Below are 56,878 nucleotides of genomic sequence, written 5' to 3' on the forward strand. Positions count from 1 at the left end.
CCGCTACGCCGCATGGGGCGACCTGCAGGCCGAGATCGCCAAGACGAATCCCGACGGCGCGACCACGCTCGACCCGTTCTCGGGCCGGGGCATGATCCCCCTGGAATCCGCGCGCCTGGGCGTGCGGGCATCGGCCGTCGACTACAGCCCGGTCGCGGTACTCGCCAGCCACCTGCTCACCTCCGCGCCGTTCGAAGACTGGAGCGAGGAGCCCGAGCTTCCCTTCGGGGAAGAGCGGGACCACCTCCTGATGTCCCGTACCGACCGGCTGCTCGGCGATCTCGAATCGCTGTTCGCGGAGATCCAGACCCGGCATGCGGCCGCCATGAGCGACGTCTACCCCCGCCACAACGGTGCCCTGCCGTGGGGCTATCTGTGGTCCGTCACGATCCCCTGCCAGGAATGCCACCACCGGTTCCCGCTCATCGGCTCCTACGAGCTGATGCCGGCCCGTGGTGAGCGAGGGGCCGTGTCGTTCTACATCGACGCGGACCGGGCCTCCGGCACGTGGGAAGCGGTCGTGACCCCCGGAAAGCCCACCCGCACGCCCACGCTGACCAATGCCGTGGTGAACGGCAAGAAGGTAGCGGGCAAGAGCGCGATCTGCGTGTTCTGCAACCACGTCCACCCGCTCGCCGTTCACCGCCGCCTGCTGGACGAGGGGCAGGGCCAGGACGCTCTGGTCCTCGCTGCGGACACCGACGCCAAGAGCCAGAAGACCTTCCGCCAGCCCACGGACGCAGAACGCGAGGCCGTCGCAGCGGCCGACCGGGCACTGGCCGCGGAGCCGGCGTTCAGCCCGTTTCTGCCGGCCGTTCCGGACGAAGGCATCGCACCGGGCAACAACAACATCATCGGCCCGAGCATCTACGGGGCGAAGACCTACGGCGACTTCATGGTCACCCGCCAGACCCTGTCGTACGTACGGCTCGCACGCATCATCAACGAGCTCGGCGACGAACTGACCACCGCCGGATTGTCACGGGATTACGTGCGGGCCCTGACCGGGTATGCGACCGCGGTCGTGGTGAAGAAGCTGCGCCGCTCCACGCGCGGCGCCCGGTTCCAGAGCAAGGGCGGTGCGCAGGTCGGGGATCTGTTCGTCAACGAAGGGTCGATCACCTTCTCCCACGACTTCTTCGAGGCCGGCATCGGAGACGGCCCCGGAACATGGAAGTCGATCGCGAGCAACGTGCTGGCCGCGTGCCGCAACCTGTTCGCCGACCTGCGCGGCGCACCGGCCTCCGTGCAGCGGGGAACCGCGACCGCGCTGCCCTTCCCGCCCCGTACCTTCACCGCGGTCGTCACCGACCCGCCGTACGACCAGATGATCGCGTACGCGGACGCCTCCGACCTCTTCTACACGTGGGCGAAGCGGTGCCTGCACAACACCTGGCCGGAGCTCGCGATCACGGCCGATCCGCACGGCTGCCAGGACAAGAGCCAGGAGATCATCGTCAAGCGGGTACGAGGCGAAGCCCCCGACGAGCACCGCACCCGCGAGCACTACGACACCCTCATCGCCGACGCCTTCGCCCAGATGCGGCAGGTCGTCCGGGACGACGGTGTGGTCACGATCGTCTTCGGCCACGGGGAACCCGAGGTGTGGCAGCGGCTGCTGCACTCGATCGAGCGAGCCGGACTGGTGATGACCGGCTCCTGGCCGGCCAACACCGAGTCCGGCGGCCAGCAGGGCAAGGCCAACATCGAGACGACCCTGACCATGGCCTGCCGCCCGGCTCCGGCGGGCCGCCCGGCCGGCCGTAAGGGCGCCGTCGAGGCGGAGATCAAGACGGAGATCAAGCAGCGCTACCCCGACTGGGAGCGGTGGGGCCTGGCACCCGCAGACATGCTGATGGCCGCCGCCGGCCCGGCCATGGAAGTCGTGGGCCGCTACAGCGAAGTCCTCGACGCCAAGGGCGCGCCCGTCGACATCCACACGTTCCTGCCGCTGGCGCGCGCCGCGGTCCAAGAGGCCATGGCGGTCGAGGTCAACCGGCAGCCTCTGGCAGCCTTCGACGCCCGCACCCGGTTCGCCCTGTGGTGGATCAGGCTCTACGGCCGTCAGGTCCAGGCGAAGTCCGAGCTGCGGTGGCAGGCGCTCGCGTCCTCCCTCGACCTGGCCTCGGTGCGCAACCTCGTCGCAGACGCCGACAAGGGCGTCCGTTTCATCACCTCCCGCGAGTACAGCGGCAAGGTCGACGGGGACTCCGCTTCCATCGACGTCGCCTTGGCGCTCGCCGCAGCATCCGGCGAGGGACTGCAGGCCATGGGTCAGGTGCTGGCGGCTTCGGAGCGAGGAGTCGACGACACCTACCTGTGGTCGACCGTGCAGTTCCTCGCCGACCGGCTCCCCGACAACGACCCGGACTCCATCGCCTTCACCCGCGTCCTGCGCACCCGAGCCGGAATCGGCAGCGCCGCCGAAGCCGCCGCTGCCAGCGCGTTCGCGAGCGCACGCCGCCAGCAGGAGCAGGACGCCCAACTGAGGCTGCACTGATGACGAACACCGTACGAGCCCCTATGACCACCAGCCCAGGAGACCAGCAGTGACGACGAGCGTGACACCGTGGTGGAAGGCACTGAAGATCCGTGACGAGATCCTTAATGCCTCCGGCCAGATCGATGACGTGCAGATGTCACTGTTCCGGGCCGTCCACGCAACCGGCACGGACCGGCCGCCGTACGCGGACGCCGGCTACTACGGCGACATCACCCACCCCACCGAGCGCCTGATCGACCTGCTCACCGAGATCGCCGTCCGCATCGGTGGCGGCGAGGACCACCTCAAGGCCCGGGCCGTCACCCGCCTCGACCAGGGCATGGGCGGCGGCAAGTCACACGCCTGCATCGGCGCCTTCCACCTGGCCTCCTCCCCCGAGGCCCTGCTGGCCACAGAGCTCGGCGAGAAGGTCGCCGAGCGGGCACGGGCCAAGATGGGCCGCCCGCTCGCCCACGACCTCGGCCAGCCGCACGTCGTCGTCCTGCCCTGCGACAACATGACCGCAGGGGCCGGAGTGAAGGAACTCGACGGGCCGGCCGTCAGCCTCCACGAAAGGTTCCTGTGGCGGCTGTTCTCCAAGGACTACGCCCTCTATGAGCGCTATCAGCCGTTCTGGAGCGACAAGCACAAGATCGCCGAGGCGATCCGCGCAGTGAACCGGCCCGTGCTGATCATCGTCGACGAGATCCTCGACTACATCGGCAACGGCCTCGACGGCAGCAACAAGCCCGACCTCGCGGCCCAGGACATGGCCTTCCTCCGAGCCCTGCTCGACACGGTCAACGACGTGCCCCACGTCGCCATGCTCGTGGTGATGATCGCCTCCGACACCGACAAGACCGCTCTGTCGGCGGCCGCCAAGGAGCGCCGCGACGACCTCAACACCCTGCTCGAACGCAACGGCTTGCCAGCCACGGTCACCGAGGTGGGAGACTTCGCCGACATCCTCCGCCGGCGGCTGTTCGACACCGAGCCCGCCCGCGAGGTCCTCACCGCGACAGCCGCACTCTACGAACCGGTGCTCACCGACCGAGCATGGGCCAAGCACGTCTGGGAGCAGATCGGTGCTGACTGGCGGCGGAACTGGTCCGACGAGGTCGCCGCCTGCTACCCCTTCCATCCCATGCTGATGGCCCTGGCGAAGGACGAGTGGAGCCGGGTCACCGGGTTCCAGCGTGTCCGCTCCACGATCCGCATCTTCGCCGCCACCGTGTACGCCCTGCAGCAGCGGGGCAAGGCCGGCGCGTGGGCACCGGCACTCATCGGGCCGGGTGACCTTCCCCTGTCCGACAGCACCGTTCGTGAGGCGCTCCTGGGCAGCGGCCTCGTCGAGGACGACCGCACCATCGCGAACTACCGCAGCCTCGCCGAGATCGAGATCGTCAACCACGACGGCTCCACCGGAACAGCACGCCGCCAGGACCTCGAGCGTCCTGAAACCCCCTGGACCGAAGCCAATCCGCACGCGGCCGAGCGCGCGGCCACCTTCATCTTCCTGGCGAGCATCGTCGGCACCCTTCGCCCCGGACGGGGCCGCGGCGCCAGCGCACCCGAGGTCAAAGCCGTCACCAGCGTGCCGGACATGCGCTACACGATCACGGACGCCGACAGCGTGGTCGACGAACTCGTCGACCAGGGCAGGGGCATAAGCGCCCTCGACATCGTCCGCGGGCAGGGCAACAACAAGCCGGCCCGGTACTTCCTGTCGACCCGGCTCACCCACCGGATGCTCGTCACCAATATCCGGCGCACCATCACCGATGACGAGCGTGACCAGGTCATCTCCGAGTTCGCCCAGAAACTGGCCAGCACCGGCCCGTTCCGCGAACTCAAGTTCCTTCCCGCCGACCCCCAGCGCACCGCGGCCGAGGTCATGGCCACGAGCGGGCTGGACACCGCCTACACCACCCGCCTCATCGTGCTCGACCCCGCGCAGTTCAGCCTGCGCAACGGCATGGAGAAGGCGACCCTCGAGGCGCTCACAATCGCGATGGGACTCGGCCAGGGCGCCCAGCAGCTCCCCGTCCAGTGGGCCAGCAGCGCCGTCTACGCGGTAGCGAACACCCAGCGCCGCAGCCTCGTACGCTCCCTGGCCGTCGAGTACCTGGCCCGGCAGCGAGCCCTGGCCGCCCCCGAAGTACAGAACGACAGCGAACTCAAGACGACCGGGACCAAGGAGCTCGCCGCAGCGAAGGACCAGTTGGAGAAGGCCCTCAGGCGGGCCTACCAGCACATCGTCTTCCTCGCCCAGCCCGACCCGGACGGAGACCGCTACCTCGACGAGCTCACGCACGACGACGACAACTTCACCGCCCTGAACGGCACCGCCGTCTGGAAGGCGCTCGCCGCCCGGGACAAGGTCTTCGACGTAGGGGAATTCACCCCCAGGGCCCTGCAGCACAACCTCCGCGACCAGGACTACGGAAAGACCCTCTCGGACATCCGAGCAGCGTTCTACAGCGCCCCGCGGCTGCCCCTGCTCTACGGCGGCGACCGCGACCTTCAGCAAGCGATCCACGACGCCGTCAACGAGGACCTCGTCAGCATCGTCGACGGCACGGGCACAGAAGTCGCCGTCACCGCACCTGGGCAAGTCAACCTTTCGAGCACCAGCCTGCGGCTGGCGAAGCCACAGCCCCGGGCCTGCCCGACATGCAGCACGGCTCACGACGGACCGTGCGCGACGAACAGTGCTCCCGAAGCCCCGGGTGGAACCGCCCCGAGCGGGGCGACCAGCCCCGGCCCGTCCAGCGGCCCGAGCGACAACGACAGCCGTGGAACCAGCGCCCACAGTTCAGACGTCGACACTCCTCCATCCGCTAAGGACAAGCAAGCGGCGTTCTCGTTCACCAGCAACCTGCTGGCCAGCGCCGACGGCGCCGACGGGTTCGCCGCACTGTTCCGGGCGTTCTACATGGCACTGGACGAGCGGCAGATCAGCTACCTGCAGGGAACGCTCCAGGTCGTCCTCAGCGCCGATGCCGCCGAACAGATCCAGCAGCGCCTTGAGGAGCTGGGCATCACGGCCAACTTCAAGGAGATCTAGGCACTGGATCGAGCACGCGCCCGGGCCGCACCACCGTGCGCCAAGGGGTGGGAGCTCACGTTCCCGTCGGCGACCGAGCTTGCACGGTCGCCGACGATGAGCCGGATCGTCGATGCCCGTGTCTGGCTCCACACCGAGGTCTACGCCGTGGGCCCAGCGATGTGGCCGACCAGCTCGTGCCACTGCTCGATCCTCACGACGAGCGTCTGGTCGCGCCGAGAGGACAGGCGCAATAAGACTTCTTCGCCGCCGGGCAGCAGGGCGAACTCGACATGCTCTTCGTCCCGCGTCCCTACGGGGTAGTACCAGTCGAGGCCGTCGCCGTCCTTCACGGTGGCGACGGTGCGGACTTCCACGGCCGCCGCCAGCGCCTCCAGGGCGGTCTTGGGGATCCGCAGCTCCGCCTTCTCGGGCTCGGGTATCTCCGTCACGAGCAGCTTCTCCATCTCGTCTCAGCGCGCCGCGGGCGTACCGGTCAGGAGCCAGAGCGTCGTTTCCGAGAGCATGTTCGGTTCTGGTGGCCACGGCGCCGGGAGCTTGCGTCCGGTCAGCGCCCCGGCGTCCTGGAGTTCGGCCCCGGGCGTGCAGATGCCGGCGAGCATCCCGGTGAACAGGCTCAGCGCGTAGGCGTGTTCGGCATACAGGGTTTCATCCGTGGGATGGGGCTGGTTGCCGTTCTGGACTGCGGCGTGGTCGTAGTACGCCTGCGTGGCCTTCACGGCGTCGAGGAGGGTGTCGCCGGTGAGGAACACGGTGAGCTTGGTGATGTCCTCGAGCATGCGGGTCGGCTGGCCGTAGTTGGAGATGAGGACGAGTTCGGCGTCCGCGGTGCCGCGATCGTCGACTTCGTCAAGGTAGGCGAGCATCAGGTGGACGGTGCCGTTGTCGTCGATGACCAGGCCCAGTCCGGGAGCGGGCATGGTCTCGGTCAGCTCTGCGGGGACGCGGCCGCTGGCGGTGGCCTGCAGCGGGAGCGTGGTGAGGACGCTGTGGCGCCCTCCGCTGCGCCAGGCCCCCAGCGCGGCGATCCTGGGCCCATCCCATGAGGCTTGTTCGATCGGCGCGTCGTACATCTTGATCAGCCATGCCGAGACGCGGATGCTCGGCATCCAGCACCACGGCTGCCACTGCGAGCGGTTCTGTGCGCGCAGTTCTTCCAGGCCCTCGAAGATTCCGGGGTATCGCTGGGTGACCTGCATCTCCAGGCGGTGCCAGTGGTCGGCCGCCTCCCGGTAGATGTGGGCGAGGCGCCGGTGGCCGGCGTCGAGCTGGTGGTCGAGGGTCGCGTCGAAGACGCCGTGCTCGGCCTTCTTCGTGGTGGCGGCGAGCTCCGGCGCAGGGTCGAAGTAGTCGGCCCCGTCCAGGTCGCGCATCGTCTGCGCGGCGCGGTCGGTGATGCCCCGGTGTGCGGTGCCGCCTCCGCTGGTCGTGGCGACCTGGACACCACGCTTCTTCGCCTTCTGCTCCTTGAGCGCCTGCGTGACGGTGGCCTGTGGCCGCTCCTCGCGGAGCGTGGTGCCGTCCGCGGTAAGGGCGTACCAGGCGGCGACCACGCTGCGCAGCGGGATGGCCGAGTAGATCAGCCCGGAGGGCAGCTGCTTGCGGTGCAGGCGGGTGTCGAAGTGCGGGAGGAAGGACAGGTGGAGGTCGAAGTCCGGAACGATCGGGATCAGCCGGCCCCAGGCGACGGCGTCCTTTTCCTGATCTTCCTCTCGCATCGGCGCCCACCAGGTCAGATGCACGCCGGCGGAGAAGCCGTCCATGGGCGGCCCCCAGGTGACCGCGACCACCGGGAGGCCCGAGGGGAGATGTGCCAGCGGCTCGTCGGCGGAGAAGACGAGCATGCCCGAGGGTGCGGGCAGCACGTCCGGGGTGAACGGCAGGGGGATCGACTGGTCCTGGCCGATCTCGCGCGCCGTTCGCACGAGCTCGTCGGGCATCGCGAACGTCGTGCCGTCCGACACCCGTTTCCCCTCCGCGGCGAGCAGACCCTCGATCTGACGAGAGCGGGGCAGGGCCGACCACGCGGCTGGCATCACGAACGTGTGCCCCTGGTCGACGAGCATGTTCCAGAACTCGCGGCTGACCGGGGAGCGCAGGAACGCGAGAGTGCGGGAGCGCAGGCCGGCTGCCAGGTCAGCAAGGGGGTGGGCAGGCATACGGCCAACCCTAGACGGGGTCTTCGCGCCTGCGGTAGTCGTGACCGCGCCCCGAGGATCCCTCGTGGGGCGCGCGGCTGCCTGCACGCCGCGCGTCTCGCACGCCACCGGCCCTGGCCTGCGGTGTTCAGCTGACGCTCAGCCAGGATGACGTCGTGAACCGGCCATCCGCCTTGTACGCGCGGGTGCTGGCCGACGAAGATGACATCCAGTCGATCGACGTCGGTGGAGCCTGTTTCGGCTCCGGCGCCTTCCCGACCCGGCGGCACGCCTGCCGGACCGGCCGATCGCACCGGGAGTACGGAACAAGGGGGAGCACGACGTGGGCAAGGGGAAGCGGCTGCGGGCGCAGCGCGCGAAGGACCAGGCGGCCCGGCGGGCACGGGAGCTGGCCCCGGAGCCGACTCGGCCGGTGTCGACGGATGACATGGGAGGCGGGCGGCTGTCCTCGTACACGCGCCGGGAGATCGGCAAGCAGGTGTACGCGTGGATGATTCTCCTGTCGTATCTGGAGGGTGCCCTCGACGGCGGTGACGGCCTTCCCAAGGACCTGTTCGCCCCGCAGAAGCCGGGCGAGAGCGACGAGGACTACGCGGCGCGGATCGAGGCCGATCGCCTCGTGGCGGAGACCCAGGCCATGGCCGGCAGCCCGGCGGAGCAGGTCGCCGAAGTCCTCTCCAGCTGGGTGCCGCGCTCCCTGGTCCCCGGCGTGGTCGAACAACTTTCCGCGGAGGGCCTGCGACACCTCGACACCGCAACTCCGGATCCCGGCCAGTGGCAGTCCGGAGCCCGTCCCCTCCTCGGTATCCTGTGCCCGCCGGCGCACTGGGAGGCCGCGCTCGACCAGCTCGAAGCCCTCGCCGCCAGCCGCCTCAAGGTCACCGGCACCATCGCCGAGCACCTGGACGACCACCCGGTTGCCACGGTGCACGCGGCGGCCGCCCTGGTCACCTGGCTGTACGGGCGCCCGGACATCGTCGCCGATCCGGCCGCTGCCCGCCTCGAACTCGCCGAGCGGGCCGGTAAGTTCGGGGAGTTCGTCTTCTAGGCCCGCGCACCGACCACCCGGCAGGAGCCAGCCCATGCCCTCTCGTTCACCGGCCCCCGACCCGTGGAGCGAGGCCGTACGGCGCGCCACCGACGCCACCGCGGCCGACCAGCCCGGCGGCATGGACGAGCAGTGCTGGGACGACGTGGCGATGCGCGGCATCGTCGCCACGGTCCTCTACGCCCTGCACCTGCGCGAGCGCCGGCCGGTCGACGCGATCGGCTGGCCGGCGGTTCTGTGGCAGTTGCGCGACGACGAGCGCGTGACCGAGCTGGTCACCACAGTCCTCCCCCGCGCGGGCCACGACCTGTCCCGTACGGCGGCGCCCGGCGACCCGGTGACCGAGTGCTGGCGGTGGTTGACGCGGACCTGGGACCCCCACGCCCCGGTGAAGTCGGCCGTCCTTCAGCCCGCCCTCTCGCACGGCGCCCACAGCGGTTGGGTGCCTGACGCGCCGGAGCCCCGGTGGGGCGGCATGAGCCGGGGCATCGCAAGGGGCCTGCCCGACCCTGCGCTGGAGGTGTGCACGCAGTGGGCGGCGGGCGTCGTCCAGCGGCAGATGATCACCGAGCAGGGTCACCGCGCCCTCGACCGGGTGAAGGTCACCTCCGGGGCGTTCACCGGACACCGCGGGTACGTACGGGATGTCGGCTGGTTCTTCGACGATGCGACCGAGACGGTTCACGGGCCGGCCGGGTACGCGGTCGACCTCGACGACGTCGAGGGAACCCGGGACATCGACGCCGACCAGGTGGAGGCGTGCGCCGATCTGCGCTGGCCTGACCGTCCCGAAGGAACCCTCAAGGACGGTCCTCCTCCGGGCCTGAACGATCCGCTCCCGCCGGCCAAGACCTGCGCCGAGGACCTGCGGGAGCTCCTCGACCGGGCCAGCAACCCCGAGGTCGTTCCGGAGGAGCTGCGCCGTGCCGTCGCCGCGGCCCACCATCATCACCATCTCGAACTGGACTGGCAGGCCAGCCCCACCCCGCAGCGCTGCACCTGGGGCGTCCTGCACCACTGGTACCAGCTGACCGAGCACTACGCCGACGACCAGCGCGCCGACTTGTACGAGGTCGTCGTCGCCCGGCATCTCCGCGATGCCGAACCCGCCCATCACCTGGCCTTGAGCAAGGACGAGCTCCCCGGTCTGATCGCGCGGTGCACCACCGGAGCGTGATCTCGACCGCTCCCCCGTCGCACGCCCGTGCGCTACGTTGGGTGCGGCGCAGGGCATGCACGCGTCGAGACCGCCGGGCGCCGCGCCCACGCCGCACGGCCCGGCACAGGGTCGAAGGCTCGCCGGATACGGTCCGGCACCCGGACCGGTGTCCGGCGCGGGCCCATGTTGCTTCGCTCTGACCAGACGCGGACTTCAGGGCGGGACGGCGTGGGCACCCCGCCCGCCGGGAGCCGGTCATGACCAAGCGCGGAAGCAACGACCGCAAGGCCAAGGCACGCCGCATCGCCAAGGAACGCGGCATCCGGGTCACCGAGGCACACAGCCTCCTGATCCGGGAGAAGAACCGCAACGGCCCCTCGTCGTCCGGTGCGCCGGCCGGGGAAGCCGCCGAGTTCGAGGCGCACGAGCTGAGGATCCACCGCACCGCCGCCGACGGCACGGTCGAGGTCCTCGACGGCGATGCCGCCGCCCACGCGGTGTGGTGGGACAGCACCGGTGCCCTGACGGCCGGGTGCCGGTGCGGCTGGGTCAACCCCCACGCCGGGCCGCGCTTCCCGGACCTGCCCGCGCCCTACGGCGCGGAACCCAACGAGCAGAAGCACTGGCGGTGGTACCAGGTGGTGGCCTGGGCCGAGCACGCCGGCGACGCGGAAGGGGAACCGACGTCGGCCGAGTTCGTCCAGGACCCGAGCGTCACGGTCAACGACGTAACCGTCCAGGTGATCTTCGATCTGCGGCTGCTCCTGCACCACGCCCAGGACGACCGCGAGGCCGTGGCCGCCACCTACGAGGCGGTGGAGACCCTTCTGCGGACCGCGCGGCTGGGCGTCGCTCACGAGCGAGCGCGGGGCTCGGGCCGGCAGACGGACGGACAGCCGGATCAGGGCGAAGCCCCGGCATCGCAGGAGATCCCGGTCAGCCTCGATGTCCTCCTCCGGCGTACCGATTCCGGAAGGAGCGGCGGGTACTGGGAGCTGCTCGCCGTCGAGTTCGCCGCCGCGGAACTGCGCCGCCTGGTGCTGCACGAACGCTCGGCGCTCGGCGCCGACCGTGCCGACGTGGCTGTGTGATGAGCGGTCAGGCCGCAGCGGGCAGACGGCGAGCGGACAGGTCGTGTCCGGTGAGCGCCGCCAGCTGCGGTTCCAGGGTGGCCAGCTGCTCGGCCAGCACGCCGACGCGCTGCCGTGCCGTCTCGTAGCGGGGCCAGGCCCGTACCCGGGCCGGGTCGGGGAACTCGCGGTCCAGGGCGACGACGATGTCGTCGGCGCCCGGCCGCGCCCGCTCGGCGCAATGGGCGGCCCAGCTCTCGTGGAGGAGGGACACGTCTGCGCAGGCGCGGCTCGCCTCGAAGACCGGGAGGGTCAGCGCATGGTTCGGGCCCAGGACGTTCAGCAGCCTGGTGAGCGCCGCATCGATGTGGACGCTGTGCTCGACGGTCGCACCGACGATGCTGTCCGGCTCGGCGGCGGTGGACCTGGCCGGGGTGCGCGTGGCGAGCATCAGCTGGGCGTTCCACACCGCGGCGCGGACCTTCTCCTCGCGTGCCCTCGTCCTGCGCCGCTTCACGATCCACCGCATGTGCGGGCCCCTCTCCTGAGCTGATCCGTTGATCGCCACCGTCACTGTGCCAGCCCACCACACCTCGTACCAGGGGCCGCCGGTGTTTCAGTCAGTCCCCCGAGACAGACCCGGCAGACCTCCCGCGCCAGGCGCAAGAAGATGACGCACGCCGGGAGTCCGCAGGCCCCATGGACTTCCCGATCCGGCCTCCGAGCCCGCGGCCAAGGCGATACGTTGCCCGGATGAAGCCGTTCGTCTTCCAGCAGGGGCAAGATTCCTGGGTGAAGGGGTCCCTGCTCCACGTGTACGTCACCGTGGACCTCGGCCGGAACCCGGAACTCGCCGACCTCGTACGCGGCGTACGCGCCGCGACCGCCGACGACCCGCTCACCCACGTCGGCGACGAGTGGCTGCACATCACGCTCTACCAGCTGTCCCAGAAGCCGGCCGCCGACATCCCCGACGACGTGCGCCAGGCCCTGGCCGCCGAACTGTCCCGGCAGCTACGCCCCGTCGAGCCCTTCACCGTCACGGTCGGCAGCCCTCTGGCGTACGGCACCGGCATCATCCTCGACCTCGGACCCGACGAGCCGCTGAACGCGCTGCGCACCGCCACCACCCGCGCGTTCGAGACGGTCCTCGGTAAGGACGCCACCGCCTACGACACCGGCGTCCCGCACCTGACCGAGTCGTACGCGACCGACGAGGTCACTCTGGAGCACTTCCACCAGATCCACCGCCGGCTGCGCCGCGTGCGCCCCAGCCACGCACCCCTGCGCGTCGAGGCCGTCGAACTCGTCGACGTCACCGCCGACCCGGCGCAGAAGACCATCACCTGGGAGCCCGCCGCCCCGCCGATCCCGCTCACCGGCCGCCCTTGAGCACCGGAAGGCGCCGAGAGGCCGTGACCGCCCCCAGCGACGTACAGCCCGTCCACGCCGGGGAGGAGCCGCCCGAGATCTACACCGCGAGCCTCTACCTGGCCGGCACGCCCCTCGATCCGGAGACCTCCCGGGAAGTCCTGCGCGAGGCGACCCTCCAATGGTGCCAGCCCGGCACCCTGGTGGTGCTGCTCCCCCACCCCCGCGGCAACGCCCAAGGACCGGGCGCCGCACACCGGCTCGCCTGGGAACGGATTCAGCGCGCCCGCGCCGACGAGGTCATCCACTGGTACCCCCAACCCGGCCCGGGCGCCGAGACCGGGCCGGGCGATGGCCTGGACGACGGCCGGTCCGTCCTCGGCTGCCCCGACGGCACGGCCGATGCCGGCCGGCGTCTGCGCCTGCTCGCCGAGGACCTCCAGGTCCCCGTCGCCGATACCCTGCCGCAGGCCATCGCCCTGGCCCTGGACCGCATCGGCCCCGGCGCCCCGCGCGCCGGCGGACAGCGCGATGTCCCGCTCCTGCTGTGGCGGACCCCGTCCTTCCGGGCCTGGCTCGCCGCCCAGAAGGACGCCGGCAACACGCTGCTCGGCGGCCGGGTCTCCTGGACCTTCCGCGTCGGCCCCCACCGCTCCCACGTCCTGCTGTGGGCGTACGCCGCCCGCATCCACGTCGCGGCCGAGGACCGCGTGAAGGACACCGAAGTCGTCCTGGGACGGCCCGACCTGACCAGCGTCGTCGCCTACCGGCCCGCGCCCCAGTGGCAGGACACCGAGATCGTGCTCGTACGCGAGTTCCGCTCCCCCGCCCGCACCCCGGACGCCTACATCCGCGAAGTCCCCGGAGGATCCAGCGCCAAGCCGGGCGACCCCCGGCTCACGGCCGCGGCCGAGTTCACCGAGGAGACCGGCCTGCCCCTCTCCCCGGCGCGGCTCCACTTCGTCGGCACCCGCCAGGCGGCTGGCACCCTGTCCGTCCACACCCAGACCGCGTACGCCGTCGAGCTCAGCGCGCACGAGCTCGAGCAGCTACGGGCCGATATGACCAGCCACGGCAACGCTGCCGAGACCGAGCACACCCACGTGGAAGTCGCCCGCCTCGCCGACATCCTGCGCTCGGACGGCCCCCACGCCGTGGACTGGGCGACGCTCGCCGTCATCCTCCAAGCACTGCAACCGCTGATGCGGTAGCGGGCCGGCCGGGGAACAGCCGATGCGTCGGATGAGGTGGCGCGCCTCACGGCTTCGCGGGGCCGCCACCGAAGCCTGACCGGACAGCATCCGACGCCGGCCAGGTCACAGGGTCCCGTGCCGAGGCTCGGGGGCCGGAAACCGGCCGCTGCGCGGGGCTGGGCGTCACCGATGATGTCAGCCGGGGAAGGGCCGTGCACCACGCGGGGCCTGTTCGCTCCGTGCGCAGGTGATGCGGAGCACGAGGTCGGCGGACCTCGCGTAGGAGCGCTTCCTCGCGGGTGGCGTCGCTCTCCTCAACGCCACCGCCGACGAGGACCCAGTAGGGGTCGATGCCGGGGCGGACGCGCTTGATCACGAGCGTGGTGTCGTTCGGCGTGACGAGGACAGCGCGAACGCGCTCCTTCATGGGTTCGTCTCCTTGGTGAGTGGTGGGGCGGGACAGGTACCGGCGGCGGGTTCGACGTGGGGCGGGAAGACCATCAGCTCCTCCAGTCCAGGTCGCGCAGGACGGTGACGGCCCACTGGTAGTGGCCGGTGGCCTGGATCGGCCTGTGGTTCTCGGGATACAGGTCGCAGGTGAGGAGCGCGATGATCTCGACGTAGGCGCGCAGGAGGTGGCGGCGGCCGGCGGGCGTGCGGTCGGCGGCCTGGTCGAGCAGGCGCCGCCAGACGGTGAGGCGGTCGGCCTCGTACTGGCGGTAGTAGACGCAGGCGCCGGCGACGTCGTAGAGCGGGTCGCCGGTCATGGTCAAGGTCCCGAAGTCGACGACCGCGGACACGCTCCCGCCGGCGAGCAGGAGGTTGTCGGGGTAGAGGTCGCCGTGGACGACGGCCTCGGGCCCGGTGTAGGGGCTGTCGAGCAGGGTGTGCAGGTCCTTGACGATGGTGTCGATGCGGGGGACGTCGGCGCTCAGGATGTCGTGGACGGCCTCGAGCCTGCTGTCGAGCAGGCGGCGCAGGAAGGGGCGCCAGCCGAGGCCGGGCTCCGCGCCGGGCGTGCCGGGGCCGGCCAGGAGCATGCGCGGGTCCGCGCCGCTGGGCGGGGGCAGGGCGCCGAGGGCGGTGACGGCGTCGAGGTAGAGGGCCTCGGCCTCGGGGGTGGTCAGGTCGCAGACCTCGCCCATCGGACGGCCGGGCAGGAGCGCCTCGCGGGTGGCCAGGAGCGGGCCGTGCTGCTCGACCGCGTGGATCACCGGCAGGACGTAGGGCACCCGGCCGCGATCGAGTTGGTCGTAGAAGGTGCGCAGGGTCTGCAGCCGGGCGGCCTGGGTGCCGTCGGGGTCGGCGTACACCTTGAGGACCTGCTCGGCGTCGAGGAGGTAGACCTTGGCCTCGGTGCCGGTGGCGATGAGGTCGGCGGAGGTGAGCTGGTGGGCGGCGAGGAGGTCGCGTTCGGCCTGGGCGGTGATGCCGCTGACGTCGCGTCGGTGGATCACGGGGCGACTCCCGGAGGCGATGGTGCGGTTGGCGGGTCGGCTGGATTTGAAGGAGAAAGCCACCGGGCAGAATTCGGAGGCACCGCGTCGGCCTTCACTGCTCGTAGGCCCACGCCCGGCCGGTCTGGCGGTATTCCTCGACGGGAATAGGCGCGACGCCGGCCCGCATCCGCGCGGTGTAGAGCACGCCGTCAAGGTGGTCGACCTCGTGGTGGACCAGCCGGGCGATCCCGCGCTCGTAGATGGCGGTCACCGCCTGGCCCTCCAAGGTGGTGGTCTCCACTGTGATCCGCAAGGGCCGAGAAACGAGGCCGCGGACGTCGAAGAACGACAGACAGCCTTCGAACTTCTCGTCCGTCTCCTCCGAGGCGACGATGATGCGGGGGTTGAGCAGCACGATCGGGTCGGCCCCAGGGGGCTGGATGACCGCTGCGGACCGCGGGATGCCGATCTGCGGGGCGGCTACGCCCAGGCCCTTGCCGGAGAAGTCGTGCGCGCGGCGGATGCGCTCCATGGCGTCAAGGAGCCGACCCACGACGGTGTCGGCGGTGTGCAACTCGTCAGGGAGGGCAAAGGGGCGGGCAGGCTCGTCCAGGCCGGGCGCGCCGACCTGAACGACGCCGAGATCGCGCATCTGCTGGCTGGGTCGCACCGGACCAACTCCCCCTTCGCGGACGGTCAAAGGAAGTCTGCCCCACGGCTTGCCACGAGGCGGCTCGTTTCGCCCTCAACGGGCAGGTCCGAACGGGCGCACGATTCAGTGCGGATCCGCTGACCGGCCTCCGGGCAACGTACGGTTGCGAACGGGTGCGAGAGCGAAATCGGCGATGTCGTGGAGGCCCGGCTGGTAGCCGTCCGAGGTGTCCACCGTCAGGGTGGGGACGTCCAGGGAGATCGGCGCCCAGGAATCAAGGGAGTGTTCTCCGGCGGCGAGGGCTTCGAGCAGGTCCTGGTCGCCGTGGGCGGCCCGGTGCGTGTCGGCCTTGGCGCGCTGGACGATGCGGTCGTGGGCGATGTCGGCCTGGGTGGTGCAGCGGATGACGCGGAGGTGTGCGAGGCCGATGAGCGGCTCGAGGTTCGGGCGCCACAGCCGGTCTTGGAAGGCGGCTTCGGCGACGAGCGTGACGCCAGCCTTCAGGAGCACGTTGAGCGTACCGAAGAAGGCATGCAGGGTCGGGTGGTTGAGGGGGTCGTCGCCGCCGCCCTGGTAGCCGGGGTGGGACAGGACCATGCCCTGCTTGATCTCGTCACGGATGATCGCGGGGCATCCGAGGACGCGGGCGAGCTCATGCGCGAGGGTGGTCTTCCCTGTTCCGGGTCCGCCGCTCACGACGACCGCGATCGGTGTGCTCATCGCGTGTTCACACAGGTCAGCATGGGGATTTCCCGTTCGTGGCGTTGTCCCGTCAGGGCAGGGGTGGACGTGGTGTTCCCTGTGAGCCGTAGAGCGATGATTCCGGGCTCGCGGGCTAGTTTGGCGTATAGGCACGGATGAGGTTGGGCCATCGTGGTCGACGACGGCTTCTCGTCCCTCTGCCGTGCCCAGTGCCGCAAGGCCTCTGGCAACGCCGAGCCGTCGACCACCGCCGCCGGGACGGCGGGTGGCTTCGGACGCCGGCGGCCGGTGCCGCCTCTCCGCCGCCCCGGCATCCACCGCGAGAAGGACCAGGGCGACGGTCCGCAGCGAAGCGGGTCCCATAGCTGCACGTCACACCGTGGGTGGTTCATTCTCGGGCCCGTCCGGTGAGAAGAAGGTGCGCGGACGCGTCGGCGAACTGGGGATGCCCGTCGGCAAGCCGCGCCGTCTCGAGGGCGCCGGGCAGCAGCGGCGAGTCGTAGAGGGGTGTGCCGGCGGTGCGTTCGGCGGCACGGAGGTAGGCCCAGCCGGGGCCTTCGATCCCGGTCACGGTGATGCCGGTCAGGCCTGCGTCGGCGGCCTCGGCCGCGAGCTCGGCAGCGGTGTGGAAGTGAGCGGTGGTGAAGCCGCGGCTGCCGTCGTACGAACCGCTGCGCAGGACCGTGGCGACTTCGCCGTGGAGGAGCTCGGGGGTGAGCTCGGCGTGCACAGTGTAGTCCTGCAGGAGGCTGTAGCGGCTGATGCCGGCGGCGGCGACCAGGGCTCCAGGCCTCGCCGCTCTGGCGGCTTCTTCGAGGGCGCGGACGCGGTCGGCGCGGGCGGCGAGGTGGTAGAGGGGCCCGAGCAGTAAGACGGCGTCGTAGGAGCCGGTGGCGGCGGTGAGGTGTCGGGCGTCGCCGAGTTCGGTGGTGCACCCGGGGGCGTGAACAGCGGCCTGATCGAGGTGCCGACGGACGGGGTCGATCAGGTGGACGGTGTGGCCGTCCTCGATGAGCCACCGGGCGTGGGTGCCGGGACCGCCGCCGACGTCGAGCACCCGTGCGGGCGCGGGCGGAAGGTGGCCGCGGAGGAGCTCGCGAGTGCGGAGGAGTTCGAGGCGGCCGCTGGCGGTGGTGTGGAGCCGGTCGGCTTCGTCGTACTGGGCGGCGTAGTAGGTGACGATCTCGGACGCTGTCTGCACAGGGCGCGATGTCGGCATGACCGGAGGGTAGGAGCAGGAGGCGGGGCGGGGCATCCGGTTTCCCGGGCGCTTTGTGAAGCTCGGTGTGCCCCTCGTTCCTGAGCGGTAACGTTTCGCATCCACGCTGGGCGATGTTGCAGGGGAAGGGCACGGTGATGCGGGAGGCACAGCCCGGGCGGGACTGGGAGCCCGCCGACCTAGCCGAGGTCGTCGCCTTGTTCTCGAAGACGCCCCGCCCCTGGTGGGTTGCGGGCGGCTACGCCGTGGAACTCGCCGTGGGCCGGCCGTTTCGGGAGCACGACGACATCGACGTCCTGCTGCTGCGGCGAGACCAGCTCGCGGTTCAAGAGGTCCTTGCCGGGTGGGAGTGGTGGGCTGCGGACCCGCCGGGCTCGTTGCGCCGGTGGGTGTCCGGCGAGCTGCTGCCGGTCGGCGTGCACGACGTATGGTGCCGGCCCGGTCCGGATGAGCCGTGGCGGATTCAGGTGATGCTCGACGAGGCCGACGGCGAGACCTGGGTGTCGCGCCGCGACGCCCGAATCCGGCGGCCGGTGAAGCAGATCGGGGCAGCAACTGCTGACGGTACGCCGTTCCTGGCGCCGGAGGTCCAGCTGTTCTACAAGGCGAAAGCTCCTCGGCCGAAGGACGAGCAGGACTTCGCCGAAGTACGGCCTCATCTCGGCCAGGAGGCGCGGGCGTGGCTGGCCGAGGCGATTTCTGTCGCGTACGGGCCGCACCCGTGGGCCGAGATCCTGCAGACCAGGGAGGGAAGCTGATGCCGCAGAAGACCGCCCCGTCCGGCTACTCCTACGCCGCGCACTACGCGGACGTGCACCTGATCGTCCGCCGGGGGAACGAGATCCTCATGAGCCGCCGCGTGGAGACACAGCGCGTATTCCCGGGCATGTTCCAGGTGCCCGCCGGGCTCTTGGAGGACGGCGAGCCCGCCGCCGTGGCGGCTGCCCGCGAGTTCGCCGAGGAGACCGGCGCCGGCGTCGACCCGGCCGACGTCCGGTTCGTGCACCTGATGCACCACGTATCGACGCACGCCGGTGACCAGCGGATCGCATTCTTCTTCGAGACAGACCGGTGGCACGGCGAGATCGGTAACCCCGAGCCCGACAAGTGCGAGGGCTGGAACTGGTACAAAACAGCAGCGCTGCCCGAACCGATGCCGCCGTACCTCGCGGTCGCGCTGCGGCACATCGCCACCGGTATCCCCTACAGCGAATATGCGTGGCCCGCGACGTAGAGCCAGGGAGGACGGCCGCGGGGGCCCGGTCCCACGGGGCTCGACTCGACCTGATCTGGGCAGCCTGACCGGTGATTCCCGTACTCACCGCAGCGTCCGTGGCGCCGGTCGTGAGCCCGTACGCGTGGTTGTGCCGGTGTAAAGTTCCGAGCTGCGCTGGTGCGGACTCCGCCGTGGTCGGAACGCATCGAAGTAGTCGGCTCATCTTGGAGGACAGGTGCCAGCGATCCAGCGGATCACCTCCCGCAACGCGAAGTTCCAGCAGTGGGAAGCGCTGCTCACCAACCGGAAGAAGCGCAACCAGCTCGGTGAGTTCCTGGTCCAGGGGGTTCGGCCGATCTCGCTGGCCGTGGAGTACGGCTGGCCGATCAACGCGCTGCTCTACGACGACCGGCGGAAGCTGTCGGGCTGGGCGCAGGAGCTGTTGCGGACGACGCGGGCCGAGCGGATCGTGATGGCGCCGGGGCTGCTGGCGGAGCTGGGCGAGAAGGCCGAGGGCGCGCCCGAGGTGATCGCGGTGGTCGGCATGCCGGCGGACGACCTGGGCCGGATCGAGGTTGGACCGGACTTCCTCGGTGTCCTGTTCGACCGGCCGACCACGCCGGGCAACATCGGGAGCATCATCCGGTCGGCGGACGCCTTCGGCGCGCACGGGATGATCGTTTCGGGTCACGCCGCCGACGTCTACGACCCGAAGGCCGTGCGGGCGACCACGGGCAGCCTGTTCTCGCTGCCGTCGGTCCGGGTGCCGGGGCCGAACGAGGTGATGGCCTGGGTGGAGCAGCAGCGTGCCGCCGGTCACCCGCTGGTCCTGGTGGGCACGGACGAGAAGGGCGACGCCGACGTCTTCGACTTCGACCTGACCCAGCCGGTGCTGCTGCTGGTGGGCAACGAGACGACCGGGCTGTCCAGCACCTGGCGGGAGCTGTGCGACTTCACGGTGAGCATCCCGATGACGGGGGCCGCCAGCTCGCTGAACGCGGCGAACGCCGCGACCGCGGTCCTGTACGAGGCTTCCCGGCAGCGGATCGCGGCCGGGAAGCGTTCGCGTTGATCTCGTGTCAGGTCCAGGTGCCGCCCTCGGCGGCGCGGCGGTAGACCTCCAGGTACTTCGCGGCGATCACGTGGTGGCCCCAGCGCTCGATGGCGGCGGCGCGGAGGTGCTCCGGGGCCGGGAGGCCGGCCAGGATCTTGGCGGCCTCCTCCCCGGTGGGCGTCTGCTCGACCGGCAGGGCGATGCCGACGTGCGGGGCGATCTCGCCCAAGCATCCGTTATCGGTGGCGATGACCGGGGTGCCGCTGACGGCCGCCTCCGCGACGACGGTGGCCCCGGGCTCGATCCACTCGCCTCCGAAGGGGCCGCCGAAGGGCTGGGAGAGGACGAGCAGAGCACGGGCGGCGGCGAGCAGGCCGGTGCGGTGGCTGCCTCCGACCTCTCCGATGTACTCGGCGGTGCCGGGGTAGTCGGTGAGGATGCTGTGCAGGTAGTCCGGCTCCCAGGCCGGCCCGGCGAGTTTCAGCGGGAGGCCGGCGGCCTGGGCGAAGGCTGCCGCGTCCCGCGCGCCCTTGTGGACCGAGACCCGGCCGAGGAACAGCAGGAAGCCGTCCTTCTTCTCGCGGTAGGTATAGCGGTCGGGGTTGACCGGCAGCCGGATGATCGGCGCATCCGTGGACCCGGCGGCGCGGCGCTGGGCGTGGGAGAGGTAGACGCCGTTCCCTCGGTGCTCGGGCACTCCGTTGAGGTGGTGGGTGCGCACGGCGGGCCAGTCGGGCTCGGCGGGCAGGAGCTGGCCGTTGGTGTGGTCGTGCACCACGTCCGGGCCGAACGCGCTCAGCGCGGCCCGAGTGGCGTCGATGGTGGTGGCGTCGGAGACGGTCAGGCCCAGCCGGACGCTGCTGCCGGGGGCACCGACGAGGAGGATCTCGCACCCAGCGGCAAGCAGTCCGTCGATGAGGGTGGCGACCACCCACTGGATGCCGCCGTAGCCCTGCGGCGGGACGGTGATCCACTGGGTGGTGTCCTGCCCGTACCGGTGGGGCGGGTTGAGCATGGCGATCTTCACGGGCGCCTCCGGGCCTGCTCGAGGAGTTCGCGACCGATGCCGGTCAGCACCGCGGCGATGTAGAGGACGGCGAGCACGGCGGGTCGCGCGCCGGGGCCGCCGGAGCGGTTGCGTCTCCACTCCTTGTGCAGGCCGCTGCCGGCGGTGCGGCGGCGGACTTCGCTGCGGCCCTGCCAGTAGGCCCGGCGCAGGAGGTAGCCAGGGCGGAGCCGGTGGGCGGGGATCAGGTGGCGGACCTGCCTGTCGTGGAGGACCGCGGTGGTCGCGCCGAGGGCGGCGAGCCGGCGCACGAGCGTGGTGTCCTCGGCGGAGGCCAGGTTGGTGCCGACGCGGCCCAGACGGCTGTCGAAGTCGATGCCGAGCAGGCGGGCGTGGTCGCGGTCGAGGGCGAAGCACCCGCCCCAGATGCTGGCGGGCAGGTCCGGGTGGTGGGAGCCGAGGTAGTGCAACTGCCCGGCGGTGAGCCACCACGGGGTGCGGCGACCTTGGAGGTCGGCGGTGATCCGGGTACCGGCCACGTGCGCCCCGCCGGTCAGGGCGGTGCGCAGGTCCTCCATCGCGTCGGTGGTGGGGACGATGTCGTCGTCCACGAACACGACGTGCCGGGTGGGGGCCTCCTTCAAGGCGAGGTTGCGACTGTAGGACAGACCGATGGTGGCCCCGTTGAAGAAGACGGTTCGTCGCCGGTCGGTGGGCTCGGCGAGCCGCCGCTGGGTGGCGGCGTCCGCGGCGGTGTCCACGATGACCACGAGGTGGTCGTCCGCGCCGAGGATGCCGGAGAGCCGGTCGAGGGCGGACAGGAGCAGGCCCGGCCGGTTGCTGCACAGCGCAACGGTGAGGGGGACGCTCACCGGACCACCTCCGTACGGCGCCGGGCCGGGGCGCGGTCGGTGAGCCGGGTGGCCAGGTCGGCGAGGTCGACGGCGTGCAGGCTGTGGTCGGCGGCGGCGGCGGGGTGGCGGCGGACCTCCAGGCGTTCGGCCCGCACCTTCTCGTACGCGACGAGCAGAGCCGGATCGACTCCGGACGGGGCGTTCCAGCCGGTGGGCGGGGTGACGAGCGCGGTGTGGGCGCCCAGGCACTGGGCGGGGGCGGCGTCGTGGTCGGGCCGGTCGCCGACCATCAGAGTGGTGGCCGGGTTCCAGCCGAGCTGCTCGATGGCCCAGCCGAGGAGGCCGGGGTCCGGCTTGGCGATGCCCACGGTGGTGTCGAGGGCGATGAGGGCCAGGTGCTCGGTGGCTCCGCTGGCGCGCAGGACCTCCTCGCACTCGGGGGGCTGGTTGGCGACCACGCACACCGGACGGTGCTCGGCGAGGGTGGCGAGCGCGGCGTGGGCGCCGGGTACCAGCTGCGCGAGGTCGGCCCAGCGGCGGCGGACGCTGGTCCAGGCGTGCGCGCCGGCCGGGCTGTAGAGGCCGGGGCTGGCGGTGGCGCTGGCCCGCTGGAGGTAGAAGCGGCGCATCTCGGCGGTGAACCGCTCGATGGTCAGGGTGGGGTCGGCTTCGCCGGCCAGCTCCAGCACGGCTTGGAGCCAGGCGAGTTCGAACGGCTCGTCGTAGTAGAGGACGCCGCCGACGTCGGTGGCGATGGTCTCGACGGCGGGGGCGGTGGTCTTGGCGGGCTTGGTCACGGGGTGTCCGTCCGGGAGGTGGCGGTGGCGTACCACTCGGGGTGGGTGGCGGGGGCGGTTTCGAGGGCGAGGGTGGAGTGGGGCCGGACGGGGCCGTGGGCCTTGGCCCAGGCGGCGGTGGCGGCGAGGCCGTCGGCCAGAGGGGTGTCCTTCCAGCCTCCGAGCAGCATCCGGGCGAGTTCGCTGCTGGTGTAGGCGGCGTGGACCTCCTCGCGGGTGTCCAGGTGGCGGATCGGGTGATCGGGCACGCCCATCGCCTCGCGCACCGCGTGGGCCATCTCCAGCACGGTGCAGGGCTGCTGGCTGCCGACGTTGATCACCCGGTTCCAGTGCCGGGGGGTCTCGGCGGCGTCGAGGAAGCACCCGACGATGTCGTGGACGTAGGTGAAGGCGCGCTGCTGGCTGCCGTCGCCGTACACGGTGATCGGCTCGCCGCGCATGATCTGGTTGAGGAAGATCGCCACCGCGTTACGCAGAGGGTCGCCGAGGTTCTGCCGCTCGCCGTAGACGTTGTGCATCCGCAGCGCGGTGAACGGCAGGCCCTGCATCTGCGCGGTGATGGCGAGTTCGCGTTCGATGGTGAGCTTGGCGTTGCCGTAGCTGTCGACGGGCTGCGGGTGGTCGTCCTCGCACATGGGGACGCGGCCGGTGCCGTAGACGGCTACGGAGGAGGCGTAGGAGAAGTACCGGACGCGGGTGCGCAGGGCGGCGTTGATCAGGTGGGTGCTGCCGAGGACGTTGACCTCGTAGTTGTGGGCCTTGACGGCGTGGCTGATGCCCTCGGCGGCGAACGCGGCCAGGTGGAAGACGCTGTGGAAGGCGTGCGAGGCGAACAGGTCATCCACCACGGTGCGGTCGGCGATCGAGCCGGTGACGAGCCTCGCGCCGACGGGGATGTTCTCCTTCTTGCCGCCGTCGAGGTTGTCCAGGACGACGACCTCGTGTCCGGCGGCCAGGAGGCGGTCGGCGAGGTGGGATCCGATGAACCCGGCTCCGCCGGTCACCAGGTGAAGGGCCATGCTGTGCTCCGATCGGGTGGGCGGGTCAGGAGTTGGTGAGGAGGGCGCGCACCCGGGCGATGTCCGCCGTGGCGAGCGCGACCTGGGCGGGAACTCGGGTGGCGAGGTGGTCGCGGAGCTTGTCGGAGTCGAGACGGGCGAGGTGCTCGGCTGCGGCCGGGTCTGCGGTGAACGCGGCGATGTCGCTGTGGATGTCGCTGACTGGGACGGAGGGGCCGTAGGTGTCGGCGAGGACACCGTGGAACTTCGGGGAGTGGCCGAGGGCGACGGCCGGGGTGCCGCTGGACAGAGCGGCGATCGAGGCGTGCAGGCGTTCGGAGATGACCAGCTCCGCGCCGCCGAGGACGGCCTTGTAGTCGCCAGCCCCAGTGCCATCGGCGTCCAGGACGTGCACCGGCACACCGGGGAGGCGGGCCGCGATCTGCCGCGCAAGGAGGCGGTCGTCGTTGTGCTCGCGGGAATCGTGGCAGTGCGGGACGAAGACCAGCGGCCGGCAGCGAACGCGCCACAGCATGTCGGCAAGACGGGTGAGCGCGGCCAGATGCTGGGCGTCGCTGATCGGGCTGTAGCGGGTCACGCCCCGGCTCGGCGCCAGGCACACGTACTCCTGCCCGGCGTCCAGGCCGGCGGCGGCGAGCAGCTGCACGGCGCGGTCGGGGCCGGACGGTTCGAGGAGGAACGCGGGGTCGGCGGAGAGCACCACCGCCTCTTCGGGCAAAGCCAGGCGCCCGGTGAGATAGGCCAGGGTGGTGGTCTCACGAACGGTCAGCAGGTCGAGCCGGCCGGCGGTGGTGGTGAACGCGGCCTGTTCGGCGGGGTCGGTAAACGGGCCCACGGACTGGCCGACCATCGCGGTGGGGACGCCGAGCTTCTGGGCCCGGTCGAGCACCGCGAGGTAGGGGGTGGAGACGCCGTAGTCGGAGGTGTGCAGGTCTCCCCCAGTGGCCAGGACCAGGTCCGCGTGCTTGAGGAGGCGGGCGGCGCGTTCGCGGCGGTGCGGCTCGGTTTCGACCGGCCGCAGGGTGGCCCAGGACCGGGAGACGACGAACGGGTCCGCGGTGCAGTCGGCGCCGCTCCCGGCGAGCGCTTCGGCATCGAGGTCCGGGGTCTGGGTGAGGACGGTGACCGTGATGTCCGGCGTGGCGGTCAGCGCGGTGGCCAGGGACCGGGCGAGCGCCTCGACTCCTCGGCTCTCGCAGCTGGTGATGCCGGTGATCAGGATGTTGGGCACGGGAGCCTCCCGGACTAGTGGGTGAAGGCGAGGAGCTGGCCGAGGACGCGCCGGTAGTTGAAGCCCCGGCGCAGTTCCTCCTGGATGCGGCCCAGGCGCTGGCGGTTGGCGGGACCGTCGCGCAGGAGCCGGGCGAGGTCCTCGGCCGGGTCGCCACCGAGGATGAACGGGGTGATCTCCTCGCCGTAGAGGCCGGTGGTGTAGGCGAGTTCGGGCGGCAGGGCGGGCATGGTGCCGGCCGCGACGGTCTCGAACATGCGCGGGGTGAGCAAGCGCTGGTGGGCGAGCAGGGGCCGGGCCAGGACCGGGGTGATATCGGCCTTCGCCATCTGCGCGAGGACCTGACCGAACGGGACAGGGCCGGTGACCTTGACGCCGCGCTCGGCCAGCCAGCCGGGCCGGTTGGCGGTGGCGGCGAGGTGGTCGGGATGGGGGTCGCCGTCCCACCAGCGGCCGGCCACCCGCAGCCGCACCAGCGGCGGGCGCGCCGAACGGGCGGCCTCGATGAACTGGGCGAGCGCGTCCCAGCGCCACCAGTTCGCGCCGACGTACTGGAGGTCGTAGGTCGCGGCCGGTGCCCGCTCCGGGCGGTGCACCGGCTTGGGCATCCCGAAGTACGGGAAGAACTGCACGCCGTCCGGGAGCTTGCCGAGGCGCGGCTGGAGGATGAGGTCACTCAGCTGCCGGTACAGCTTCTGCCACTGCTGGTGGCCGTAGGCTCCGGCGGACTCGTCGGCTCCGAGAACGGTGTGCTCGCCCCAGTGGGCGTCCGGGTCCAGAACGATCCGGCGCTCCCGCGGGAAGCGCTCGCACAGCTCCCGCCGCCGCTCGTCCAGGAACTGGCGGCCTTCGAAGACCAGGACCAGGTGGGTGCCCCAGCCGAGATCGTCGACGACCGGCAGCAGACCGGGGACCTGGTCGTCCAGGCGGCACAGCGGACCGGCGAGGGCGACTTCGCAGTCCAGCGCGGGGGCGGCGCGCACGTATTCGCCGACCATATGCGCCGATCCGGCCTGCCAATGGAAGTCACCGGCGAACAGCAGCCTCACCGCGCGCCCCCGGCAGCGCGCAGGCGGCGGTGGGCACGGCGGCGACGCGCGATGGTCGGGGCGAGCCGCAGCAGCCACCACGCGGCAGTGGCCGTCTCCGCCCACCCGCGGACCACGGTCGTGTTCCCTCCGACCGAGCGGCCGGCCAGGTCCTGGCGCAGCCACCGCCCGGCCAGGGAGAGGATCGCGGGCCACCTCCACGTGATGTCCGTGAGCAGGAAGTAGTAGCGGTTGCGGCGCATCTGCACCCGCCGGTAGGTGCTCGCGCCGGTTCCGCCACCGCCGTAGTGCTGGATGCCCAGGTCCAGGTTGAGGGCGACCCGCCAGCCCGCCCAGCGGACCCGGCGGCACAGGTCGGTCTCCTCGTAGTAGGTGTGGAAGACCCGGTCGAACAGGCCGAGGGTGCACAGGACCTCGGCGCGGACGAAGAGGGCCGCGCCCTGGACGTAGGCGTGCTCCAGGGTGGCGGGGGCTCGGCCGTGCGCGGGGCCGGCCGGGGAGGGCCGGTTGGGGCGGTCGCCCACGAAGCCGTCGGCCTCGCCCAGTTTCAGCGCGAGCCGCGACCAGTCGTTGTGCTCGTCCAGGGAGACGGCCCCGCCGTCGGCGTCGGTGTAGGTGTACTGCATGGGGCCGCAGATGCCGTACGTCGGCCACTTCTCCATGAAGGCGGTCAGCTGCTGGATGAGGTCGGCCGGGGTGCGGGTGTCGGGGTTGACGAGGAACACGTAGTCGGCGCCGGCGGTCAGGGCGGCGCGCATGCCGACGTTGTTGGCGCGGGCGAAGCCCAGGTTGGCGTCGTTTTCGATGATCCGCACGGCGGGGAAGTCGTCGCGGACCATCGCGGTGCTGCCGTCGGTGGAGGCGTTGTCGACGTACCAGACGGTGAGGTCGAGGTCGGGGGTGTGGCTGGCGAGGAGGGTGGAGAGGCAGGCGGGCAGCCAGCGGGCCTCGTTGGTGCCGACCGTGATGGTGGCGACCTTCGGGCGGCGGGCGGGTGCGGTGCTGGTCACGGTACCTCCGTGTTGGCGGGGACGAATTCGATGACGAGGCTGCGGCGGGGCCGCTCGGTGGAGTTGGGGCGCGAGGCGTGCACGGCCCGGACGTCGTGCACGGCCACGTCGCCGGCCCGTGCGCCGACCGGCAGGACAGGCCCGGCGTCGCGAACCTGGTCTACGTCGGCGTCATCGGCCAGCAGGTGGCTGCCGGGTACGAACTCCAGACAGCCGTTGGAGGCGTCGGAGCCGTCCAGGAACAAGCTGAGGTTGATCGCGCGGCCGGGCTCGGCGTCGGTGCGGTCGCGGTGCCAGGGGACAGCGGCGGCCACGTGCGGCATCTTGACGATCATGGCGATGACCCGGGCACGCGCCGGGCCGCCGAGGAGGGTCGCGGCGAGGTGGTGCAGCGGGCCGGTGGCGAACAGCCCGGCCGCGAGCGGGGCACCGGGCTGCTGCTCAAGGTTGTGGATGCGGTAGAGCACCGGCGTGCTCTCGCCCTCGCGGGTGAAGTGCCAGAAGTCCTCGCTGCGGTGGCCGCTCTCGAACGCGGCCACCAGGGCATCGGCCTCGGCACGCAGCCGCTCCAGCAGCGGATCGGTGACCACGGCCGGGACGAGCGTGTATCCGTCCGCCCAGAGCTGGCCGAGGGCGTCGGCGGTCGGCGCGGTCACCGGGTGGCCCCGGCGGTGAACTGCTCGGTGAACCAGGCGACGGTGGCGGCCAGGCCGTCCTCGATCGCCGTCCGCGGCGCCCACCCGAACACCTCCCGGGCCACGGTGGTGTCGGGCTTGCGGCGGACCGGATCGTCCTCAGGCAGGGCGGTGAACTCGACCGCCGCGGCGGAGCCGGTGAGGTCGAGGACCAGGTGGGCGAGGGCCAGCACCGTGCGCTCGTCCTCGGTTCCCAGGTTGACCGGGCCCGGGTGGTCGCTCGCGGCGACGGCGAGCAGCCCGGCCACGGTGTCGTCCACGTAGCACAGCGAGCGGCTCTGGTGGCCGTCCCCAGTGACCCGCAGCGGCTGCCCGGCCAGCGCCCGGGTGACGAATGCCGGCACCGCGCGGCCGTCGTCGGTGCGCATCCGCGGGCCGAAGGTGTTGAAGATCCGCACGATCGCGGTGTTGGTGCCGAACTCGCGGCGGTACGCGGCGGTGGCGGCCTCCGCGAAGCGCTTGGCCTCGTCGTAGACGCTGCGCGGACCGATCGGGTTGACGTTGCCCCAGTACGCCTCGGTCTGCGGGTGCTGGTGCGGGTCGCCATACACCTCCGAGGTCGAGGCCAGGACAAACCGGGCCCCGCGCACCTTGGCGAGCTCCAGCGCGTTCAGCGTGCCGATGGAGCCGACCGACAGCGTCGGGATGGGGTGGCGCAGGTAGTCCGCCGGGGAGGCCGGCGACGCGAGGTGGAACACCACGTCCACCTCGCCCGCGACGGCAAGCTTGTCGTTGACGTCCTGCTCGACCAGCTCGAAGTGCTCGGTGCCAAGCAGGTGCGCGATGTTGTCGCGGCTGCCGGTCAGGAAATTGTCCACGCAGACCACGGCGAAGCGGTCGCGGATCAGTGCGTCACACAGGTGGGAGCCGATGAATCCGGCTCCGCCGGTCACGACAGCGGTCCCTCGGCGCATGGGGCTCCTCCAAGCTCAGGCACGCTCGACCTGCCCGGCGGCACGTGGGCACGGCGGGGCTGGAGCAGCGTGCACGGTGAACAGATGCGGGCGCGGCAGGCCTGTTGCGCCCCAGTGATCGGTGCGAGTGGTCCGTCCGTCGTGGACGTCTTCTCGCTGCACGGCCAGGTCAGCGTCAGGTCTCTGAGGTGGTCCCCGGCCTCCCCCGCGACGTCCGGCCGCACATGCGCCAGCCGGTCGCCCTTTGGGGAAGCACCAGCTAACCCCCGCTCGACTCGGTCTGAACAGACCAGGTTTGTCGTCTTCCTGTCGTCTTCTGGCCTCAGGCGCCACGGATGTAGCATCAGCGCGCAGTGGTGGGCCGGCTACAGTCCGGTGAACACATCGGGGGTTGGGGATGGGCCGATCGACCGGCTTACGCGCACCGGTACGGCTCGTTCACCCGCTGAGCGTGGTGCGGGACGAACGGGGCTGGACCTACCAGGACGTTGTCGACATCGTCGCCAAGCCGACCCGCCGCTCGGCCGACCGACGCAAGGCGTGGAAGTGGGAGCACTGGGGCGTCGAGCCGGACGCCGAGAGCCAAGCCGCCCTTGCCGCCGAACTCGGCGTTCCGATGGGCGAGGTGCACCGGCTCGGCTGGCCCGGATGGCTGCCGGACGGCGGCCCGGTCCACACCGGTTTCCCCTGGACCCGGGCGGGGACGCTCCAAGCGTTGGACGACACCCTGGAGCACGCCATGCTCGACCGACGCGGATTCATGAAGCTGGGCGGCGAGGCCCTGACTGCGCTGGCCGGCCAGTGGCTCACGCGAGCCCCCGAGCCGGTGGCCGCGGCGCTCGCCGGAGGCCGGATCGACAAGGAGTTCGTCGCGGACCTGGAGGACGGCCTGCCCCGGCTCCGACGCCTGGAGGCCCGCCTCGGCGGACCATGCGCCCGCCACCTCTTGGACGCCGAACTCGACACGGTCACCGGCATCCTCAAAGAGGCGTCCTACACCAACGAGGTCGGCCAGAGGCTGCACCGCCTCGCCGCCGAGCTCGCCCGCCTGGCCGGGTGGTCCTCCTTCGACGCCGGACTCCACGCCGCGGCACAGCGGTACTGGGCCAGCGGCCTGCGCGCCGCCCACACCGCCGGCGACCGCGCACTGGGCGCCAACATCCTCAAGTCACTGAGCCTCCAGTGCTACGACCACGGCCTCTTCGCCGACTCCCGCGCGCTCGCTGCAGCCGCTGTCGACGGCGCGGGCAAGGTCACCCCGCGGACCCTGGCCATGCTGCTGCTACGGCAGGCCCGTGCGGCAGCGGCCTGCGGCGACCACGCCGAGTGCGACCGCCTGCTGTCCGCCGCCGAGACGCAGATGGTCCGCGCCGAGGCCGGCGATGACGATCCCGCCTGGACCGGCTACTTCGACGCGGCGGAGTTCCACGCCCAGACCGCAACCTGCCACGCCGACCTGCGCCGTCCGCGGCTCGCCCAGAGTCACTACGCCACCGCCCTGGCCCTGATGCCGGCCGCCAAGCACCGCGACCTGGCCACCTACACCATCCAGAACGCCCGCACCCACACTGCCCTCGGCGATGCCGACCACGCCGTCCATCTCCTGGAAACGGCCATCCCGATGATCACCGCAGCCCCGTCCCAGCGGAACGCGGCCCGCGCCGCAGCCGCCCGTGCCGAACTCCCGCTCCCCGCCAAGGACCCGAAAGTCCAGCGCCTCGACCAGTTGCTCGCCACACTGGCCGCATGACCACACAGCCCACCCCGCGCGTCGCTCTCGTCTCCGGCGCAAACCGTGGCCTCGGCCTCGCCATCGCCACCCGCCTCGCCGAGCAGGGCATGCAGGTCGTCCTCGGCGTGCGCGACCGCCTCGCCGGCCGCGAGGCGGAGGAAGCACTCGGCCGTAAGAAGTTGTTCGTCCACTCCCACGAGCTGGACGTCACCGACCCGGCCAGCGTCGCTCGATGCATCGCCGACGTCGCCGCCCCGCTCGGACGCCTGGACGTACTGATCAACAACGCCGCCGTCGCCATCGACCGCGGCCAGGCGGCCACCGCACCGGACTTCGAGCGCGTCCGGGCCACCCTGGACACCAACCTCCTCGGCGCCTGGCGGCTCGCCGCAGCAGCGGCCCAGGAGATGAGGAAGAACGGGTACGGCCGCATAGTCAACATCACTAGCCACCTCGGCTCACAGAACAATATGGGCACCGGCAACGTGAGCTACCGCGTCTCCAAGGCCGGCCTCAACGCCCTCACCCAGATCCTCGCCGCCGAACTCGAAGGCACCGGCATCCTCGTCAACGCCGCCTCCCCCGGACGCATGGCGACCCGCATGGCCTACGGCGAAACCGACCGCACCCCCGAAGACGCCGCCGACACACCCGTCTGGCTCGCCACCCTCCCCGACGACGGCCCCACCGGCGGCCTGTTCTACGACCGCGAGCCCCTGGGCTGGTGACCTTCCAAGGAGGTCGGCCGAACCGCTTAGACAAACTTGTGTGCCCGGCCCCAGGCCGTCCACACCACCCGCCGCACCCGACCAACGTGAACGAGTGGTGCTGGTGCCAACCCTCCGCGGCAGCGTAGTCCCAGCGTTGAAGGAGCCACCTCGCAGAGAACCTGCCGCACGAGGAAATCTGGTCTGGGCCGGGACGGGTTGACCTCGCGTACACCTTGCGATGAGGTCGGCGGAGTTGAGCTGGTGGGCGGCGAGGAGGTCGTGTTCGGCCTGGGTGGTGAAGTCACTGACGTCGCGTCGGTGGATCACGGGGTGGATCCGGAGGTGGTGGCGAAGACGACGGTTGGTGGGTGACTGTCAGGTCAGCTTCGGGCTGTTCCCGCTCAGGAACTCGCGGGCGCCGCGGAGCCGGGTGCGCAGCTTCTGCTGGGTGGTGCGGCTGTCGAGTCGTACGTCGAGCCCGCCGGGCAGTCCTGTATCGAAGCGGCGTGCGGTGGGCAGCCGGGCGGGGTTGAGCCCGTCGCGGCGGGCAATGAGCTCGCCCAGCTCGTAGCGGCTGAGGGCGTCCGGCCCGGCGAGGTGGAACATGCCGGCGGCGTCGGACCAGGTGATCTCCCACAGAGCGGCAGCCAGGTCTGTCACGTGGACGGGGCAACGGATGTCGTCGGTGAACAAGGCGCCCTGCCGGGTGCCGTCGGCCAGCGCGTGCACCAGCCGCTCGTGCTCGGACCGGCCGTTGCCGATGATGAGGGACGTACGGGCGACGGCCGCCGTGTTGGGGCATAGGAGGCGAACGGCGGTCTCGGCGGCTGCCTTCGCGGCCCCGTAGGGGGTGAGGGGGTCCGGAAGGCAGGACTCGTCGTAGCCGTCGCGGCCCGCCATGCCGGAGAAGACGGCGTCGCTGGAGACGTGCACCAGGCGGATGCCGCGGCGGGCCGCAGCTTGGGCGAGGCGGATCCCGCCTTCGGCGGTGACTGCCCAGTCCGCTCCGCCGCTCGTCGCGTTGATCACCACGGCCGGAGCCACCGTGTCGAGGACCTCCTCCAGGCAGGCGGGTTCGCGAAGTTCGAGGTGATGCCAGGTCGCCCCATCGCCGCTGCCGGGTCGGGAGTGGAAGGTGGCGGCCGGGTGCAGGCCCGCGGACACCGCTTGGCATACCAGCTCGGCACCCAGGAAGCCGTTGCCGCCGATGATCAGCACAGTCATGTCGCCTCACGCTACGGGCGAGCGCCATCGCCCCGAGCTACTTCGGCAGAAATCACCGATCAGTCCAGCCAAGGAGGTATGAGCGCCGGCCCGAACCACGCATACCGCTCCGGCCGTCGGTCAGCCTGGCCAGCCGGTCAGTGCTCCCTCCTCAGGCGAGAACGCCGCTGCGTTCGGCGAGGCCGAGGAGTTCCGTTGACGTGGGGCCGGACATGTTGATTCGCCTTACCCGACGCTGGCCGCGACCTGCTCGATGTAGCTCTCCAGCGGCTCGAACCCCCACGCCGCCCGCAACGCCTCGACCTCGTCCGGGTTCGCAACGGGGTACGGGACGAGTGTGCCGTCGGCGCCCTGCGTCAGCTGGGTGCCGAAGACCTGCTCCTGCCCCTGGGCGATCCGTACCCGGTCCTCCAGCAGGGCGCCGTGCTGCGGGTCGGCGTCGCCGGCGGTCACGGCCGCCGAGAGTAGCTCCAGGCACTCCTGCTGGAACTCGGGCTGCCGGTCGGCATGCTGCGCGATTAGCCAGGCGGCTCCGGCGGCCTGCCGGCCGACCAGGGCCTCGCCCGGCCAGCCGCGCGCGGTGATCAGCTCCCGCAGCCAGGCGGTGTTCTCCTCGTCGATGGCCCGCCACCGTTCCATCAGCTCCGGCGTCCGCTTGGCCGCCGGGACCAGCCGTACGGCTTGGTCTTCCTCCTGGCGCCGCAGCAGCTCCGCGGCCAGGGCCTCGTCGATCGCCGGCCGGGGCCGCATGGGTGCAACTCGGTCGATCATCTCGAACAGCTCGCCGGCCAGCACTCGGGTGTCTTCGGGGAGGTTGAGCCGGTCGAGCGCGCTGCGTTCCACCCAGTGGACCGTGTGTTCGGGCGTTCCGTGCACGGCGAACGGCCGGTCGACGACGCCGACGGCAATGTGGTCCCGGTGCTCGTGGCGCCGATCGCACCGGCTGTCCGCGGCGGCCGGCATCGACACCACATGCCACACCGACGCGGTCGCCGGGTGCGGATACCCCTCGGGAAGCGGCGGCGGCAGCAGGCGCACGCGATGTCCCGTCTCCTCCGACATCTCCCGTACCGCGGTCGCAAGCGGATCCTCACCAGCCTCGGCGTGCCCGCCGGGCACGAGTTCACCCCCGAGGCGCGGGTGCTCGATCACGCACAGCCGCCACTGCCGACCGTGCCGCGCGAAGGCGTAGCAACTCGCCGTCTCATGCACCACCAGATCACCCATGCCTCGATTCTCGGGCTCGTGGGGTATCGGGCGAACCGCTTTCGGACAAACTCAGTCGTCCCGGCGTTGCCGGGGCTGGTTGTCCCGTACGGTCCTGCGCTGCGCTGCGGTCCGTACGGGGTTTCCCCCGCCCTCCCTGCTTTTCGATTCTGGGGGCCGGGCGGCTGCGCGCAAGGTCGTCCGGTCCGTGTCCTCGCCGGCCCGCTCCTTCGTCGCTCTACCGGCTGCGGTACTCCCTTCCTCCCCTGCACTCCGCCGCCCGGCCCCCGACATCTCACAGCGCAGGGAGGGCGGGGGAAAAAGGGTCCGCGGCCCCAGGCCGTCCACACCACCCGCCGCACCCGACCAACCCGAGCAAGTGGCGCTCGCACACCCTCCGCGCGTAGCACGGACCCACGTGGGATCCACCTCGCAGAGGACCCGGCACACTCGGAAATGAATGAGAGCCGCCACTGGAGATGAGAGTTGACAGGCCCTCTGACCTGGGCGCTGTCACTTCGACGCCCGTCGAACGAGCAGGACTCCGGGTCAACGGTCTTGAGAGTGAATAGCGGACCTACAGCCTCAAAGCCGGGCAGATTCACTGGGCGCTCGCCCCGCCGGCCTGCGCACTGTCGAGTCCACTCTCACGTCGGGGTTCACGCTCTCATCTTCAACGGCGGCTCTCAATGAAGGCCGGGACGGGTTGACCCTGATAGCCAGTTCTAGTAAATTAGTACATGTCGGAACGGGGAGGGCAAACCCCGGGCCGGACGCCACAGACCTACGATTCCAGGGAGACGGCCATGACCGCCACCGTTGTTGAGATCGCCACCACCGAAGCAGCCGAGTCCACCTCGCACAGCGCGAACATGGAGCTGATCTGGCTCGATCCCAAGGCCATTCAGGCCGGGCGCAACATCCGGCCCGTGGATCTGGACCCCGACTTCGTCGGTTCGATCCGTGAGCGTGGCGTCCTGGAGCCCGTCACCGTGGTCGGCGACGAGTTCTCCGGCTACTCCCTCGTCTTCGGATTCCACCGGCACGCCGCCGCGATCGAGGCGGAGCGCGCGCTCATCCCCGCCATCGTGCGTAACGACATCAGCACCACCGCCGCCAAGATCATCGACCAGCTCACCGAGAACATCCACCGTACGGAGATGCGGCCCAGTGACATCGCCGCCGCGTACGACCAGCTCGCCCTCGAAGGGCTGGATGTGGAGGAGATCGCACGCCAGGTCTCCCAGGACAAGCAGAAGGTCGCCGCCTCTCTCCGGCTCCACCAGATGCCGAAGGAGGCCCGGGACGCGGCGGACGCGGGACAGCTCGACTTGGAGCAGTCCATGCAGATCGCGGAGTTCGAGAACGAGCCAAAGGTGTACAACCGGCTCCTCAAGGTCATCAAGGACGGCGGCCACCTCAAGTACGCCCTGGAGACCGAGCGTCGCAGGAAGAAGAACCGCGAGGCCAAGGCCAAGGCGAAGGCCGAGCTGCTGCTCGCCGGAGTCACCGTGATTCCCAAGCCGAGCTGGGGCTCGGTGCCGCTCAACCTTCGCGACATGCGAGACGAGGCGGGCGACACCTACACGGAAGAGACCCACGCGAAGTGCCCCGGCCACGCCGCCTACCTCGATGAGACCGGCTACATCACCTACGTCTGCCGGGAGCCGAAGAAGTACGGCCACCAGATCCTCGGCTACTACAAGCACCTCAGCGACGAGGAGCGCGCGGAGAAGGAAGCCGCCGAAGCCAAGGAGGCCGAGCGGAAGGAAGCCCTCGCCGCCGCCGCCCAGGTGCGCCGCGAGCACGTCACGGAGATGGCGCGAGCCAACAAGGCCCCGAAGGGCCTCTACAAGGCGGTCGTCACACACCTCTTCGGCCACGGCCTGACCAGCAGCGTCGAGACCGCCCGCCTCCACGATGTGTTCACCCTGCTGGGGGCCAGCCCCGCGAAGGACGTGACCCTGGAGGAGGCCATGCGCCGCCGCGTCGAGCGGACCCCCGAGCACAAGCTCCCCCTCGTGCTGTTCGCCCAGCTCGCCGTCTACGCCGAGGCGAACATGCGCAGGGTCGAGTACGGGCGCTGGGGGCTCGACCTCGACTTCGCCATCGAGTGGCTGGAACTGCTCACTCGCTACGGCTACACGCTGACCGACCCGGAGGAGGAGCTGATCGCGGAACTGCGCCAGCGCCGAGAGGAGCGGGACAACCCTGCCCCGGCAGCGGAGGACGAGTACGACGAGTACGACGACGAGGAAGAGGACGAGATCGAGGCCGATCCCCAGGAGGACGAGCCGGAGCAGGCTCACCCGGCCGATTCCGACACCCAGCCGGCCCCCGACGCCGAGCACGACGGCATCACTGCCGAGGAGGCCGAAGGCGACCAGGACGGCGCCGGTCAGGACGAGGACTTCCCGCTGGAGAGCGGCCCCTCGGACCACGAAGCCGAGCCCAGCCTCTCCCTGGCAGCGTGACCACCAAGGCCGGGGCGGAGCGCGGCACCTCCGCCCCGGCCTTGCCGCCGCGCCTGGCTTAAGGTAGATTAGTAAATGTCGATCAGGGGAGGGCAAGCCCCGGCTCGACCGCCGCAAACCCCCGGACGAGGAGACGCCGTCATGGCTCACATCACCGCTTCCCGCACGTCTGGCCACCGGGCGAACTTCGCCGTGTACCTGGTCGGCCGTCACACCACGCAGGCCGTTCAGATGGCCCAGTCCCTGCTGATCACCATGCCTTCGGCCAGGATTCGCATCAAGCACCCGCAGGCCCTCTACGCGGCGGTCACCGGTTGGTACGAGGCCGAGCGGCTGGCCCGCAAGACGTTCAGTGCGACCGTTGTCCCTCACAGCGCGCCGCCGCGCACCGACTCCGAAGCCGCCGCCCACATCAGCTTCAGCGGCCCGGTCCCCGGCCCCCAGGTCGACGCCCGCGCCGCCGCCGTCAGCCTGAGCGGCGCCGGTGAAGTCCGCGTCCAGGCCGGCCCCCTGGCCATCACCACGGGCGACCTCGCCTCCTTCCAGGACCAGCTGGCCCTGTGGACCCGCGCGTACCAGCTCGGCTCCTCGATCTGGAGTGAACTGCCCCAGCTGGAACAGACCATCGACGACATCGCACGGGGAGACAGGTGCGTCGCGACCCTCCGCGACCGCCTCGCGCTCGCACCGGCAGCCTGACCGATCGCCCCGATCGCGGGCCGAACTTGAAACCGGCGCCTCCGGCCGGGGCCGGCAGCGAGTCGCTGCCGGCCGCCGGACCGGATCGGCCTGCGGCCCGCGCGGCAGGCCGCGCCTTCGAGATCACCCAGAAAGCCCATGCAGGACTTCGAGATCACCGACGCAGCCACCGGCCGACTCATCGCGACCTGCGACAGGATCGACGACGTCATCCCCGCCCTGGACGACGCATGCGAGAGCCTCGCGCGGCAGCTCGCTGCCAACGCTGAGGGCTCCAGCGGGATCCGGCTGCGCCTCGAAGTGCATCACCGGACCCCGGACGGTCGTCGAATCTGGTGCGCCGAGCGCGTCTTCTTCCCGGGCCCGAGCTGAGCGCAACCGATTCGGGACGACCTCAGCTGCCCCGGCCACGGGGACCGTTCATCCGCATCGCAGCAGGAGGGCACCTGATCAGCCGAAACACTCATCCACCAGGAGAAAGTACTGTCCCCTATGAACCCCATCGTCCGCATCGTCGAAGGACGCGTCCTTCTCCCCACCGGCGCGTGGGAAGTCCTCCCCGACGTCCACCGTGACATCCGCGGCCACGACTTCTACCCACCGTTCCCCGACCTGGCCGGCATCCCGGCGCTGGGCAGCACCGCAAACGTTCCGCCGCCCGCCAGGACCCTGCACATCCACTACTCCATTCCGACGGAGCAGTTCGACTGGTACGTGGCGGAGCTCGACCCCGGGACCGGCCAGGCCTTCGGCTGGCTCCGGGCGGGCGGGCCGTACGGGGAATGGGGCGACTTCATCCTTGGCGAGCTCGAGGCATTCGTCCGGCCCGCCGACGGACGCGGCCGACGCCAGCCGGGGGCACCCCAGCTCATCCAGCGCGACACCTCGTTCAAGGCGACCCCCGCCGCGCTCTGCCTGCCCGCCCCCACCATCTGACACACAAAAACGTCCGTTTTTGCATCAAGGAGCAAACGTGAATCGCTCATCCGGCCCGTGGAGGCGGGCATGACCCAGCACATCGTCCAGTACAGCGGCGGGATCGGGTCCTGGGCCGCAGCCATGCGCGTGGCCGAGCGGCACGGAGTCGACGACCTGGTCCTTCTCGTCGCCGACTCCCGTGCCGAGGACGAAGACCTCTGGAGATTCGTCGACGAGACGGCCCGCTACCTGACCGTCGAGCCCGTGATCGTCGCGGACGGCAGGGACCCCTGGCAGGTCTTCCACGACGTCAAGTTCCTGGGCAACAGCCGCCTTGCCCCCTGCTCGGTTCACCTCAAGCAGCTTCCGTGCCGGCGCTGGGTCGAAGCGAACGCCGACCCGGACGACTCGATCCTCTACGTCGGGTTCGACCACACGGAGATCCGGCGGATCCCCGGGACGACGAGAGGATGGGCGCCGTGGCGCGTCGAGTTCCCCATGTGCGAGGAGCCGACCATGTCCAAGGAGCAGATGCTCCAGTGGGCGCGCGACATCGGCATCGACCCCCCGCGGCTCTACGCCTGGGCCGACCACAACAACTGCGCGGGCATGTGTATCAGGGGAGGGCAGAAGCACTGGGCGAAGCTCCTGGAGCACGAGCCGGAGCGGTACGCGGAGGCTGAGTGCCGTGAAGCCCGGTTCCGCGCCCACCTTGGGAAAGACGTCGCGATCCTGCGTGAGCGCCGCGGAGGGGTGTCGCGCCCGCTGACCCTGGCCGAACATCGACGGCGCCTCCAGGCGCAGAAGGCCGGCGGCCGCGTCGGGCGGACTATGGCGAGGGCGGCATGATCCGCACCCAGCAGCTCGAACTGCAGCAGCCGGGTGCCGACACCTGGTGCCAGAGGTGGAAGCGCCGGGAGCCGACGTGGAAACGGACTCGGGACGGTGGCTTCGATCCGGAGGTCCACCGCGTCGTCCGGATCCCCGAGGCGCCGGCGAAACGCTTCATCATCGCCCACCACTACAGCGCGAGCTGGCCCGTCGTGCGTCTGGCCTATGGCCTCCAGCGCGTCGACCAGCCCCCCGGACCCGGTGAGCCCGAAGGCGGCCGCCTGGTCGGGGTGCTCGCACTCGGGGTGCCGATGAACACCGCCGTCCTCAACGTGTTCCCGGACCTTACGCCGCTGAAGGAATCGCTGGAGCTATCGCGCATGTGCCTCCTGGATTCCGTGGCCTCGAACGGCGAGTCGTGGGCGTGCGCGAGGGCGTTCCAAGACGCCACCACCAGGGGAATCCGAGGAGTGATCGCACACGCTGATCCCGTCGTGCGGGTCATGAACACGGCGAGCGGCCCCGTGCAGGTGATGCCGGGACACATCGGCCACGTCTACGGCCACGGCCAGGGCTTCGCCTACCTCGGCCGCACCCGCGCGCGACGCTTGGTCGTACTGCCTGACGCCACTGTGCTGAGCGACCGCACTGCGGCCAAGATCCGCCGAGACGAGACCGGGCACGCGGCAGTCGAGCGTCGCCTCGTCGCGCTCGGGGCAACCGCCCGCCGAGCCGAGGAGGACGGTGCTCGCTGGCTCTCTCGGGCGCTCGAGGAGGTCGGGGCGACGACGCTGCACCACGGCGGCTGCCACAAGTACGCCCGAACCATCGGCCCGCATCGCACCCGGCTTCGACTGGCCGGTCCCACCTATCCCGCCCCTCGACACGAGGCGGCGCCTCTCCCACCGTTTACCGAGCGAAACGAAGGAACCATCAGATGAGTCACGGGCTCAGCCCCACCGGCGCCAGAATCCTCAACACCAACGACGACGGTGTCGTCGCCGGGCATGCTGCTGCGCTCGCCAAGCTGGAGGCCGACGGCCTGGTCGTCCCTCACGAGGGCGACGGTGGCACCCACCGGATGACCGAGGACGGATGGGCGGCCCTGGACGCCTGGCGGCAGGCGTACCCGGGGCACAGCCCGCTGTCCGAGTTCCCCGGTGTCCTGCCGAAGCTGCCTGCCCGTCAGCACGACGCCGTGCTCACCGCCGCGCGGCGTCCGGACCAGAACGTCCCCGGCCGTGACGACCCGGCCTACCGGGCAGGTGAGACCTGGTTTCGCGGCTCGACCCTGCGGAAGATCGCCGCGATCGGCTACGCCGCCATCCGGCCCGAGCCGTACGACCAGGGCCTGGTGACGTGGGAGGAAACGGGCCGCTCGCTCTACCTCACGGAGGCCGGCCGGGAGTACGCCCGGCAGCGCGGGAACATCGACGTTCGCCGCAGGCGCGTCGTCGTCATCGCCTGCGGGGAGAAGAAGTTGCCGGACCCCGGCGTCAACGAATACGGCAACCCGCTCCCCGGCTACCCGGCCGGCGAGCTCTACGTCGGCGACTACCACCGGTCCCTTCGGGGGGCGGCGGACGCCCTGACCGACCAGACGCTGATCTTCATCGCCTCCGCGTTCCACGGTCTCGTCCCGCTCGACCGGCTCCTGCACCCCTACGACGTCACCCTCCGGGACGAGCGGGCCATCACGCCGGAGAAGATCCGCTGGCAAGCGGCGCGTCTCGGCCTCGATGACGCGGACGTCGTCTTCCTCGGCGGTCAGGACTACGCCGCGCTGCTGCTTCCGTCCGTTCCGCACCTGTACGCGCCGCTGGCCGGCGGCATGGGTGACCAGCGCGGCCAGTGTGCGCGAGCCCGCGGGGACGCCGACGTGCGCGAGGCTTGGTGGAAGAAGGCGGCTGCGCTCCACGACGAGCACGCCGGCCGCTGAACCGGGCTGGAGGTCCACCGCCCCTTGTGGTAAACTAGTCCATGTCGAAACAGGGAGGGCAAACCCTGGGTCGGCCGCCACAGACCACCACTTCCAGGGAGAACCCGTGCCTCCGCACGTTGACTTCCGCATCCCTGCGGATTGCCCCGTCATCGCCAACGTCGGCATGGGCGTCGACAGCTCCGCCATCGTCGCCCGCTGGCTCCTGGAACCGCAGACCCGCGGATTCGGACTCGATCAGCTCACCATCCTCATCGCCAGCGTCGGAGAGGAGTACCAGCACACCAAGGACGCCATGGAGCAGGCCCTCTTCCCTCTCGTCGCCAAGCATCGCGTACGCACGGTGCAGATCGCGAGAGCCGGTCAGGCGGCGGCCGACGGCTACGTCGTCCTCGACGACACACGCACGCCCACCCGGCTCGTCACCGACGTCCCCGTGACCCTGGGCGAGCGCATGCTGGGCGCCGGCACTGTGCCCCAGGTCAGCTCGACCCGCCGTTCCTGCAGCGACTGGATCAAGCACTTCGCGCTGGACTCCTGGCTGGCCGCCAACGTGGGGCATGCGCCCTTCGTACACTGCATCGGCTACAACGCCGACGAGACCAAGCGGGCCGAGCGCGACCTGGGCCACAACAAGGGGCACCGGCTCCCGGACTTCCCGCTCATCAGATGGAACTGGGGCCGTGATACGGCCTCCGCATACCTCCGCACCAACCTCGGGCGGGAGTTCGGCCGCTCGTGCTGCTTCTTCTGCCCCTTCCAGAACGGAAAGACCGGACGCGAAGCCCTTGTCGAGAACTGGCGCACCCAACCCGAGGCGGCGCTCCGATCCCTGCTCATCGAGCACAACGCCCTCGTGATGAACCCCAAGGCCAGACTCTTCGGCCGCCATGCTGCCTACGAAGTAATACGAGACGCGGGCCTCCACCACCTGCTCGAACGCCATCACGACCGGATCGAACGCGCCGACTGGAGCGTGTACGAGGTCCGCCGCATCTTCCACGCCCGCGACGGCGACCCCCGGCTCAAGGGCCACGCCTACCGAAGCGTCCTACCCCTGGAAACCGGCTCATGCGCGGCGATGACCGCCGCCCTCTCCAGCCTCGCCGCCGAGTACGACGCCCGCGTCACCATCGACGAACACGGCATCACCCGCGCCCACCTGCGCACGCTCGGCCCCTCGTACCCCACCGCTGAACACTTCCTCGCCGTCGGACCCGCTCTCGCCCCGGCCAAGGCCAGGGACAACTTCGACGACGTCTACGCCGAGATCACCGGCGGCGAGACCTCCCTCGTCGCTCGACACGCGCGGTCCGTTCCGGCCGCCGCCTGACTCCCCCGGGGCAGCCGGCGAGCCCGCCGCCCCCTGTTGAAAGCGAACCCGCCCGATGCACCGTCACACCGCCCCCCTCCGGGCCCACCACGCCGACCCGGACAACACAGTCTGCCCACCCGACCACCGCTACACGACCAGCGGAAAACCACTCACGCCCGGCTGCCCCGGGCGGGCCTACCACGAGGCGACGTGCAGCTGCGGCAGCTTCACCTGCCGCGCTGGGTCGAAGTCGTACGTCAACGAGGAACGCAAGCGCCACCTCCTCACCCACCGGACCAACGACACCGGGAACCGCCGATGACCTCCCCTTTCGGACGCGGCGCCGACGCCGCCCTGCCGCCTCCCGACTCCCCCGCCTACTGGGACCTCGTAGCCCGCGCAGCCACCGGCTTTGTCAAGGCCACCCGAGAAGGGCTGATCAACAGGGAGGCGATCGGGATCGTCATCGCCCTCCAGCAGCGGTATCCCCACGGGACACTCGACCTGGCCACGGTCCTCCTCGCCGGAGTCCAGGAGCGGTGCCGTCCCGAGCACCTGACCGATGACGGCATCCCCGATCTGGATCTGCTCGCGCCGAACCAGGTGGACGCCGTCACCGTGCTGGAGGCCACCTCCAAGGCGAACGCCTTCTTCCGCCGGGGGTCGGCGACGGCCGCCGACATCGAACACACCCAGCAGCAGGTACGCGTTCATGGAGAGGTTCGCGCGCAGGTGACGGCCGCCTGGCGAACCGCCGCGGCTGCGCCACCCTCGTCCAGGCGCTCCGCGCTCCGCTCGGCGCTGTCCGGCCTGGAGCGCGACGCCCGCGCCACAGCGGCAGCGCTCAGCCTGGCCGTCGCAGCCGCGCTGAAGGTCCCCTGAGCCGGCCCCTGCCACCGCGCACGCCGCCTCACCAGGGCAAATGCCGCTGAATGGAGTCGGGGAGGACTTGACCACCCCTCCCCATCCAGGGTAGACTAGTTAACGTCGAAACAGGGAGGGCAAACCCTGGGTCGGCCGCCACAGACCACAGCGACAAGGACCCCACGTGACCATGCGCACTACGGTCGAAGCCGGAGCCTCTCCGGCGCGACCCACGGCCGCCCCCGTGCCACCGGGGGCGGCCCCATGACCAATCCGCAACAGGCCAGAGCCACCGACCAAGGGCGGTACTACGAAGACCCCCAAGGCGGCCCGGACCTCATCTCGGTGACGAACGTGCTCGACCACTCGGTCGGCAAGCCGATCCTCATCCCCTGGGCCTCCAAGGTCGTGGCCAACTACGTGCTCGGCAACCTGCCCCGGGTCGTCTCCCAGGCCCGCAAGGACCCCGAAGGCATCCTGAAGGAGATCAAACAGCAGCCGGCCCTCATGCGGGACGCGGCGGCGGACCGCGGCTCCAGAGTCCACAACCGCGCCGAGGCGCACCTCCTACGCGCCCCGGTGCCGGACGAGGAAGACCCCGAAGTCATGCCGTACTTCAACCAATTCCTGAAGTTCCTCGATGCCTGGGGTATCGACCCCAACCGGGACCTTGAGGCTGCCGAAGCGACCGTCGCACACCGGGGGCTGGGCTACGCCGGGACCATGGACATGCTCCTGCACCTGCCCACCGGGGCGACGAGGAAGCGCCGACGGCAGCTCTGGCTCATCGACATCAAGACGAGCGAGACACAGGCGTCCACCACCGTATGGCCCGAGTACGACATGCAGCTGGCGGCCTATCGGTACGCGCCAGTGATCTGGGCGCCCGACGGCACGGACATCCCGATGCCCAAGGTCGCCGGAGCCGCGATCCTCAACCTCCGCCGCCGCCGCGTCAACCTCGTCCCGATGCAGGCGAACCGGGCGTCCTTCGCCGCCTTCCGCTCGGCCCTGACCGTGGCCAAGCACCTCCAGCACATCGACAAGACCAAGTTCATTCCGCTCACCCCACCTACCGACCTCGACCCCACGACCCTGAGGAGGGCAGCCTGATGGCCGGACGACTCCTGAACCTCCAGCGGCAGGCCGCCGAACTCGGACGCCTTCGCACCGGCTGGAGCGTGCCCACCGACAAGGGCCGGAACCGACCCGTCAAGTCCGAGACCTGGATCGTCTCCAGCCACGACCGCTCACGAGTCGACGCCGCCGCCGAGATGTGGGGCGGCAAGGTCGAACGCTGGAGCCCGCAGGGCAACCATCCCGACCAGTGGAGGGTCATCACCGAGGCGACCACCATCGAAGCTCTTCTCCCGCCCGGTGACCCGCTGTCCCAGTACAACGAGATGTGGACGGGCGGCGGCTGCGCCCGCCGCTGCGACGGCATCACCGAGAAGCTGTCCATGAAGCCATGCATCTGCCTCGACCGGCATGGAGAGAACTGGCACCTACTCGGCCCCCAGCAGGTGTGCCGGGCGACCAGCAGGATCAAGGTCTACCTTCCCGACCTGCCGGGGATCGGCGTCTGGAGGGCGGAGACGCACGGGTTCTACGCGGCCAACGAGTGGCCGGGCGTCGTCGACATGGTCCTCTCCGGCACCGGTGGTCGCGGCGTTATCCCCGTCGGCATGCGAATCGAGCAGCGTCAACGCATGGCCGAGGGCAAGCTCAAAAAGTTCCCCGTCGTCGTCGTGGAGGTCAGGGCCACCGCGCGTCAGGCGCTCACCGGCACCATCCCCGGCGCCGAGCTCAGCCCCGTCCCGCCTGCCCACCTCGCGCTCGAAGCGGTCGGCCGCGACTACGCGGCCGAGGCCCGAAGGGCGCCCACGGCAGACGCGGCGCTGAAGATCTACCGGGAGGCGGAAGCAGCTGGTGACATGACCGACGAGCTCAAGGCAGAGCTGGTCGCCATCGGCACGGCGAAGCGCGCTGTCGAGGCCAAGGCGGCGAGCTCGACGAAGATCGGAGGGAAGAACATGAACGCGGCGAACGCCGCCGAAGAGGAGCCGATCGACGCCGAGATCGTCGAGGACGACGACCCGGAAGCGGTCTGGTTCGAGATCGTCAGCGAGGCCGGGGAACGCGGCTGGAGTGCCGATCAGCTCGCCGGGCAGTTCGCCGCTCGCAACGGCGGGCTCGCTCCCGACTCGGCAGAAGCCACCCAGCTCCGCCGCTTCCTCGCCGACCTGCGCGAGGTCGCCGCCTGAGCGCAGCGGCCGGTGCCGGTGGCTCGGCACCGGCCGGAGGCACCGTCCGCCCTCCGCCGCTCGCTATAGTTACTCCTACGAATCTCCTTGTGGGTGACCTCGCTCTTCGAGTTTGAGGAACCCTGTGAGGTGGTTTGTGGTGAGGGGCCAGACGATTTTGCCCAAGCCGGTCCTCCGAGGCCGGTACGGATCCTCGGATCCGTGTCGTCTGGCCCCGACTCATTTCTGGACCGGCGAGCCGAGCGTGCGTACGCCGGACGCCTTGACCGGTCCGTGTCGAACGCACGGTTGATTGCGGACATGCCCGCTGCCCGTCCCGAACTCTCAGGCGTCGGCCCCTGCAGCAAGAGGAACGAGCGCGGTTCGGTCGGCATTCGGGACCCAGCGGCGATCCCGTGGCCCGTTGAACACGTCGCGGGGCAGCGGAACGGCCTCGGTGCTGAGCGTCTCGTAGACCTCCACGAAGAGCTCGTCGCCCTCCGGCGCGCCCTGGCTCGCCTCGGCGAACGCGGCCACCAGAGCCTGGACGTCGTCACCGAACTGAGCCCGGTTCTCGTCGAACCAGGCTCCCGCCCACTGCGCGGCGTGGTCCTCCCGGCGTACGACCGCGAGGGCGCTGACGTAGGGGTGGTCGTTGCGCAGGCTCCCGTTGCGGCCAGCGACGCCGCGGAAGTCGCCCAGTACCCCGTCCGGCAGGACCGGGGCTTGAAGGGTGAGATCGCCGTACATCGCGGAGAGAATCAGATGGGGGGAGTCGAACGGGATCGGCCGGCCGCCGGGGTTGTCGAGCACGATGATCAGCGGCCAGCCCCGGTCTCGCAGGCCCTTGAGCTGGCCGGCGGCCTTCTTGATCTGCTTACGGATCGGCGCGAGCGCCTCGCTGAGCGAGCGGGACATCACCTGACCCGGAACGGTGTCCTGGAACATGCCGTACGTCTCGAACGCCTTCACCTCCGCGACGAGCGTGTGCTCGCCTGCGGTGACCAGGTAGTCGGGGTGGCGTCCGGTGCCGAACTCGGGCTCCACCTCGAAGGTGTAACCCCGCTCGCGAAGGTATCGGGCGACGCGAGCCTCGGCTACGTCGCCGATCCTGGGTGCTGTCACGCGGGCAGTATGCCCGAGCCGGCCTGGCAGGGTTAGGGCCTGGTGGCGATGATCGCCTCGGTGCGGATCACCTCGTCGAACCTCCCGGAAGGGGCGAATGCGAGCAGCGCTGTGCGCAGGTCCTCCTCGAAGGCGTCCTTCTGCTCGCCGAGCTGGGCGGGGCTGGAGTAGGACAGGCTGAACACCCAGCCGATGACCTCGTCCACGGTGCGGGTCAGGGTGTGGTCCCAGTGCGCGGTGTCGACCTCGGAGAACGGGGAGCGCGCGAGGACGTCCTGGTGGCGCTCCTTGGGGTGGGAGTAGGTGCCGGAGCCGGCGCGGCGCTCGGGGCCGAGGTAGCGGGTGCGGACCTCGTCGACGACGTGCCGCCAGTCGGCGGGCTCGAGGTCGCCATGGGCGCCGCCGGAGGCGAGGACGATCGCGCCGCCCGGTTCGATGATCCGGTCGAGGTCCCGGGCGACCTGGTCGCGGTCCATCCAGTGGTAGGCCGCGCCCATGACGGTGAGGAGCACGGGCCCGATGTCCATCGCTGGGAGGGTGGTGGAGTCGCCCTCGCGCCAGTCGATGTTGGTGATGCCCTGCTCGTCGGCGAGGCGGCGGCCCTCTTCGAGCATGCCCTTCTCGGGGTCGACGGCGATGACCTCGCCGACGAGGGGTGCGAGGTCGAGGGCGATGATGCCGGGGCCGGCGCCGAGGTCGAGGACGCGCTGGGTGCCATCGAGGCCGAAGCGGTCGCCGAGCAGGGTGTAGAACTCGGGCGCGTAGCGGGGCCGGTGCGCGGCGTAGTACGGCGCGGTGGACGCGAACAGTTCGTCGGGCGTGTACGAGGTCACGGGTCCAGTCTCTCGCGGGGGTGCGGTCAGGGGCGGGTGTTCGGTCAACGAGCCGGAGCGGCGTTCAGGTGCTCCCACCAGTCCGCCAGGGGGCGGGCGCCGGAGCCTTCGCGGGCGACGGAGCCGTCGGGGTGGCGGTCGCGGGCGTCGAGGAGCTGCCGTGCGACGTCGTCCAGGTCAGGCCGGTCGAGGAGGCCGGGGGCGGGGTCGTCGACGGCGTTGAGCCAGCGATAGCCGTACTGCATCATCACGGCCAGGCGGGTGTGGCCGGAGCGGTTGAGGCCGCCGGCGTGCCAGGTGCGGTTCTCGAAGAGGACCACGTCGTGGGAGCCGATGTCCGGGGTGATCGCGCCGGGCGGGTCGATGTCCCCCTCCGGGACGATGACGGGCCCGGTGCGGGTGTGACTGCCGGGCACGAACATCGTGAGCCCGGCGTCCGGGCCCGGGTCGGTGAGGAAGTACGCCACCTTGATCGCCAGACGAGGCGTGCGGTCGACACCGAGATCGGCCACGGTGGAGGACATGTCGCGGTGCCAGCCGTGCCGGGCCGGAACCCGGATGGTGCGCTGCTCGTCCGGCAGGGACGGCATGGAGATCAGGTTGCTCGACATCAGGTGGATGTTGGGGCTGAGCAGGCCGACGAGCGTGGGCAGCACGGCCGGGTTGGCCAGCAGTGGGAGGAAGGTGTCGTCCAGGGCGACGACGCCGCGGAAGCCGTCCTTGCCGTCGACCGAGCGGTCCCGGCCCGCGGTCCGGTCGGTGGCCAGGAGCCGTACGGCGGCCTCGGCCGCGCGGTCGCGTACCTCGGGGGCGAGGGCGCCGCGCAGGACGAGGAGGCCGTCGCGGTCGAAGGCGGCCAGCTGCTCGGGGTCGGGTGCGAGCGGGGTGGTCATCGCGGCTCCTTGAGCATCGAGAGCGCCTGGGCGGTGAGCGCGGCGGCGGACATGCCGCAGTGCTCCAGCAGGTCGGCGGAGGGCAGGGGGCGGCCGGGGTCGCGGTAGCCGACCACGCGGACGCGGGCGGCTTCGCCGCGGCCGGCCAGCAGGGCCCGTACGGCCGGGGCCTGCGTGACGGTGGCCAGCAGCACCGGGGCGCCGGTCGGGAACAGGCGGTCGAAAGCGGCGTCGGGCAGTGCGGCGGGCCAGGTGTCCGGGTGCCCGAGAACCGTGAGTTCGTTGACGTGCACGTAGCGGATGCGGGCGTCCGGGCGGGCGGCGGCGAGCCGGCCAGCCGCGGCGGACAGCTCGCGTGCCGCGACGTCCCCGGCGGAGGCCAGGACGATGTCCGGCCCTTCGGGCCCGGGGGTGCTGAGGTGGGGCCAGATCGCGGCGCCGACGGTCAGCTCCTCGCGGAAGGTGTCCGGGGGGAAGGTGAGCGTGTGGTGCTTGTCGGCGAGCAGGAAGTTCGCCCGGTCCCGCCCGGTGAGCATGACCGCCAGGACGGCGGCCGCGCGGGTTGCGTCGGCCGGGGTGTAGACGTGCACGGTGGGGTTCTCGGTCTCCAGCATCGCGGAGACGAGCCCGGGGTTCTGGTGGGTGTAGGTGTTGCGCCAGCCCAGCGAGGTGATCAGGTAGTTGATGTTCGCCAGCCCGCCCGCACCGGTCGCGGTCCGCGCGCTGCGGTGCTTGAGATGCTGGACGAGGAGACTGGTGTTGACCGCGGCGAACGCCTCGTACGTGGCCAGCAGCGCGTCGCGGCCGGTCTCGGTGTAGCCCTGCAGCCAGGCGTGGCAGATCTCCTCGTTGAGGATCTCGCTCGCCCACGCCGGCATCCCGCCGTCCGGGCCGTCAGCCAGGTGCAGCCGGTTGGAGGCCGCCTCATCCGGACTGAACAGGCGGAAGGCACCGGCGGCGGCGCGCTCGCGGATCACTGCGCTGAGCAGCGGCCACGCCTCCGTGCCGCGGACGGCGAGCGGCGCCACCGGCGGGGCCGGGCGGGGCCGGGGCGGCGGGTGCGGCAGCGCCTGCCGTACGAGGTCGGACGGCAGTCCCCGGTCGGTGAACAGGGTGCCGGGCTGGTACGAGGCCAGCCACGCGGCGAGGGCGTCGAACTCCTCCCGGTTGTGGGCAGGGTCCTTCAGCGGGGTCTTGTGGACGGCGGGGGTTCCGGCGATCCGGCGGCCGGCGACCTCTTCGGGTCCGGTCGCGCCCTTGGGCATCGTCAGGACGAGCACCGGCTGCGGCCGGGCGACACCGAGCGGCCGCAGCCGGGCGAACACCTCGGCCAGGACCGTCCGGAAGCCGGCCACGTCGGAGCCGTCGTGGAGGAACGGCTCGTACCCCAGGCCGGTGAAGTACGCGCGCAGCTCGGCCTCGTCGAGCCCGGCCAGCAGGGAGGGGCCGCCCATCCGCAGGCCGTTGGCCAGCACGACGGGCAGCACCGCGCCGTGCAGCCCCGAGCCGAGCAGCGCCCGCCGCGCGGTCCAGGCCGCCGCGGCGGCGCCGGTCTCCAGCTCCCCGTCGCCGAGCAGCGCGACCACCAGGCGGTGCGGGGCGTCCAGGACCATGCCCTGCGCGACGGCGAGCGCCGGCCCGAGCTGGCCGCCGGTGTAGCGCACGCCGGGGATCAGTGGGGTGATCTCCCCGCCGTAGGAGCGGGTGTGCGGGAAGCCCGCGGCCAGCGCGCGCAGGTCGGCCGCCGACCAGCCCGGTCCGCTGCCGGTCAGCGTGAGGGTCTTCGTCAGGTAGGCGTGGGCGAGCGCCGACGGGCCGGCGTGCCCGGCGCCGTGGACGACGAGGACCTCGCTGCCCGGGGGACGCCATGCGGTGAGCGGCCCGAGGTGCGCGAGCATGAAGTTCACCGGCGGGCACACCCCCCAGTGTCCGCTCGGCGCCTCCTTCACGTCCTCCACCCGCAGCGGCCGGCCGGGCAGTACGTTGTCGTTCAGGTACAGCTGCGCGGCGCACAGGTAGTTCAGCGCCCGCCACGCGGCCGTGACGGCCGCGTCCGGCACGCGCGCTGCGGCGTGGGCTGCGGCCTGGTTCCAGTCGGGGAAGTCCCCCGGGCCCGCCGCGACAGCGGGCCCGGGGGCCATGACGGTCTCGCTCACCGCGCCGTTCCTTTCCGCGCGGCGACCGCGTCCACGGCGGCGGTGACCCGCCCGGCCCGGATCTCCGCGGTGCCGGCCTCGGTGACCAGGTGGAGGATCTGCGCCTGCTCGTGGGCGGGCACCGCCGCCCAGTCCAGCCCCGCCCGCTCCAGGGCGGCGGCCAGATCCTCGGGCACGCTGCGCGGGGTGCGGTCCCGCACGCCCTGCACTGTCAGCGGCACGCCGGTCACGCCGTCCGTGACGGCCGCGTACGGCACTGCCGCCTGCCCGCGCAGCGCGTAGGCCACGACGGTCTTGGAGCTGCCGGTGGGGAAGGTGACGCGCAGCTGGGCGCCGCGCTGGCCGACCGGTCCGCGGCAGGGCAGCAGCAGGAAGTCCCGGCCGCCGATCCGCTCCGGCCGGGCCACCACATGCGCGGTGTCGGAGGCGGCCGGCAGCGGGAGCAGGACCATCGGGTCCGGGCCCGCCAGGGCGGCCTCGGCGAGCTGGGGCGGGCGGGTGACGGCGATGATGCCGCCGGGGCCACCTCCGGCACGCCGCGCCGCCTTGTGCGTGAACAGTGTCCGGTCCACCGTCGCGAGCAGGGTGTTGGTGAAGTCGTGCTTCCAGCCCCGTTCCCGCTGCGCGGGAAGGTCTCCGGCGGTGACGAACATCAGGCCGAAGGAGACGGTCACCGGCAGCGCGGCGCCGAGCCGGTCCCGCAGGATCCCGAGGGCCTGGTGGAACTGGGCGGCGTCGTCCACGACCGCGGCGAGGATCACTTCGTCGCCGCCGAACGTCGCCGCGCAGCCGGAGTCGAGGGGCTGCTCGCGGAACCACTCGCGGGTCGTGGCCCCTACGGTCGCCATGACCTCGTTGCCGGCCAGGTGCCCGTAGGAGGTCGGGTTGGTGGAGTTGGTGCGCTCCACGTGGTCCTTCAGTCCGTCGACGTCCCCGATCGCCAGCGCCACCAGCCGCCCCGCCTCCAGGGCGGCGGCCAGGCAGCGCGGGATGTGGCTGTGGAAGTCGGGGAAGGCGACCAGGCCGGTGACCGCGTCCTCCCGGCCGCCCTCGCACCAGGTGCGCAGCGGCAGCTGACTGGGGTCGAACAGCGGCACGGACGCGGTCAGCGGGTCGTGGACGGGGGGTGTTGCCGGGCGGGACGTACGGGACGGCTCCATCAGCCGGCCACCTCCGATGTGATCGCCTCCGCTGCCGCTCGGGCGGGCAGCAGCAGGAGGAGGGTGTTGAGGGAGTGCAGGCGAAGCGTGGGCGCGGCGGACATCAGCGGTCCGGTCGTGTGGTGCCGGTCCACCCATGCCGTGTGCCAGCCGACCGCCGAAGCCCCGCGGACGTCGGCATTCACCGAGTCGCCGACGTGCAGCAGCTCCTGCGGTCGCAGCCCGCTGGCTTGCTGGACGGCCGCGAAGGCCTCCGGCTCCGGCTTGATCGCGCCCGTGCGCGCCGAGTAGAAGACGCTGTCCAGCAGCTCGCGGAACACGGCAGGTTCCTGCTCGGGAACCGAGGAGCCGAGCGCGTTGGTCATCGCGTACAGGGCGAAGCCACGCGTGCGCAGCGCGGCCAGGGTGTCCGGCACGTCCGGGTACAGCTGCGGGTCCTCGGCCCGGCGCCGGGCCCGCTCCAGCACCTCGGTGAGCGCGCCGGTGACCGCGGGCCGCTCGAAGTCGGCCGCGATCTCGTGGGCGAGGTCGTGCGGGGAGACCAGGCGCCGCTTGGCTCCCTTGCCCATCAGCGCACGGGCTTCCTCCAGGGAGATGCCGAGGACCTCGGCGACCTGGCCGGTCGTCGCCACCGGCTCCGGGCGCACCAGCGTTCCGCCCATGTCGAAGCAGACCGCCCGCACCCCGGACCACGTTCGGCCGCTCATGACCCGATCTCCCATGCCGGGAGCGGCGAGGAGGTGACCGGCAGCGGGGCGAGCCCGGCGCCGGGCCCGGACGGCAGCATCCCCGCCTCCACCTGGGCGGGTGTGGTGAACACCTGCTGCCGCAGCGGCTCCAGCGTCAGGTGCCACTCCACCGCCGGGACCTTGTCCCGGCAGCACGCCCCGGCCAGCGCGAGCGCCGCCCACAGCCGGTCGCCGTGCGGGAACGTCGCCATGCCCAGGTCCGCGGCGACCTCGGTGGTGTGCAGGGAGCGGGCCAGCCCGCCCGACCAGCCCGGGTCGGTCTGCCACACGTCCACCGACCCGCCGGTCAGCAGCCGCATCTGCTCGTGCTCGTCGACCGCGTGCTCCCCGGCCGCCATCGGCACCCCGGCCCCGGCCGCCCGCACCCGCCCCCAGGCGAAGCTGCCCGGTTCCAGCAGCTCCTCGGCGAACGCGACCTCCAGCTCGGCCAGCACGGGCAGAAGGGCGAGCGCCTCGTCCAGTCGGCACCGGCGCAGCCCGTCGACCATGAACCGGCCCTCGCCCGCCGCCTCCCGCAGCGCCCCCAGCACCCGGGCAACGGCCCGCGGCCCCTGGCGCAGCAGCTCCTTGGTGAGCGGCCACTTCTGCCCCCAGAACCCCTGCTCGGCGATCCACGCCGCCGCCTTCACCGCCTCCGGACGGCTCGGGTCCAGGCCGAGCGCGGACGCGTACGCCGGCACCCGCTCCCGCACCGTGCCGCCCAGCAGCTCCGGCACCGACCGCCCCGAGGCCCGCGACGCCAGGTCCCAGCACGCCAGCTCGACTGCCGAGACGGCCTGCCGGGCGTGCGCCCCCTGCTGGTGCCGACCTGCCCGCGGCCGGTAGCCGAGCCTGCGCGGCGCTGCCGCATCGTGCCCGACCAGCCCGTCGGCGAGGGCGTCCACGACGAGCCGCGCCACACCCTCCCCGACCGGCGCGTGCCAGCCCGAGACCCCGTCACCGATCACCTCGATCGCGAACCGCGTCCGGTGCTCCGCCCACGACGGCCCCGCCGGCGTGACCGCCACCGCGGCCACCACGTCCGGTAACCCCTCCGGCAGACCGGCCGGCTGCCCGGCCACCGGCCACACCCGCACCGCCCGGACCACCGTCACGGCCCCGCCGTTCCGGCCGGCCATCAGATCCGCGCCCCGGTCAGCTGCTCCCCGGCGAACGTGTACGCCCACGGCGAGCGGTAGTTCTGCCACCACTGCGGCCGCAGCCCCGTCGGCACGTACAGCTCCTCGACCGCGCGGCGCATGGCCAGGTTCCACTCGATCGTGTCCGACCCCGGCGCGCGGTAGACGTCCATGAAGGGGTTGTGCGCCTGGAACGTCTGGAACCGCGGGAACGTCGTCGTCACCGGCACCAGTCGCTTCAGGTTCTCCACGGCCTCCTCGATCGGGTCCAGACCAACGATGTAGGTGAAGTCCGTGGTGATGCCCCGCTCCTTCGCCGCCCCGAGCGTGGCGACCATCTGGTCGACCGTCAGCGCGGCCTTGGACTGCTTGAGGATGTTCGCCCGGTTGGTGAAGCACTCCACCGTCAGCGTCAGGTGGAAGGGCCCGAGCCCGGCGGCCCGGTCCAGGCCCGCCTCGCTGGTGAGCACCGACGACAGGAAGTGCAGCGTCCCCTCGCAGCCGGTGCTGCGCATCGCGGCGCGCACGCCCTCCAGGTGCTCCAGGGCCAGGTGCTCGTACAGGAAGCACCCGGTGCACACCGTGACGGTCTCGACCCCCGACAGGTCCGGCATCCCGGAGTTCGCCGCGAGGGTGGCGAAGTAGCCGGGCAGGTCGAGTTCGCGGATCGCCGGGTCCGACGCGCCCTCCAGGGTGTTCGGGCAGAACGTGCACCCGACGCACTGGGACCGCTGGTTGGAGTTCAGGGTGAGCATCTTGGTGCCGTTGCGCCAGTAGCCCAGTACGGCGTCATCGTCCTCGATGCCGGTGACCGTGCCGACCCGCTCACCGTGCAGCCGCAGCTCGTGCTCGTCGATCTCGAACGGCGAGTCCTCGCGGCCCAGGGAGAGGATCAGGTACGACGGGTCGGCCGGCCGCGAGTCCAGCGCCAGTTGGAACCGCATCCGCGGCTTGTCCAGCGGCGAACGCGCCCCGCAGCTGTTCAGCGCGATGAGCAGCACGTCCTCGGGGTTGATCTTCCACTCGCGGGCCACCTCTTCCAGGTGGCGGACGGATTCGAGCATCGGCTTCCCTCTCTCGCCTACGGAGCGGGACACCGGAAAGGCCGGCGCCCGTCGGAGTCGTGCGTCCCGGCTTCGCGGGGAGACCCTCCTCGCGAAGCCGGAGCCAGACCGTAGACGGAGACACCCCCCTGTTTGCTCACAGCCGTGAACATGCAAAATCCCTGCAACAGCACCGCGATCCGTGCAAAAACGGCCGTTTTCATCTCGTGTGCTGAGGAAGGGAACACGGCAGGTGTCCCCGCGAACCGTCGTAGGAACTACCGGCTGATGCCCATCCGGTGCGCCAGACCGGCAAGGTCGCGCTGCACATGGGAGGGCAGCCGCTTCCCGAGGAGGTAGCTGACGGAGTCTCCGATCAGCGCATCGGCGTGGACTCGCTGGGGGGCGATCAGCTCCGCCCGCAGGAACCGCTCGGCTGCGGCCGATTCCTGCCCGCGTACGTGAACGAGCGCCCGTCCCAGATCGGAGTGGTAGGCCGCCTGCCGGCCGGGCGCATTGATGATCTCGGGATGCACGCCGGTACCCGCCGTGACCGCGTCGCCGTGGTGCCCGAGATCCGTGTTGAGGCTGACCCGGTGGATCTGGACGTTCGTGGGTCCGAAGTTGAGATGGAGGGCGCGCGTCTCCCCGATCCCGGTCGCCAGGCGCGCCGCCTCGGTCAGGTGTGAGCGGACATCGGACGTGCGGTCACCAGCAGGTCGGCTCGGGTCCTTGGTGATGGTCGTGGCCGAGATCAGGTGGAGCTCGCCGAGCAGCGCTTCGGCATTGGGGAGATCGAGGTGGCGTTCCAGGAGGTTCACCGTGGCTGTCGCCTTGGACAACGCCTGCTGGGGGCTCCCGGCCGCCATGAGGATGTGCGTCGCGAAGAAGCCACTCAGGGCGGTGTAGACCGGGTCCTCGAGTTCGGCGATGGCTTCGCTGGCCCGGGTGACCGCGATGAAGGCCAGATCCGTGTAGCCGAGCGACTTGAGCATCAGGGTGCACGCTGGGTGGTAGGCATCCGCCAACAGCCGCAGCACCCTCAGCCGCGTACGACCCTCACTCGCCGCGGCCGCCGCCTGGAGGTCCGCCAACAACTCCGGAAGCCTCACCGCCAGGGCGCTGTACTCCGCCGAGTGGTACAGCCGGTTCGCCCGCCGCACCCGCGCCGCCAGCTGCGTCACAGGCTCCGCCGGTGGCCGACGGTCCGGCGGGCTCCCCAGAGTCATGCCCATCAACGTCAGCCGCAGTGCCGGGATCGCGGCATGTGCCTCCGTGGCATGCGGGTCCACAGGGAGGAAGGGCTGCCCGAGCAGCTCCGCCGGCGCGACCTTCAGCGCGTCGGCGAGCGCGCTTATGTAGGAGGAGTCCTTCAGGAGTCGCTTCCCGCCCTCGATCATCGACAAGTAGCTGTTCGAGACACCCGCGAGGCCGGCCAGCTCACGGAGAGTCAAGCCTCTCTTGCCGCGGAGCGTCCGCACTCTCTTGCCGATCTGCTTGGCCCGCTCCTGCTGCCGCTCGTCCATGATCGCCTGCCCAACTCCCCCTGGATCATGCGTAGGTTAGGCCAGGTGCGGCCGCCGCAACCCGGCATTCCCTGAACACGCCGAGATCACTTCATGCTGAGCCGCGCCGCGATCCCGCCCAGGACATCGGCGTGTTCCTGGGCGCGGGCGGGGAGCACGCTCACAAGCTCGCGAGCCAGCGGGTCCAACCGAGTGTGCAACGGCGCGAGGGATTCCGCTGTCGCCAGATCCGCGACCGCCGCCTCGTACTGGCCGAGCCTGGCTCGGGCGGACGCGGTGAGAACAAGAAGGGCGGAGCGGTCGCCGGCCGGAAGGCCGGCCGCCCCCTCCGCCCGAGCGAGCACCTCGTCGTAGGCAGCGCCCTCCGCTGCCGCAAAGGCCCCGGCGGACGCGACCTGGGATCGCTGCCACGCGCTGATGGCCTTCTCCTGAGCAGATGCGAGTATGCGCTCGCTCTCCGCCGCCTGCCCGAGCGCCGCGTGCGCGACGGCCAGCGGCAATAGAACCTCGGCCGGGACATCGGCCTCCCCCCGCACAGCCCGGGCGACGGCGAGCTCGGCCTGGCCCATGTCCAGCAGCAGCCACACCTCTTCCCCGAGCACCGCAGGGTATGCCTCCGGCGGGGGACAGGCGTGGGACAGCAGGTTCCAGGCGAGATCCCGGTAGCCGAGGCGGCGCAGGAGCCGGCTCACGGCCACGTGCGCGGCCGCGCGCAGTGCGGTGCCCCTGCAGTCGGCGTCTTCGGGGCGCGGCGGGCCGATCAGTTCCAGCAGCCCCGGAACCATCTGGGCGGCGGAGGCGAGCTCGCCGTCGTCGTCGGCCGCCCTCACTCCCTCGGCGAGCTCGGCCAGTCGAGCCTCGTCTGCCTCTCCCCCGGCGCCGTCCGCGGAGAGCGTGCGCGCCAGATGCCGGCGTGCGAACCACCCGAGGGAGTGCACGGTGGAGTGGCCGGGCCCGTGCGGCATGTACGGCTGGCCGGTCAGCTCGGCCGGATCCAGCCGGAGACCGGCGGCGAGCGAGCTCAGCACGCGGCCTTGGTCGACCCACTCCTCCCCCGCCTCCAGGTCCTCGATCAGTTGGCCCGGGACGCCGGCGCGCGTCGCCAAATCGGCCACGCCGAGGCCTCGGCGTATTCGCCAGTCGGTGAGGTGACGGCCAACAGGGGTGGGGCCGCCGCTGTCGATCTCGTGCGTCACCAGGGTGCTCGCATGGTCAATCGCGGGCTCCGTGCTCGTCCTCGGCGGCTAACGCCGGTCGCGGGTAAGGCCCCTCTACGGGACCACATGGGCTTTGGCGCGACACAGTAGCTACACGGAACCAGCCAAAGCGAATATGCCAGGTCCGATGCGTATACGAAGTCAACGAGCCCCGGGGTCGAAGGGCTTTGAGTGCCACTCGGCAGTCGGCTGAGCGAGTATCTAAAACGGCCGTTTTGGTGATCGTGCGAGGCGAAGTACGACGAAGGGCCCGCACCTGAAGGTGCGGGCCCTTCGTCGAGGTTCTTTGGGCCGTCGTCCTCTCCTGGAGGTTTGGTGTACGGCCAGCCGAAAGAACCCGCTCGACTGAGCGAGCAGAGCGGGAGCCCGGGAGACTTCCCTCTGCTCAGGACAACGAGCGGCCGGTCAAGGCGTCACGGGGCGCCCTCAGTCGATCTGACGGGAGGGGGAGTCCCGGCCACACCTAGGCCGCCAGATCGAGACGGACGATCTCGATC

General features: G+C 71.2%; 52 protein-coding genes and 1 pseudogene (2 of these 53 cut by a window edge). 23 read left to right on the forward strand and 30 right to left on the reverse strand.

Annotated features, from left to right (window positions below):
• Both AB0E14_RS05015 and AB0E14_RS05020 read left to right on the forward strand, forming a co-directional pair.
• Nucleotides 1–2,500 carry the 3' portion of a DUF1156 domain-containing protein gene (locus AB0E14_RS05015; protein WP_362412117.1) on the forward strand. Its footprint begins 221 nt before the window's first position, so the window shows 2,500 of its 2,721 coding nt (coding positions 222–2,721); its start codon lies off the left edge, out of view; its stop codon occupies nt 2,498–2,500.
• 49 nt (nt 2,501–2,549) lie between these two features.
• Nucleotides 2,550–5,549 (forward strand): DUF499 domain-containing protein, encoded by a 3,000-nt coding sequence (locus tag AB0E14_RS05020; protein WP_362412120.1) that lies wholly within the window; start codon nt 2,550–2,552, stop codon nt 5,547–5,549.
• 140 nt (nt 5,550–5,689) lie between these two features.
• On the opposite strand, the gene AB0E14_RS05025 is transcribed toward AB0E14_RS05020, so the two are convergent.
• Nucleotides 5,690–5,980, reverse strand: a complete 291-nt coding sequence (locus AB0E14_RS05025; RefSeq protein ID WP_362412123.1) for a hypothetical protein — start codon at nt 5,978–5,980, stop codon at nt 5,690–5,692.
• A 21-nt stretch (nt 5,981–6,001) separates the two neighbouring features.
• Nucleotides 6,002–7,708, reverse strand: a complete 1,707-nt coding sequence (locus AB0E14_RS05030; protein ID WP_362412126.1) for a hypothetical protein — start codon at nt 7,706–7,708, stop codon at nt 6,002–6,004.
• A 322-nt stretch (nt 7,709–8,030) separates the two neighbouring features.
• Between AB0E14_RS05030 and AB0E14_RS05035 the strand changes: the two genes are divergently transcribed.
• From AB0E14_RS05035 to AB0E14_RS05045, 3 genes are all read left to right on the forward strand, one after another.
• The gene (locus AB0E14_RS05035; protein ID WP_362412129.1) at nt 8,031–8,756 is read left to right on the forward strand and encodes a hypothetical protein; all 726 of its coding nucleotides are present in this window, start codon (nt 8,031–8,033) and stop codon (nt 8,754–8,756) included.
• 34 nt (nt 8,757–8,790) lie between these two features.
• A complete protein-coding gene (locus AB0E14_RS05040) occupies nt 8,791–9,933 on the forward strand; it encodes a hypothetical protein (RefSeq protein WP_362412132.1) in 1,143 nt (380 codons plus the stop codon).
• A 239-nt stretch (nt 9,934–10,172) separates the two neighbouring features.
• Complete coding sequence (locus tag AB0E14_RS05045; protein WP_362412135.1) at nt 10,173–11,006, forward strand: hypothetical protein; 834 nt, start codon at nt 10,173–10,175, stop codon at nt 11,004–11,006.
• A 7-nt stretch (nt 11,007–11,013) separates the two neighbouring features.
• On the opposite strand, the gene AB0E14_RS05050 is transcribed toward AB0E14_RS05045, so the two are convergent.
• Nucleotides 11,014–11,514: a hypothetical protein gene (locus AB0E14_RS05050; RefSeq protein ID WP_362412138.1), complete on the reverse strand. Its 501-nt coding sequence runs from the start codon at nt 11,512–11,514 to the stop codon at nt 11,014–11,016.
• Nucleotides 11,515–11,738: 224 nt separating this feature from the next.
• Here AB0E14_RS05050 and AB0E14_RS05055 point away from each other — a divergent pair, with 224 nt between their 5' ends.
• Nucleotides 11,739–12,377 (forward strand): 2'-5' RNA ligase family protein, encoded by a 639-nt coding sequence (locus tag AB0E14_RS05055; RefSeq protein WP_362412141.1) that lies wholly within the window; start codon nt 11,739–11,741, stop codon nt 12,375–12,377.
• 23 nt (nt 12,378–12,400) lie between these two features.
• Nucleotides 12,401–13,567 (forward strand): NUDIX hydrolase, encoded by a 1,167-nt coding sequence (locus AB0E14_RS05060; protein WP_362412144.1) that lies wholly within the window; start codon nt 12,401–12,403, stop codon nt 13,565–13,567.
• Between the two features lie 253 nt (nt 13,568–13,820).
• Here the strand turns inward: AB0E14_RS05060 and AB0E14_RS05065 are convergent.
• The 5 genes and pseudogenes from AB0E14_RS05065 to AB0E14_RS05085 all read right to left on the reverse strand — a co-directional run.
• A pseudogene (locus AB0E14_RS05065) lies at nt 13,821–13,976 on the reverse strand (NUDIX domain-containing protein); the annotation flags it as partial.
• Nucleotides 13,977–14,049: 73 nt separating this feature from the next.
• Nucleotides 14,050–15,006, reverse strand: a complete 957-nt coding sequence (locus tag AB0E14_RS05070) for an aminoglycoside phosphotransferase family protein (RefSeq protein ID WP_362412147.1) — start codon at nt 15,004–15,006, stop codon at nt 14,050–14,052.
• Between the two features lie 94 nt (nt 15,007–15,100).
• Nucleotides 15,101–15,658, reverse strand: a complete 558-nt coding sequence (locus AB0E14_RS05075; RefSeq protein ID WP_362412150.1) for a peptide deformylase — start codon at nt 15,656–15,658, stop codon at nt 15,101–15,103.
• A 105-nt stretch (nt 15,659–15,763) separates the two neighbouring features.
• The gene (locus tag AB0E14_RS05080) at nt 15,764–16,360 is read right to left on the reverse strand and encodes an AAA family ATPase (protein ID WP_362412153.1); all 597 of its coding nucleotides are present in this window, start codon (nt 16,358–16,360) and stop codon (nt 15,764–15,766) included.
• 370 nt (nt 16,361–16,730) lie between these two features.
• Nucleotides 16,731–17,561, reverse strand: coding sequence for a class I SAM-dependent methyltransferase (locus tag AB0E14_RS05085; protein ID WP_362412157.1), 831 nt, complete (start codon nt 17,559–17,561; stop codon nt 16,731–16,733).
• Nucleotides 17,562–17,698: 137 nt separating this feature from the next.
• Here AB0E14_RS05085 and AB0E14_RS05090 point away from each other — a divergent pair, with 137 nt between their 5' ends.
• From AB0E14_RS05090 to AB0E14_RS05100, 3 genes are all read left to right on the forward strand, one after another.
• The gene (locus AB0E14_RS05090; protein ID WP_362412160.1) at nt 17,699–18,319 is read left to right on the forward strand and encodes an amino acid transporter; all 621 of its coding nucleotides are present in this window, start codon (nt 17,699–17,701) and stop codon (nt 18,317–18,319) included.
• Nucleotides 18,319–18,795 carry an NUDIX domain-containing protein gene (locus tag AB0E14_RS05095; RefSeq protein WP_362412163.1) on the forward strand — a complete coding sequence of 159 codons (477 nt, stop codon included), beginning with the start codon at nt 18,319–18,321 and terminating at the stop codon, nt 18,793–18,795. The genes AB0E14_RS05090 and AB0E14_RS05095 overlap by 1 nt, the downstream gene beginning before the upstream one ends.
• A 217-nt stretch (nt 18,796–19,012) precedes the next feature.
• Nucleotides 19,013–19,849, forward strand: a complete 837-nt coding sequence (locus AB0E14_RS05100) for a TrmH family RNA methyltransferase (protein ID WP_096624395.1) — start codon at nt 19,013–19,015, stop codon at nt 19,847–19,849.
• 7 nt (nt 19,850–19,856) lie between these two features.
• On the opposite strand, the gene AB0E14_RS05105 is transcribed toward AB0E14_RS05100, so the two are convergent.
• The 9 genes from AB0E14_RS05105 to AB0E14_RS05145 are packed head-to-tail and all read right to left on the reverse strand — an operon-like array spanning nt 19,857 to nt 28,406.
• Nucleotides 19,857–20,858 carry a glycosyltransferase family 4 protein gene (locus AB0E14_RS05105; protein WP_362412167.1) on the reverse strand — a complete coding sequence of 334 codons (1,002 nt, stop codon included), beginning with the start codon at nt 20,856–20,858 and terminating at the stop codon, nt 19,857–19,859.
• On the reverse strand, nt 20,855–21,709 hold the full coding sequence (locus tag AB0E14_RS05110; protein ID WP_362412170.1) for a glycosyltransferase: 855 nt from the start codon (nt 21,707–21,709) through the stop codon (nt 20,855–20,857). Before AB0E14_RS05110 ends, AB0E14_RS05105 begins: the two co-directional genes overlap by 4 nt.
• Entirely contained in the window at nt 21,706–22,488 is a 783-nt protein-coding gene (locus AB0E14_RS05115; protein WP_362412173.1) for an HAD family hydrolase, read from the reverse strand. Before AB0E14_RS05115 ends, AB0E14_RS05110 begins: the two co-directional genes overlap by 4 nt.
• Complete coding sequence (locus tag AB0E14_RS05120) at nt 22,485–23,507, reverse strand: NAD-dependent epimerase/dehydratase family protein (protein WP_096624389.1); 1,023 nt, start codon at nt 23,505–23,507, stop codon at nt 22,485–22,487. The genes AB0E14_RS05115 and AB0E14_RS05120 overlap by 4 nt, the downstream gene beginning before the upstream one ends.
• Before the next feature lie 25 nt (nt 23,508–23,532).
• Entirely contained in the window at nt 23,533–24,738 is a 1,206-nt protein-coding gene (locus tag AB0E14_RS05125) for a polysaccharide pyruvyl transferase family protein (RefSeq protein ID WP_362412177.1), read from the reverse strand.
• Nucleotides 24,739–24,752: 14 nt separating this feature from the next.
• On the reverse strand, nt 24,753–25,787 hold the full coding sequence (locus AB0E14_RS05130) for a hypothetical protein (RefSeq protein WP_362412180.1): 1,035 nt from the start codon (nt 25,785–25,787) through the stop codon (nt 24,753–24,755).
• Complete coding sequence (locus AB0E14_RS05135) at nt 25,784–26,797, reverse strand: glycosyltransferase family 2 protein (RefSeq protein WP_362412183.1); 1,014 nt, start codon at nt 26,795–26,797, stop codon at nt 25,784–25,786. The genes AB0E14_RS05130 and AB0E14_RS05135 overlap by 4 nt, the downstream gene beginning before the upstream one ends.
• On the reverse strand, nt 26,794–27,453 hold the full coding sequence (locus tag AB0E14_RS05140) for a phytanoyl-CoA dioxygenase family protein (protein ID WP_362412186.1): 660 nt from the start codon (nt 27,451–27,453) through the stop codon (nt 26,794–26,796). Before AB0E14_RS05140 ends, AB0E14_RS05135 begins: the two co-directional genes overlap by 4 nt.
• Nucleotides 27,450–28,406, reverse strand: coding sequence for an NAD-dependent epimerase/dehydratase family protein (locus tag AB0E14_RS05145; RefSeq protein WP_362412190.1), 957 nt, complete (start codon nt 28,404–28,406; stop codon nt 27,450–27,452). Before AB0E14_RS05145 ends, AB0E14_RS05140 begins: the two co-directional genes overlap by 4 nt.
• Before the next feature lie 451 nt (nt 28,407–28,857).
• Here AB0E14_RS05145 and AB0E14_RS05150 point away from each other — a divergent pair, with 451 nt between their 5' ends.
• Together AB0E14_RS05150 and AB0E14_RS05155 are read left to right on the forward strand one after the other, a co-directional pair.
• On the forward strand, nt 28,858–30,156 hold the full coding sequence (locus AB0E14_RS05150) for a hypothetical protein (RefSeq protein WP_362412193.1): 1,299 nt from the start codon (nt 28,858–28,860) through the stop codon (nt 30,154–30,156).
• Entirely contained in the window at nt 30,153–30,866 is a 714-nt protein-coding gene (locus tag AB0E14_RS05155) for an SDR family NAD(P)-dependent oxidoreductase (protein ID WP_362412196.1), read from the forward strand. The genes AB0E14_RS05150 and AB0E14_RS05155 overlap by 4 nt, the downstream gene beginning before the upstream one ends.
• 357 nt (nt 30,867–31,223) lie before the next feature.
• On the opposite strand, the gene AB0E14_RS05160 is transcribed toward AB0E14_RS05155, so the two are convergent.
• Nucleotides 31,224–32,072 carry a sugar nucleotide-binding protein gene (locus tag AB0E14_RS05160; protein ID WP_362412199.1) on the reverse strand — a complete coding sequence of 283 codons (849 nt, stop codon included), beginning with the start codon at nt 32,070–32,072 and terminating at the stop codon, nt 31,224–31,226.
• A 225-nt stretch (nt 32,073–32,297) separates the two neighbouring features.
• Nucleotides 32,298–33,299, reverse strand: a complete 1,002-nt coding sequence (locus tag AB0E14_RS05165) for a DUF6624 domain-containing protein (protein ID WP_362412202.1) — start codon at nt 33,297–33,299, stop codon at nt 32,298–32,300.
• 785 nt (nt 33,300–34,084) lie between these two features.
• Between AB0E14_RS05165 and AB0E14_RS05170 the strand changes: the two genes are divergently transcribed.
• The 11 genes from AB0E14_RS05170 (at nt 34,085) to AB0E14_RS05220 (ending at nt 44,582) form a co-directional block, all read left to right on the forward strand.
• Complete coding sequence (locus AB0E14_RS05170) at nt 34,085–35,752, forward strand: ParB/RepB/Spo0J family partition protein (protein WP_362412204.1); 1,668 nt, start codon at nt 34,085–34,087, stop codon at nt 35,750–35,752.
• 141 nt (nt 35,753–35,893) lie between these two features.
• Nucleotides 35,894–36,451, forward strand: coding sequence for a hypothetical protein (locus AB0E14_RS05175; RefSeq protein WP_362412206.1), 558 nt, complete (start codon nt 35,894–35,896; stop codon nt 36,449–36,451).
• A 138-nt stretch (nt 36,452–36,589) separates the two neighbouring features.
• On the forward strand, nt 36,590–36,823 hold the full coding sequence (locus AB0E14_RS05180; protein ID WP_362412208.1) for a hypothetical protein: 234 nt from the start codon (nt 36,590–36,592) through the stop codon (nt 36,821–36,823).
• 120 nt (nt 36,824–36,943) lie between these two features.
• Nucleotides 36,944–37,387, forward strand: coding sequence for a hypothetical protein (locus AB0E14_RS05185; RefSeq protein WP_362412211.1), 444 nt, complete (start codon nt 36,944–36,946; stop codon nt 37,385–37,387).
• Between the two features lie 69 nt (nt 37,388–37,456).
• The gene (locus tag AB0E14_RS05190; protein ID WP_362412214.1) at nt 37,457–38,218 is read left to right on the forward strand and encodes a hypothetical protein; all 762 of its coding nucleotides are present in this window, start codon (nt 37,457–37,459) and stop codon (nt 38,216–38,218) included.
• Nucleotides 38,215–39,141: a hypothetical protein gene (locus AB0E14_RS05195; protein WP_362412217.1), complete on the forward strand. Its 927-nt coding sequence runs from the start codon at nt 38,215–38,217 to the stop codon at nt 39,139–39,141. The genes AB0E14_RS05190 and AB0E14_RS05195 overlap by 4 nt, the downstream gene beginning before the upstream one ends.
• On the forward strand, nt 39,138–40,139 hold the full coding sequence (locus tag AB0E14_RS05200; RefSeq protein WP_362412220.1) for a DUF6884 domain-containing protein: 1,002 nt from the start codon (nt 39,138–39,140) through the stop codon (nt 40,137–40,139). The genes AB0E14_RS05195 and AB0E14_RS05200 overlap by 4 nt, the downstream gene beginning before the upstream one ends.
• A gap of 106 nt (nt 40,140–40,245) precedes the next feature.
• Nucleotides 40,246–41,472 carry a hypothetical protein gene (locus AB0E14_RS05205; RefSeq protein ID WP_362412223.1) on the forward strand — a complete coding sequence of 409 codons (1,227 nt, stop codon included), beginning with the start codon at nt 40,246–40,248 and terminating at the stop codon, nt 41,470–41,472.
• A 300-nt stretch (nt 41,473–41,772) separates the two neighbouring features.
• On the forward strand, nt 41,773–42,336 hold the full coding sequence (locus tag AB0E14_RS05210; RefSeq protein ID WP_362412226.1) for a hypothetical protein: 564 nt from the start codon (nt 41,773–41,775) through the stop codon (nt 42,334–42,336).
• A gap of 246 nt (nt 42,337–42,582) precedes the next feature.
• Nucleotides 42,583–43,431: a hypothetical protein gene (locus AB0E14_RS05215; protein WP_362412229.1), complete on the forward strand. Its 849-nt coding sequence runs from the start codon at nt 42,583–42,585 to the stop codon at nt 43,429–43,431.
• Nucleotides 43,431–44,582: a hypothetical protein gene (locus tag AB0E14_RS05220; protein ID WP_362412232.1), complete on the forward strand. Its 1,152-nt coding sequence runs from the start codon at nt 43,431–43,433 to the stop codon at nt 44,580–44,582. The genes AB0E14_RS05215 and AB0E14_RS05220 overlap by 1 nt, the downstream gene beginning before the upstream one ends.
• A 324-nt stretch (nt 44,583–44,906) precedes the next feature.
• On the opposite strand, the gene AB0E14_RS05225 is transcribed toward AB0E14_RS05220, so the two are convergent.
• The 11 genes from AB0E14_RS05225 to AB0E14_RS05275 all read right to left on the reverse strand — a co-directional run.
• Nucleotides 44,907–45,686: a hypothetical protein gene (locus AB0E14_RS05225; RefSeq protein ID WP_362412235.1), complete on the reverse strand. Its 780-nt coding sequence runs from the start codon at nt 45,684–45,686 to the stop codon at nt 44,907–44,909.
• Nucleotides 45,687–45,718: 32 nt separating this feature from the next.
• Complete coding sequence (locus tag AB0E14_RS05230; protein ID WP_362412238.1) at nt 45,719–46,519, reverse strand: class I SAM-dependent methyltransferase; 801 nt, start codon at nt 46,517–46,519, stop codon at nt 45,719–45,721.
• A 44-nt stretch (nt 46,520–46,563) separates the two neighbouring features.
• On the reverse strand, nt 46,564–47,412 hold the full coding sequence (locus AB0E14_RS05235; RefSeq protein WP_362412241.1) for a phytanoyl-CoA dioxygenase family protein: 849 nt from the start codon (nt 47,410–47,412) through the stop codon (nt 46,564–46,566).
• Nucleotides 47,409–49,568 (reverse strand): phosphoketolase, encoded by a 2,160-nt coding sequence (locus AB0E14_RS05240; RefSeq protein ID WP_362412244.1) that lies wholly within the window; start codon nt 49,566–49,568, stop codon nt 47,409–47,411. The genes AB0E14_RS05235 and AB0E14_RS05240 overlap by 4 nt, the downstream gene beginning before the upstream one ends.
• On the reverse strand, nt 49,565–50,728 hold the full coding sequence (locus AB0E14_RS05245) for a hypothetical protein (protein WP_362412247.1): 1,164 nt from the start codon (nt 50,726–50,728) through the stop codon (nt 49,565–49,567). The genes AB0E14_RS05240 and AB0E14_RS05245 overlap by 4 nt, the downstream gene beginning before the upstream one ends.
• Nucleotides 50,728–51,435 carry an HAD family hydrolase gene (locus tag AB0E14_RS05250; RefSeq protein WP_362412250.1) on the reverse strand — a complete coding sequence of 236 codons (708 nt, stop codon included), beginning with the start codon at nt 51,433–51,435 and terminating at the stop codon, nt 50,728–50,730. The genes AB0E14_RS05245 and AB0E14_RS05250 overlap by 1 nt, the downstream gene beginning before the upstream one ends.
• On the reverse strand, nt 51,432–52,595 hold the full coding sequence (locus tag AB0E14_RS05255; RefSeq protein ID WP_362412253.1) for an enolase C-terminal domain-like protein: 1,164 nt from the start codon (nt 52,593–52,595) through the stop codon (nt 51,432–51,434). The genes AB0E14_RS05250 and AB0E14_RS05255 overlap by 4 nt, the downstream gene beginning before the upstream one ends.
• Nucleotides 52,595–53,659, reverse strand: a complete 1,065-nt coding sequence (locus tag AB0E14_RS05260; RefSeq protein WP_362412256.1) for a radical SAM protein — start codon at nt 53,657–53,659, stop codon at nt 52,595–52,597. Before AB0E14_RS05260 ends, AB0E14_RS05255 begins: the two co-directional genes overlap by 1 nt.
• 257 nt (nt 53,660–53,916) lie before the next feature.
• On the reverse strand, nt 53,917–55,164 hold the full coding sequence (locus AB0E14_RS05265; RefSeq protein WP_362412259.1) for a helix-turn-helix domain-containing protein: 1,248 nt from the start codon (nt 55,162–55,164) through the stop codon (nt 53,917–53,919).
• An 86-nt stretch (nt 55,165–55,250) separates the two neighbouring features.
• A complete protein-coding gene (locus tag AB0E14_RS05270) occupies nt 55,251–56,360 on the reverse strand; it encodes a helix-turn-helix transcriptional regulator (RefSeq protein ID WP_362412262.1) in 1,110 nt (369 codons plus the stop codon).
• Nucleotides 56,361–56,844: 484 nt separating this feature from the next.
• Nucleotides 56,845–56,878, reverse strand: the end of a protein-coding gene (locus AB0E14_RS05275; protein ID WP_362412265.1) for a hypothetical protein. Its footprint extends 926 nt past the window's final position; 34 of the gene's 960 nt are visible here — the last part of the coding sequence; the start codon falls outside the window, past its right edge; it ends in the stop codon at nt 56,845–56,847.

Origin of the sequence: Streptomyces sp. NPDC047981, assembly GCF_040653315.1 — a bacterium.
Taxonomy (GTDB): Bacteria; Actinomycetota; Actinomycetes; order Streptomycetales; family Streptomycetaceae; genus Streptomyces.

Excerpts from the sequence above, each read along its gene's own strand:
- AB0E14_RS05215 (WP_362412229.1), top strand. The coding sequence starts at position 42,583 with ATGACCAATCCGCAACAGGCCAGAGCCACCGACCAAGGGCGGTACTAC.
- AB0E14_RS05255 (WP_362412253.1), bottom strand. The coding sequence starts at position 52,595 with ATGGCCGGCCGGAACGGCGGGGCCGTGACGGTGGTCCGGGCGGTGCGG.
- AB0E14_RS05160 (WP_362412199.1), bottom strand. The coding sequence starts at position 32,072 with ATGACTGTGCTGATCATCGGCGGCAACGGCTTCCTGGGTGCCGAGCTG.
- AB0E14_RS05175 (WP_362412206.1), top strand. The coding sequence starts at position 35,894 with ATGGCTCACATCACCGCTTCCCGCACGTCTGGCCACCGGGCGAACTTC.
- AB0E14_RS05265 (WP_362412259.1), bottom strand. The coding sequence starts at position 55,164 with ATGGACGAGCGGCAGCAGGAGCGGGCCAAGCAGATCGGCAAGAGAGTG.
- AB0E14_RS05180 (WP_362412208.1), top strand. The coding sequence starts at position 36,590 with ATGCAGGACTTCGAGATCACCGACGCAGCCACCGGCCGACTCATCGCG.
- AB0E14_RS05260 (WP_362412256.1), bottom strand. The coding sequence starts at position 53,659 with ATGCTCGAATCCGTCCGCCACCTGGAAGAGGTGGCCCGCGAGTGGAAG.
- AB0E14_RS05030 (WP_362412126.1), bottom strand. The coding sequence starts at position 7,708 with ATGCCTGCCCACCCCCTTGCTGACCTGGCAGCCGGCCTGCGCTCCCGC.
- AB0E14_RS05055 (WP_362412141.1), top strand. The coding sequence starts at position 11,739 with ATGAAGCCGTTCGTCTTCCAGCAGGGGCAAGATTCCTGGGTGAAGGGG.
- AB0E14_RS05185 (WP_362412211.1), top strand. The coding sequence starts at position 36,944 with ATGAACCCCATCGTCCGCATCGTCGAAGGACGCGTCCTTCTCCCCACC.
- AB0E14_RS05165 (WP_362412202.1), bottom strand. The coding sequence starts at position 33,299 with ATGGGTGATCTGGTGGTGCATGAGACGGCGAGTTGCTACGCCTTCGCG.
- AB0E14_RS05155 (WP_362412196.1), top strand. The coding sequence starts at position 30,153 with ATGACCACACAGCCCACCCCGCGCGTCGCTCTCGTCTCCGGCGCAAAC.
- AB0E14_RS05195 (WP_362412217.1), top strand. The coding sequence starts at position 38,215 with ATGATCCGCACCCAGCAGCTCGAACTGCAGCAGCCGGGTGCCGACACC.
- AB0E14_RS05040 (WP_362412132.1), top strand. The coding sequence starts at position 8,791 with ATGCCCTCTCGTTCACCGGCCCCCGACCCGTGGAGCGAGGCCGTACGG.
- AB0E14_RS05050 (WP_362412138.1), bottom strand. The coding sequence starts at position 11,514 with ATGCGGTGGATCGTGAAGCGGCGCAGGACGAGGGCACGCGAGGAGAAG.
- AB0E14_RS05220 (WP_362412232.1), top strand. The coding sequence starts at position 43,431 with ATGGCCGGACGACTCCTGAACCTCCAGCGGCAGGCCGCCGAACTCGGA.
- AB0E14_RS05120 (WP_096624389.1), bottom strand. The coding sequence starts at position 23,507 with ATGGCCCTTCACCTGGTGACCGGCGGAGCCGGGTTCATCGGATCCCAC.
- AB0E14_RS05095 (WP_362412163.1), top strand. The coding sequence starts at position 18,319 with ATGCCGCAGAAGACCGCCCCGTCCGGCTACTCCTACGCCGCGCACTAC.
- AB0E14_RS05190 (WP_362412214.1), top strand. The coding sequence starts at position 37,457 with ATGACCCAGCACATCGTCCAGTACAGCGGCGGGATCGGGTCCTGGGCC.
- AB0E14_RS05085 (WP_362412157.1), bottom strand. The coding sequence starts at position 17,561 with ATGCCGACATCGCGCCCTGTGCAGACAGCGTCCGAGATCGTCACCTAC.
- AB0E14_RS05170 (WP_362412204.1), top strand. The coding sequence starts at position 34,085 with ATGACCGCCACCGTTGTTGAGATCGCCACCACCGAAGCAGCCGAGTCC.
- AB0E14_RS05210 (WP_362412226.1), top strand. The coding sequence starts at position 41,773 with ATGACCTCCCCTTTCGGACGCGGCGCCGACGCCGCCCTGCCGCCTCCC.
- AB0E14_RS05250 (WP_362412250.1), bottom strand. The coding sequence starts at position 51,435 with ATGAGCGGCCGAACGTGGTCCGGGGTGCGGGCGGTCTGCTTCGACATG.
- AB0E14_RS05080 (WP_362412153.1), bottom strand. The coding sequence starts at position 16,360 with ATGAGCACACCGATCGCGGTCGTCGTGAGCGGCGGACCCGGAACAGGG.
- AB0E14_RS05045 (WP_362412135.1), top strand. The coding sequence starts at position 10,173 with ATGACCAAGCGCGGAAGCAACGACCGCAAGGCCAAGGCACGCCGCATC.
- AB0E14_RS05200 (WP_362412220.1), top strand. The coding sequence starts at position 39,138 with ATGAGTCACGGGCTCAGCCCCACCGGCGCCAGAATCCTCAACACCAAC.
- AB0E14_RS05245 (WP_362412247.1), bottom strand. The coding sequence starts at position 50,728 with ATGGAGCCGTCCCGTACGTCCCGCCCGGCAACACCCCCCGTCCACGAC.
- AB0E14_RS05235 (WP_362412241.1), bottom strand. The coding sequence starts at position 47,412 with ATGACCACCCCGCTCGCACCCGACCCCGAGCAGCTGGCCGCCTTCGAC.
- AB0E14_RS05145 (WP_362412190.1), bottom strand. The coding sequence starts at position 28,406 with ATGCGCCGAGGGACCGCTGTCGTGACCGGCGGAGCCGGATTCATCGGC.
- AB0E14_RS05090 (WP_362412160.1), top strand. The coding sequence starts at position 17,699 with ATGCGGGAGGCACAGCCCGGGCGGGACTGGGAGCCCGCCGACCTAGCC.